Genomic DNA, 56,264 nt, shown 5'->3' with positions numbered 1-56,264 from the left:
GAGGAGACACGGACCTGGTTCGCCCGCACCTCATCCGGCACCGGTACCGGCCCCGCGTCCTGACTCAGTGGAACGGCCGCTGCACCGGCCCGGTGGGCAGGCGTCTCCACGCCGCAGACCGTCGCCTGGCACCGCTTCGTGATCGCCGCCCACGCCGCGGCCCACTCCCGCTCCAACGTTCGAATGAGGACCGCCTGTCGGTGTCGGTCACGGCCGATCGGGGGCGTCCGCCACCGACGGTCCCCGGCGGTCCGGGCCGGTCCCGATGGGCACGCCGGCGACACGGCCGCGGCCCGGGTCACGGCGGCTCCGTGACCGCGGCGGAGACGACTAGACCTCGGGGAGGGAAGGATCGGGCGTCCATGGGGACGGCGCGGTGACCGACCAGCGTTCGTGGTCGCGCCAGGCACCGTTGATGTAGAGGTAGGCAGGCGACAGACCTTCGTAACGAAAGCCCAGGCGCTGGACCAAGGCCAAAGACGCCTTGTTCGCCGGCTGGATGTTCGCCTCCAGCCGGTGCAGCCGCAGGTCGCTGAAGGCGTGCTGCATGACGGCGGTGAGCCCTTCGGCCATGTAACCCCGCCCCGCGGACGGGGCGAAAGCCGCATAGCCGAGGGACGCGCCCTGGTAACGGCCCCGGATGATCGAGTTGACGTTGACCGTGCCGGCAGCTGCACCGGTCTCCAGAACACGGATCAGATAGCCCCGGTTGGTGCCATCGCTGAAGCGGCGCATCCAGTCCTGGAACTCCTCCGCCGTGGCGGGCAGCTGCATCCACGGCGAATGCAGCTCGGCGCTGGCCCTCACGAGCGAGCAGAACTCATCCTGTTCGGCGGGGGTGAGCGGGCACAGTTCGACCCGTGACGGCGCATTGGGCATGGGGCAATCCTAGGCCTCTTGCCTACGGCCCCAAACCCGAGGTCGAGCTTCCGCCTCGCGCGGCGGCCCGGGTGGAGGGGACCACGTCCAACCTGCCCCTCTTCGTCGAACGCATCGTCCCCACCTTCAGGTCCTGCACTCCCGACATTGACCGTCTCAGAACGCTGTCGGACCGGATCGTGCTCGCCGCCGGCCACGATTCCCACGGCGAACTCCCCCACCGTGCCGCCGCCACCCTCGCCGGGCACATCGGCACCGAACCCCGGTACTTCCCCGGGGGGCACATCGGCCTGACCACACGCCCCACCGAATTCGCCGAACACCTCCGCGACACCCTCAGCACCCGGTGGACCCGCCCGCTGACCCGATCGGGTGCGGTCAGGCTGCGGGGCGGCCGGGGCAGTTGTTCGATGGGCGGCAACAGTCCCCGGCCCGCCCCGGGCCATGGGTAGCCGGACGGACAGGTGGCACACCGTGGCAGACAAGGACGCTCCCACCGACCTCGACGCGGTCGCCGACGAGCTGTACACGCTGCCGCCCCCGCAGTTCACCGCCGCCCGCAACACACACGCCCGGGCCGCCAGGAAGGCCGGCAACCGCCCCCTCGCCGACCGGATCACAGCCCTGCGCAAACCCACCACCTCAGCCTGGGCCGCCAACCTGCTCGCCCGCGAACGCCGCGACGAGACCGGGCCGCTCCTCCAGCTCGGCGACGCACTACGCCAAGCCCACCGGAAACTCGACGGGGAACAACTGCGTCGGCTCAACCGCCGGCAGCGGGAGCTCGTACACGCACTGTCCCAGCAGGCCGGACAACTCGCCGCCCAAGCCGGACAACCCCTGACCGGCCAAGCCATGCGGGAAGTCGAGGAAACCCTGCACGCCGCACTCGCCGACCCCGAGGCCGGCACCGCGTTCGCGGAGGGGCGCCTCACCAGACCACTGTCGGCGACGGTCGACATCGCCGGCCAGGCCACCACAGCCCGCGGCCCTCAACGCGCACAACCTCCCCCGCGCCAGGCGAGGAAGAAGCGACCCGCAGAAGACGCCGAGGACAAGGCGCGGGCCCGCCGCGAGGCGGACCGGCAACGCCGACGCGAAGAAGCCGAGCAAGCCGAGCGGGAAGCCCAGGCCCGGGAACACGAGGCCACAACCGTCCGCCACGAACTCGACCTCGCGGACCGGCACCACGACGAGGCCCAGTCCCGCCTCGGCGAACTGCTCCGGCAGGTCAAGGACGCGGAAGAGACCCTGCGTACCGCCCGCGACGCCCAGGACCGAGCACGACGCCGGCTGCGCGACGCCGACAAGGCGGCCCGCAAGGCAGCCGCGCGCGCCGGCCGGCTGACCGAACGCCTCGATCAGGACCCCTGACCGGCCGGATGCCGGCCGATGGGCCCAGGACCGGCTGCCTGACGACACGCCGGTGCCCACCTACTCACCGGGCGGTGGCCGCACCGTCAGATCACGTCCGGCCGCCGAACCGCCAGTTGTGGACCTCGATCCCCGCGTACGCGTCAGAGGTCAGGACGGCGTGTGCCGTGTCCTGGTCCACGGCCCGGACGAGCGCGGCCGTTCCCAGCCACGTGCCGCCGTCGCCGGACAGCAGGGGCCCGTACGCGATCAGGTCGTCCCGATCCGTCGGTACGGCAAGGTAGGCGCCCGGACCCGCGCCCGGCCGAGCACCAGGTACCGGTTGCCGCCGGTTCGGCCACCGGGGAAGTCCCACATGGTGCGTCCCAGCAGGTTGCGCCAGCGGCGCAGCAGCACGTCCCGGTACACCCCGACCTGGTAGCCGGGCTCGTCGAATGCGAACGCCCGGGCGGCGGCAGGGCTCGGCAGGTCGAGCATGTGCACGCTGCCGGTGGGTTCGCCGTCCTCGGAGGTGAAGGTCGGGCCGCGGGCGATCATCTCCTTCTCGTACTGATCCATGTAGGCCCGATGGTCCTCCAGCAGCTCTTGACGCAGGGCCGGCGAACCGGCCCGATCGCGGTGGTGGCAGATGAACTCCATGCGCACACTCTCCCCCGCCGCGCGCCGGGCCCGCTCGGGCCCGCCATCAGCCCGTGCCAGGGCAGTCATGTCCAGGTGCGCGACGTCCAGGCCGCGGCACGGGCTTCGGGCGCGGGTGAAGCCACCGGGAACCCGAGCGCCACGCCAGGACGACGGTCGTCACGGACTCAGCTCGATGAATCGGTGCGGCCGCCCTCGGGCACCGTGGGCAGGGCGGCGTCCAGGATGACTGCGGCGGTCGCCCCGGCCCCGGCCGCCGCTTCGGGGTCGGCGTCGATGCGTACCGGGACGGCGCGTCCGTCGTGGAGCAGGTGCGGGCGGCGCCCGAGGCAGTAGCGTCAGACGACCCATGAGGCGGCCGTGACCCAGGGGCATTTGACGCATGCGGTGGCCGCGGACCCGCTGGCACAGTGGCCTGGGCAGCGGGCAAGGCCACCGATGCGTGCTTTCCCCTGCCGTGATCACCCTGCGCATTCGCGACACCCCAGGGCCGTCGCCGTTGCCACCGAGGACGGTTCCGCGTGCCACCGGGCCCGGGCCGTCGGCGGTCGCGCAGGGCCATGCCCAGCACGGGCAGCGTCATCCCGCCGGATGCCGGGCGGCCGTACAAGGAAGAGACAATGGCTCCACTCGTCAATGAACCCATGGCCGATACGCGCGACATGTACATGGCCCACACCGCGTTGCGCCGGGAGTTCAGGCTGCTCCCCGACCTCATCCGGTCCGTCCCGCCGGGCGACGCACGGCGCGCGGAGGTCGTCAGTGCCCACGCGGCGCTGGTGTGCCGGATCCTGCACACGCACCACGAGGGCGAGGACAAGCTGCTCTGGCCCAAGCTGGTCGAGCGGGCCGGCGTGGACGCGGAGGTCATCGTGCCGATGATGGAGCAGCAGCACCACGCCATCGAAGAGCTGCACGCCGAGGTGACCGGACTGCTCGGGTCCTGGCGCGCGACCGCGGAAGGCGGCGAGAAGCTCGCCGAGGCGTGCGAGCGGCTGCTGACGGTGCTCATCCAGCACATGGCGCTGGAGGAGAAGCAGATCCTGCCGCTGGCCGCCAGGTACGTCACCGCGACGGAATGGCACGAGCTCGGCGAGCACGGCATGGCGAGCACGCCGAAGAAGGACCTGCCGCTCGTCTTCGGGATGGCGATGTACGAGGGCGATCCCGAGGTCATCAAGGCCGTCCTGGCGACGGCTCCGCTGCCCGTACGGCTGATCGTCCCCGTGCTGGGACGCCGGCGGTACGCGGCGCACGCCCGGCAGGTCCACGGGACGGTCAGGCCCGCTCGCGTCGGCTCCTGAAAGGCCCGGGGAACACACGTCGGGGCAGGGCACCACCCCGTCCTCGCCCGAGGAGGACTGCCATGGCAGACAGGCGGCCATCACCCTCGGCAGCCGGGTGTCCACCGCCGCTTTCCGTCCTCGACCTGGCACCGACCGAGGAGAGCGTGAGCGGCCGCGACGCCCAGGCCGCGACGGTCGCGACGGCGCGGCGGGCGGGTGGGCTCGGACTCCGCCGGGTGTGGGTGGCCGAACACCACGGATACCGTTCCGTCGGCCGCCGGTGGGTCCAGCGCCTGAGGCTGGAGGCCTGCCGCAGGGATCTCGTACGACCGGAGCCGGCGGGACGGACCGCGGCGGCCATCGCGCACCGGTGGGGCTTCGCCGCCACGCGCACATCAGCCCGGACCTTCCGCGCGGTCCAGGGCCTGTCCCCCGCCGAAGGGCGACAGGCCGGCGCCCTGCGGGCTGCACCCCTGCAGGCCGCCGGCCTCCTCCCCCGGCAGCCTGACAGCTGATCAGTCCTGCCGCAGCTGCCCCGTGTCCTCGCGACGGACCTCACCGGCGGGCCAGGGCAGCGCGGCGGCGGCCGGCTCCTCCATCCGGGTCAGCGCGACCATCGCGAGATCGTCCTCCGGAAGCGCACCGGCATGGTCGACCAGGTCCCGCAGGATCTCCCCGAGCGCGTCCGGCAGGCGTTCGTGGTGGACCAGACCCTGCCGGACCCACTGCCACGCCGTCGCCCGGTCCAGCAGCGGGTAGCAGCGCCCGGCGGCGTCGCGGGCCTCGATGAGACCGTCGGTGTAAAGCAACAGGGTGTCACCGGGGGCCAGTTCGAAGCGTTCCTCGATGGCGCCGCAGTCCCGCAGGGAGCGCAGTCCGAGCGGGGGAGCCGGACAGCCGGCCACCAGGGCGACGCTTCCGCGGCGGGCCCGCACGGGCGGCGGGTGACCGTGGTTGACCATGCCGGCGAACCGTTCACCGTCCCGTACCTCCAACAGCAGTGCCGTCACGAAGCGTTCGTTCGTGTCGCGACCGGCGTCGTCGCTCTCGGCCAGATGGTGCTGGAAACTCTCCTCCAGCCGCGCCGACAGCTCTGCCAGGGTCGTGGCGCGCGGGGCCCATTCACGGAACGCCCCCAGCACGGCCGTGACGTCCTCGAACGTGGGCAGGCCCTTGCCGCACACGTCGCCGATGATCAGGCGGGTCGCCCCGCCCTTCCGCACGACCGCGTAGAGGTCCCCGCCGACCTGGCCACGGCCGCCGCAGGCACGGTAGACGGAGGCGAGCCCCAGCGTGCCGACGCGCCCGGGGAGCGGCCGCAGCAGGGTCCGCCGCACGGTGTCCGTCACCGCATGCGCCCGCGCCGCGCCGTGGCGGTACCGGACCTTCGTACGGTCCATCACCACGGCCACGACCCCCACGGTGACCAGCGGCGCGAGGCCGCACGCGAGACTCGGGTGCGAGTACCACGGCAGGATCACGCACACCGCGCACACCGCGAGGACCAACGCCACCCCACACGCGACCGACAGGCGCCGCATCGGTCGCCCGTCGTCGGGCTCGTCCTCGAATTGTTCGATGTCCGGCATCTGCGTCACTCCCTTGGGGTCCGTGCGGGGGCCGGTGGCCGTCGGATCCGCGAACGGTCCCGGGCCCGCGCATTGGCGTCCCACTCGTGATGGGACACCTCGACCGTAGGAGGGAGCCCCGCCGGGCTCCTTGCCCCGTTGTGCACAGTGCCTTGCCCGCCCGTGCAGTGCCGGGAAGTGCCCGAGTGGACGGGCGCCGGGGCGGGCCCCGCACGTCCGTGGCTACCGCTTGGCCAGGCCCGTCAGGGCGTCGCGGAGCGCCGCCCTGGACGTGATGCCCAGCTTGGGGAAGACCCGGCCCAGGTGGCCGCCCACGGTGCGGGGCGAGAGATAAAGCCGCTCGGCGATCTGCTTGTTGGTCAGACCGGAGGCCGCGAGATGGGCGATCTCGACCTCCTGCGGGGTGAGGCTGACCGACTCGGGCCCCTCGGGGCGCTTGACCATCCATCCGGTCGCCTGCAGGGTGCGCTTCGCGCGTTCCGCCCAGGGCAGAGCGCCGAGTTGCTCGAAGGCCGCGAGGGCCGCGCTCAGCGACGCCCGCGCGTCGGTCGTCGAGCGCGCCTTGCGCAGCCGCTCGCCGTAGGCCAGGGTCACGCGTGCCAGGTCGAAGGGCCACTGCTGGATGCCGGGGTGCGACAGGGCCCGCTCGAACAACTCGATCGCCTCCTCGTCCGATTCGGCGGCCATCGCGGCCGAGGCGTCCACGAACATGGCCCTGCGCGGTGAGAGCGCGGCGACCCCGGCGTGCCGAACGGCGGCCACGTGGGCGGCCGCCTCGGCGTGCCGCTGGGTGCGCACGGCCGCCTCCACCACGTCCCCGATCACCAGCAGTGCCACGGGGGTGTACGGGGCCAGCTCACCGGGCGGGCTGATGGCCGCCGCGTGCCGGTACGCGCGCTCGAAGTCGCCCTCCGCCTGCGCGACGAGCACCCGTATGTGCTCCGCCAGGGTCACCAGGTGGTGCGCCCCACGGGACGTGCCCCAGGAGGCCATCGCGCCGGCCGCCTCCTCGGCGGGGCCGGCCTCTCCGCGCGCCGCCGCGACGACGGCTTTGTAGTACAGGAAGTACCAGGAGACGGCCTCGAAGGCGTGCTCCTTGCACAGGCGCAGCCCCTCGTCGGCCAGCTCCGTCGTGTCGTCCCACCGGCCCGCGAGGAACGCGTCCGTGCACAGGAGCGGGAGAGTGACGATCTGCCTGCGCCCTTGGGGCAGGACGCCCGAAATCGCGTCGCGCACCCCGGAGAGCCGGTCGGCGGCGATGCTCGCGGTGCCGATCCGCGTGATCCTCGACGGGGCCGTCTCACGGGGCAGGCCCCCGATGAGTTCCTCCAGGTCGCCCAGCGCCCCAATCGCGGTACGCGCGGGATCGCCCTGGGTGGCGACGTTCACCGTCAGCAGGCGCGGCACGTCGGGCCCGAGCCGGTCGAGGAACTTGTGCAGGGGCGCCCACAGCTCTTCCCGGCCGCCCAGGCAGCACAGCAGCAACAGCAGGTAGAGGGCCTCCTCGAGGGCCGGGTCGCACGCCCCGTAGGGATGGTCGCCGTTCTCGATCGCGCCGAGGAGTATCCGGTGGGCCGTGTCGATGTCCCCCTTTCCGTCGAGCAGCCGGTGGACCGCGACGGCCGCCGAGTACAGGGAGGCGCGGTCGTCGGTGCCGAACCGCCGTGCGTCGTCCAGGAGCCGGGAGGCCATGGTCAGTTCACCGGAGGCGTCCGCGCGTAGGTAGGCTGCCGCGGACAGCCTGCGTCCGCGGTCGGCCGCACCGGGACTCAGGTGCGCGGCCTTGGTGAGGGCCCGTATCGCGGCCATGGCGTCACCGCGCCGGAGGACCCGGTGGGCGGTGCTCTCCAGCAACGCCGCGACGTCCTCGTCCTGTTCGACGCACGCCTCCCCCAGGTGCCACGCCCGCTGGTCGGGCCGGTCGTGCAGCACCTCGGCGAGTTCCCGGTGCACGCGGCGGCGCTCCGCGGAGGTGGACGCGTCGATCACCGCGGCCCGGAACAACTGGTGCCGGAAGCTCAGGCGGTGGTCGAACTCCTCGATCCGCACAAGGCCGTCGCGCTCGGCGGGCTCCAGGTCCGCCAGATCGACCCCGGCCCCGAGACGCCGCGCGGCGCACTGCACGACAGCCAAGTCCCCCGTCCCCTCCAGCGCGGGCACCAGCAGCAGACGACGAGTCGCCTCGGGCAGACCCGCCACGCACGAGCCGAAGACCTCCCGCAGTCGCCGGGTGAGCGGCAGCGCGGCCGGCATCCGCTCCAGCCCGGCGCGCTGCGGTCCGGTCAGGGCCGCCGGCAGTTCGACCAGGGCCAGCGGGTTGCCCTGCGCCACGGCGACGACGCACTCGACGACGAGCCCCGTGAGGTCCGGATGGGATGAGCGGGCCAGGAGCCGCGACGCGCTCTCGTCCAGCGGCAGGACCTCGTGTTCGGCGCGTACGCCTGACACGACGCACCCGCGGTGTCCTCTGCGGGCGGCGGCCAGGAACCTGACACGGCTGCCCGCGAGCCGCCGTGCCACGAATCCCAGTACGGCCGCGCTCGCCGGGTCCACCGTCTGGAGGTCGTCGACGACCAGCAGGACCGGCGCTGCGGCGGCGGCACGGCGGAGCAGCACCAGGGCCGCGTTCGAGACGAGGAGCCGCTCGGGCGGTGCTCCCTCGCCGAAGCCCAGGGCCACGCGCAGGGCCTCGCGGTGAGCGCCGTCGAGGGCCTGCGGATCCTCCTCCCACAGCGGGAAGAGAAGCTGGTTGAGCGCAGCGTACGCCACGTCGCTCTCGGACTCCGCGCCCGCCCCCCGCAGCACCCTGGCCCCGGCTGTCAGCGCCCTGCGGGCGAGATGGCCGAGCAGCGCCGTCTTGCCCACCCCGGGCTCACCGGCCAGCAGCACCGCACCACCGGAATCGGCCGAGCCGAGCAGCCCCTCGATCCGGTCCACGTCCGCCGCGCGGCCCACCAGCCCCTGCAACGCGCCGCTGCCGACGTCGGCCGTGTACACCGAGGTTTGCATCGGAAGTTTCTTGCTCTCTGTTTCTGGGCCTGGACGCAAGCATTCTCACACGGCACGGACGGCGTGCCCGGGCGGGGAACGGTGACTTCCGCCTCACGGCCGCAGGGGAATTCACCTAACGTATTCCTGCCGTACGGGTCGCGGATTCCTTTCGTTCAAGGCGGTACGACGGCGCAGGTCAGTCCTTGGGGAGCCAGCGGCTGAGGGCGTCGATGAGCCGTTCCAGCGCGGGCACCTTGCTGGAGCGGTCCGTCATCACCGTACGGCCGTCGAATTGCAGGGTGTACTGGAACATGTCGTTCGCCGCCATGTTCATCGTGAAGTCCGGGACGTCCTCCAGCGCCGGGTCGCCGAGCAGGATCCGCAATTCCTTGAACTGGACGGCGCCGACCCGACGCACTATGGGCTCGCCTTTGTGGCCGGTGTAGACGGTCCCGTCACCCCGGAGCATCACCTGCTGGTGGACGCCCGCGAAGCCGCCGCTGACGGTCATCACCACCAGCTTCTGATCCGGTCCGCGGACGGGCACCGGTGTCGCGGTACGGCTGGGCGAGGGCGGCCGGGAGGGCGAGGTGGGCGCGGAGGCGGAGGTGGACGCCGACGGCGGGACGGACGACGGGGACGGGGCGGGAGCGGTCGCGGTGACCACCTCAACATCCGCCGGCTCCCCCGCCGTCTCACCGATGGTGAGGGTGCAGCCCGTGGAACCCAGCACGCCGACGGCGAGAACCACCCCGGCCAGCACCGCCCTGCCCAGTGTCCTCACGCTCTCTCCCCCGCCAGTCGTTGTCTCCAACTCAAGCCTGGATACCACGGAATGACACCGTCCGACCCGGCCCGGCACCCTCACACCTCTCCACGGGCCCGGGGCCCGGTCGGCCGCGGAAGGCCCGGCGCGCCGCATGACGCGCCGGGCCCCGTCTCCACAAGGCCGCGAACTCCCGGCACGGCGACCGGCGGAGCGCCTCAGCCGCCGTCCAACTCGGCGTTCGCACGCTCCGTGACCAGTGTCAGCACGCGGCCCGCCACAGCGAGGTCCCCGGCCGGGATGCCGGCGTACAGCCGGGCGGAGATCTCAGCGGTCTCCTCGGTGGTGGTCTCGTACAACTCCCGGCCGGCGTCCGTCAGCCGTATGCGGGAGGCGTCCGCCGGATCCTCCTCCAGCAGCTTCGCGTGCGTCAGCTCGTCGATCACACTGCGCACGACCGACTCGCCGGTCTTCAGCGAGCCGGCGACGTCGCGATCGAGTTCGCCCCGGCCGACGGACCCGCCCGCGGCCACGACGGCCCGCAGCGTCACGCTCTGGTGGAATGTGGCGCCGTGGCGCGTCAGCACATCCTCCAGGAGGGCGCGCGCCGCGTAGTGCGCAAGGGCGATGACCCGGCCGTTGGCCGTGGGTGCGGTAGTACTCATGACTGCTCCTCGTCGTTCTCGGTGTACGGATCAAGAGGTGCGTCGATCAGGGTCGCCAGCTCGCGGATCAACTGCCGGGTACGCGGACCGTCCTGCCCCCCGAGCGGCGCGAGCAACTGGTCCAGCAGGCCCTGGACCACGTCGATCGCGCGTCGCGTGACCTCGCGCCCCTGCTCGGTGAGCGACAGCTGCATGGCGCGTGGGTCGCCGGGGTCCCGGGTGCGGGCGACGAGCCCGGCGGTCTCCAGGGCCCGGGCGAGCTTGGAGACATAAAGCGGTTCGAGCCCCGTGTGGTCGGCGAGCCGGCGCTGGCTGGGCCGCAGCCCGGAGCGCGACATGCCGTACAGCGACGCCATCACCGCGTACTGGGCGTGGGTCAGGCCCAGCGGAGCGACCGCCCGGTCGACGGCCACCCGCCACTTCATCGACAGGCGCCAGACCAGGAACCCCGGTGTCGCGCTCTCAGTTGCTGAACTCACGGCAAATACCATACATGGCTACTATGTACATGGCCACTAAACCACGGGGCACCCGCCCGGCCCGCACCCTACGCCCGGTTCTGCCCAAGTCCGGCTCGATGGCGCCCGGTTCGGACACCCCGACTTGCCGATGTCTTGACGATACGTTCCATGACCATTCAACCGCGCGTCCCTGGCGGGGGTGCATGCCCTCCCTAAGGTCCGTAGGCGTTGCGGAAGAAGGGACTCATGGACACACTCCTCGCAGTCCGTGCTCGCGGGATCACCAAATACTTCGGGGGCGTCGTCGCACTCGACGGCGTCGACCTCGACGTGACGCAGGGACAGATCCACGGCCTGGTCGGACCGAACGGCGCGGGCAAGACCACGTTGCTCGGCCTCCTCCTGGGCCTGGCCGTCGCAGACGGCGGCGGCCTCGAGATCCTGGGCTCGCCCGTCGGACGGGCTCTGGCCGCGCCCGACGGCGTCGCCGGCTTCGTGGACGGGCCCGGCCTCTACCCGTCGCTCACCGCCCGGCAGAACCTCGCCGCGCTGGCCGCACTCCGCGGGCAGGACGCGCGGGCAGCCGGGATCGACGACGTACTGGCCCAGGTGGGGCTCACGGACGTCGCCAACGACCGGGCCCGCGGGTTCTCGCTCGGCATGCGCCAGCGGCTCGGTCTCGCCGCCGCCCTGCTCACCGGACCCCGGCTGCTGGTGCTCGACGAACCGTCCAACGGCCTGGACCCGGCGGGCAAGAGGCACGTGCACGGGGTCCTCACCCGGCTCGCGGACGAGGGGACCGCCGTCGTGCTGTCGAGCCACCGCATGGACGACCTGGAGGCACTGTGCTCCGAGGTCACCATCCTCGCCACCGGACGGGTCGTCTTCTCGGGCCCGCTGGGCAAGCTGGCCGCCGAGAACCGTGAACTCGACTACCGGTTGCTCGCCTCGGACCCGCCGGCCGCCCGCCGACTGGCCCTCGGCACGGCCGGGATCCGCGTCGTCGACGACGCAGGCATACGGAACGACGCCGGCGTGCTCGTCGTGCGCGCGCTGGTGCCGGCTCTCGACGAACTCGTGGCGGGGCTCGTGCGCGCGGGCATCGCACTGCGCGAACTCGCCCCCGTCGTCTCCCCGCTCGAGGCGGCGTTCCTCGCCCTCACCCACCAGCAGGAGGCCGGCCGATGACCGCGACCGTCGTCGCCGACAACGTTGTCCCCACCCGCCGTGTCCCGGTCTCGCGCGGCTACCGCTTCGAGCTGGTCAAGCTGGTGTCGCAGTGGCGGATCCGCGTGCTGGTCCTGGCCTGCTGGATCGCGCCGGCGCTCTTCGTCGCCGCGGTGAGCCGGCAGAGCACGCTCCCCGTCGACACCCTCTTCGGCCGCTGGATGCACGCCACCGGATGGGCGGGGCCGCTGGTGATGCTCGGATTCGCGGGCACCTGGGCGCTCCCGCTGCTGACCTCGGTCGTCGCCGGCGACGTGTTCGCCTCCGAGGACCGGCTCGGCACCTGGCGCCACCTGCTGGTGGCGGTCCGCTCGCCCCGGCGGATCTTCGTGGCGAAGGTGCTGGCCAGCCTCACCGTCCTGCTGCTGCTCGTGGTGGGGATGGCCTGCTCCGGCGCGGTCGGCGGGGTCGTGGCGGTCGGCAACCAGCCGCTGGTCGGTCTCGACGGCCACCTGCTCACGCCGTCCGACGCCGCCGGGCAGGTCTTCCTCGCCTGGGCCTGCGCCCTGGCCCCGACCCTGGCCCTGGCCGGGATCGGCCTGCTCGGCTCCATCGCCCTCGGGCGCTCCCCGATGGGGCTGCTGCTGCCCGCGCTCGTCGCCCTCGCGATGCAGCTCGCGCAGATGATGCCGCTCCCCGTCGCCGTACGTCTGGCCCTGCCCGGATACGCCTTCATCTCCTGGAACGGGCTGTTCACCGGCCCCCGGCAACTCACGCCGCTCCTCATCGGCATCGCGGTCAGCCTGGTCTGGGCCGTGGCCGCGACGGTCCTGGCCTACCTGCTCTTCCTGCGGCGCGACTTCACCAACCTGACCGACGACGGCTCGGCGCGCCGCGCGCTCCTCGCCGGTGCCCTGCCACTGGCCGGGCTGCTCGCGGCGACGGTCGCCGTCGTCACCGCGACGACCACGGCCACAGGCTCCGGGATCGAGCAGGACAAGGTGCAGCGCTCGGTCGCCACGGCCTTCGCCCACCTGTATCGCGTGCAGACCGACCAGCTCAACCGCCCCGCCGTCACCGAGGCGCAGCTCAAGGCCACGGCGGCGTGCACCAAGGGAAGCGTCGCGTCCGGCGCCGAGGGGCCCGGCAACGACTGGCGCTGCGTCGTCTCCTGGCACCTCCCCGGCGTCACGGCCACGGGCCAGGCCGTCTACCAGCTCGATGTCACTCCGGACGGGCGGTACGTCGCCGACGGCGACGGACCGAAGGAAGTCAACGGCTACTTCCTGGTGCGGACCCCGGTGGGGGACGCGCCGAACCCGCTCTGGCAGTTCGACGGGAACGTCGAACTGCTTGCCACCACCCCGAAGGGATAACGCAACATGCAGGTCACACGTCGCCGCCGCACGGGCACCGAGAGGGACACCCATGCCCTTGCCGGCCGACGGTTCGGCAGCCGCAGAAGCCTGACGCTGGCCGCCGCGACCGCCGTCGTGCTCGCCACCGGCACCGGGATCGGGTTCGCCCAGACCACCCAGTTCGGCCACGACCAGGTCGGCCAGGTCACCGACCAAGGGCAGGTCCTCTCCAGCGACCAGTACATCGCCCCTTACGGCGAGCGCCTCGTCATCAACAACGGCAAGATCATGTCGTCCTCGGTCAGCCCGGACGGCACCCACCTCGCGGCCTCCCTCACCGACGGCGGCGTGGCGCTGGCCGTCGTGGACCTGAAGAACTGGAAGGTCCAGCAGCTCGTCGGCAACTCATCGTCGGCGAACCTGCACATCGCCAGTAACAGCGTGGGCCAGGAAGGCCCCACGTACTCGCCCGACGGTACGCAGCTGTGGCTGGGCCAGACCGACGGCTACACCCGGTTCACCGTGGACCCCGACGGCAGCCTCGCCGACCCGACGTCCGTCACCATCCCGGCGGACGGCGCCAAGCACGCCCTGGTGGGCGAGCCGGTGTTCTCCTCCGACGGTTCCACCGTGTACGCCGCGGTCAACGGCCAGAACCGCGTGGTCGCCATCGACACGGCCACCGGGACCCTCAAGCAGAGCTGGGCCGTGGGCAACGCCCCGCGCGACATGATCGTGGTCGGCTCCAAGCTGTACGTCAGCAACGAGGGCGGCCGTCCGGCCAAGCCGGGCGAGAGCACCATCAACTCGTACGGCACCCAGGTGCCGGCCGACCCGAAGACCGGTGCCACCACCACCGGCACGGTCAGCGTCATCGACCTGGCGGACCCGGCGGCCGCCGTCGCGAGCATCGACGTGGGTCTGCACCCCACCGCCCTGTACGCCAAGAAGGGGGCGCTGTTCGTCACGGACACCGCCACCAACGACGTATCGGTGATCGACACCCGCAAGAACAAGGTCGTGCAGACCATCGCCACCCAGCCGTGGCCGGAGGCGTCGGTGGGCTACGAGCCCAACGCCGTCACGCTCACCGACGACGGCCACCTGCTGGTGACGCTGGGCCGCGCCAACGCGGTCGCCGTCTACCGGTACAACTCACCGCAGGAGCCGGTCAGCTACGTCGGTCTCCTCCCGACGGACTACTTCCCCGCGGAGATCGCCACGGTCGGCGACCAGGTCGTGGTCTCCAACACCCGCGGCATCGACGCCCGCCGGCCCACCGCCGGCGCCGGGCACGGCACCCACGACACCACCTCGAGCGTCCAGCGGTTCACGCTACCGAGCGAGAAGGTCATCAAGTCCCAGACGGCCAAGGTCTTCCAGCAGAACGGCTGGGCCAACGGCGCGGTCAAGCTCGCGAAGGACAAGGGCAACGGCCACGTCAAGCCGGTGGCCGTCCCGAAGCGGCTCGGCGACCCGTCGACGATCAAGCACGTCTTCATGATCGTCAAGGAGAACCGGACCTACGACCAGGTCCTCGGCGACGTCCCGCAGGGCAACGGCGACCCGTCGCTGGCCGAGTTCGGCGAGAACGTGACGCCGAACCAGCATGCGCTGGCCCGGCAGTTCGGCCTGTACGACAACACGTACGACATCGGCACGAACTCCGCCGAGGGCCACAACTGGCTGATGCAGGCCGACAACCCGGAGTACACCGAGTCCTCGGCCGGTGAGTACGCGCGCAGCTACGACACCGAGGACGACGCCCTCGGGCACCAGCGCACCGGCTTCATCTGGAGCGGCGCCCAGGCGCAGGGCAAGAGTGTGCGCAACTTCGGCGAGTTCCACCAGTTCCTGACCAAGCCGTCCGGCGCGACCTGGCAGAACCTGTACTGCGACACCAAGAACATGCAGGCCACCGGGCAGAACACCGCGTACAACCTGGTGTCGTCCTCGCCGATACCGTCGCTGAACAGCGTCTCGGTGCCCGGCTTCCCGAAGTTCGACACCAGCGTCCCGGATGTCTACCGGGCCGAGATATGGAAGCAGGACTTCGAGAAGAACGGTCCGGCGAACCTGAACATGTTCTGGCTCTCCAGCGACCACACCGGCGGACCCGCGGGCCCCGCCGCGCAGGTCGCGGACAACGACCTCGCGGTCGGCCGGATCGTCGACGAGATCTCGCACAGCAAGTACTGGAAGGACTCCGCGATCTTCGTGGTCGAGGACGACTCCCAGGCCGGTCTCGACCACGTCGACGGCCACCGTGCCCCGATCCAGATCATCAGCCCCTGGGCCCGGCACGGCACCGTCGACAGCCGCTACTACTCGCAGATCACCATGATCCGCACCATCGAGCAGATCCTCGGGATCCACCCGATGAACCAGAAGGACAGCGCGGCCACCCCGATGTTCGGGGCGTTCACCAAGAAGGCCGACTACACGCCCTTCACGGCGCTGCCCAACCGGACCGCGCTCACCGACGGTCTCAAGACCCCGCCCGCCTGCGGCCTGGACACCCCGGCCCCGCAGGACCCGAACGCCGCGGCCGTCCCGTCGACGAAGGTGCCGGCGGACAAGAAGGCCCTCGCCGAGCAGTGGGCGGACTGGCAGTCCAAGCAGCGGCTGACCGGGCCCGATGCCAGGCCGGACTTCGCCAACCCCGCGCAGATGAACCACTTGACGTGGTACCTCACGCACGGTTGGACGCAGCCGTACCCCGGCGAGAGCAAGGTCTTCGCACCGAAGGACGTCCCGGGCGCCTACATCCCGTCGGCGGAGAACGACGGCTGACGCCCGCGGATCGCACGCAGGGGCCTGCGGCCGGCGGCAACGCCGGCCGCAGGCCCCTCGCGTCAGCGCTCCGGCCCTGCCGCCCGTACGGCGGCACCGCCTCACACGGCTTCGGGTGCCTCCGTCGGACAGGACGGCTGGGCGATGAGGGACGCCACGGGATTCGTCACCGTGCGGCAGCGGGTCCAGCGGGCGGCCTCGCCGTCGGTGGGCGAGGCGATCTCGGTGGGCTCGGTGGCGGGGGCGGTGCCGAGCAGCCCGCGATCCCGGCAGTAGTCGTCGTCGTAGATCGTGGACAGGTAGCGGTGCGGCCCGTCGGGGAAGACGGCCACGATGCGCGTGTCGGCGGAGTACGTGCGGGCCGCCCACCCGGCGACGAGGGCGACGGCACCGACACTCCAGCCGCCCGACGCGTAGTGGGAGCGGGCCAGGGCCCGGCAGGTGTGGACGGCCTCGGCCGGGGCGACCCAGTGCACCTCGGCGAACTGCTCGTAGGCCACGTTGCGCGAGTGGATGCTGCTGCCGAGGCCCCGCACGATGCGGGGCCTGACGGGCTGGCCGAAGGTGACGGAGCCGATGGTGTCCACCCCGATGACGTGCAGGTCCGGGTTGACGGCGCGCAGCGTGCGGCTGACACCCGCCGAGTGGCCGCCGGTTCCGACACTGGTGACCAGGACGTCGACCCTGCCCAGTTGCTCGATCAGCTCCCCGGCCAGGGGCGCATAGGCGTCCGCGTTGTCCGGGTTGTCGTACGGGTCGGCGCACCACGATCCCGGTTCGGCCGCGAGCAGTTCGCTCACGCGCCGCCGGCAGGCCTCCTGCCAGCCCTCGTAGGGGTGGGCGTCGCGGACGATGTCGAGCCGGGCGCCGCGTGCGCGCAGCAGGCGCTTCATGTCCGGCTCCAGGTCCGGGTCGGTCACGAGCGTGACGGGGTGCCCGAAGACCCGCCCGGCGAGCACCAGTCCGAGGCCGAAGGCGCCGCTGGTGGACGCCACGACTGTCGCGCCGGGGAGGAGATCGCCGCGCTCGCGTGCGCAGCCGACCATGTGGAGGGCGGAGCGGTCCTCGATGGCGCCGGGGTTGGCGCCTTCCAGCTTCGCCCAGAAGCCGCTTCCGGGCGTGGTGAGAGGGTAGGAGATCCACAGCAGGGGCGTGTTGCCGACCGCGGAGGCGAGATCGCGGCCGGTGGTGGGCTCGTTCATGGTGTCCGCTTTCTGGAATCGGGAAGAGTGCCGTGCACGGCTCACCCTCAGCCCGTGCGCGTGTGCGCGGGGGTGGAAAGGTGAGGGACCGTCAGCCGGTCCGGGCGGGCGTCTTCTAAATGCGCCAGAGGCAGAGGACGGACGGCGCCGCGGTCGCTATGCGGGCGTCGGGGGCCGGGTCGCTCCCGGGTGTGTTGTGCGAGGCGGGCACTTGTCCTGGCGCCGCTTCGGCGGCGCCCGTCTGCGGGAGGTTGGTGCCGTGCTCGCGTGGTCCGGTACGCGACCCCGGCAGCTCGGCGGAGGCCGGGGAGCAGTCCTCGCCGGGGTGGTGGGGAGCGACGGGGTGCGGCCGTTCCTCCGCGTTCGTCAGATGGACGTGCGCGTGGAGGCCGTTGTGGGCGTGCGCGGGCGAGCCGGCCACGGTGAAGCAGAATGCGGCCAGCAGCGCAACGAGGAACGTCGGGCACGTTCCGCGGTGGGGGCCTCGCACAGGCCGCACATTACGCCATGAAACATGCCGGAACGGTCTCAGGCATGCGGTGGATTACCGCTCAGATGGTGATCCGCGAGGTTGAGCACCTCGTCGACGAGCCTGCGCAGATGCCCGTCGGAGAGTTCGTAGATCACCCGGCGCCCCTCCTTGCGGGAGGAGACCAGGCCCGCGATCCGGAGTTTGGCCAGGTGCTGACTGACGGCGGGTCGCGCCGCGCCGACCCGCGCGGTCAGCGTGGAGACGTCCGCCTCCCCCTCGGTGAGTGTGTGCAGCAGGGCAAGGCGGGTGCGGTCCGCGAGCAGGCTCAGGATCTCGGCCCCGCGGAGGTAGTGCTCGCCGCCCGGGTCTCGCGGATGCGCACCATGCGCAGGTGACAGGTGCATGCGTGCGTTCATATGCACATAATGGAGGGAAGGCTCAGCCCGTGTCCACCAGCGACTCCCCGGAAGGCGGTCCCATGAACGGCCCCGACACGCACCCCCAGCACGACCACGGCCACCGCCACGGGCCGGAACACGGGCACACGCACGGGCCCGGCCACGGCCACAGCCACAGCCACGGCGAAGGTCACGGCGAAGGTCACGGCGAAGGTCACGCCGCCCGGGGCCGGGCAGGCCTGCGGCACCGGCTGGGACACCTTCCGCACCCGCACTCGCACGAGTCCGCCGACAAGGTGGACCGGGCCCTGGAGTCCTCCGCCGAAGGCATGCGCGCCCTGTGGATCTCGCTCGCCGTCCTCGGCGTCACCGCGATCGCCCAGGCCGCGGTCGTCGTCCTGTCGGGCTCGGTCGCCCTCCTGGGCGACACCGTGCACAACGCGGCCGACGCCCTCACCGCACTGCCGCTCGGCGTCGCGTTCCTCCTCGGGCGGCGGGCCGCCACGCGACGCTTCACCTACGGTTACGGCCGGGCCGAGGACCTCGCCGGGATCGTCATCGTCCTCACCATCACCGCCTCGGCCGGCTTCGCCGCCTGGACCGCCGTCGACCGGCTCCTGCACCCGCGGGACATCGCCTACCTGCCCGCGGTGGCCGTCGCGGCGGTGATCGGGTGCATCGGCAACGAATGGGTGGCCCGCTACCGGATCCGCGTCGGGCGCAAGATCGGCTCGGCCGCACTCGTCGCCGACGGTCTCCATGCCCGCACCGACGGCTTCACCTCGCTGGCGGTGCTGCTCGGCGCCGCGGGCGCGGGAACGGGCTGGCGCCTGGCGGACCCGATCGTGGGCCTCGCCATCACCGCGGCCATCCTGCTGGTGCTCCGTGACGCCGCGCGCGAGGTGTTCCGGCGCGTCATGGACGCCGTGGACCCGGCGCTGGTCGACGACGCCGAGCGCGCGCTGCGCGATGTGCCGGGCGTCCGCGAGGTGGGCGAGCTGCGCCTGCGCTGGATCGGGCACCGGCTGCGGGCCGAGGTCGCCGTTGTCGTCGACGGAACCCTCACCGTGGGTGAGGCCCACCGCGTCGCCGTCGCGACCGAACACGCCCTGCTGCACGCAGTCCCCCGCCTGACCGCCGCCCTGGTCCACGCCGACCCCGCCCCCGTCGCCGGCCTGGCCGACCCGCACGCCGAACTGGCCCACCACGCCGCGTGAGCCCCAGGGGGGGCGGCACCCGGGCGGCAGAAAGGCGTTCCGGTAGTGCCGCGCATCAAGCGCGGCCGGCGCTGCGGCCTCCGCTCCAGCCGACGCGGCCAAGCTGCCTGTCGGCGACTTCACCTCGTCCTGGACGCCCACGGCCACGCACCACCACGCCGGGGACCCCTGGCAGGAGCGGCGTTACTCTTACCAGGAGCCGGAGGACGAGGGGCCGCAGCCGCAACTGCCCGGCCAGTGAGCACACGGCACCGGCCCGAGGAGGAATCTTGGTCGGCGGGAACGGTCTGCGTCAGTTGCTCAGGGAGATGGAGGTCTTCGCGGGCGCACTGCCGGCGTTCGAACCTTCGCTGGCGCCGGAAGACCCGGTGGAGCTGTTCACCGAGTGGCTGCTGGGCGCCGTACGAGCGGGGGTCAGGGAACCGCACGCCATGACGCTGTCGACCGCGGACGCGGACGGGAATCCCGCGGCGCGCGTCCTCATCCTCAAGGACGTGAGCACGCGGGGCTGGCAGTTCGCGTCGCACTCCGGCAGCCCCAAGGGCCGGGATCTGGCCGAGCGTCCGTACGCCGCCCTGACGTTCTACTGGCCGTCCCTCGCCCGGCAGGTGCGGGTCCGGGGTCCTGTGGTGTGCGAACACCCGGACACGAGCGCGGCGGACTTCCTGGCGCGGGGGCCGGGGGCACGGGCGGAGACCCTGCTCGGCCGGCAGTCACAGCCCCTCGCGGATCCGGACGACCGGGACAAGGCCCTCCAGGAGGCCGTCGCGCGGCTCGAGCTCGATCCCGGCCTCGTGGCTCCGGGCTGGACGCTGTATTCGGTGCGTCCGTCGTCCGTCGAGTTCTTGCAGGGCGACAAGGAGCGCCGCCACACCCGCCTCGCCTACCGGGCCTCCGCCGACGGCTGGGTCAAGGAGCTGCTCTGGCCTTAGAGGTGGGAGGCGACGGGGCTGCCCCGCCGAGGCCGGCTCGGCGGCTGTCGCGAACGTTCGGCCGCGGAGGACGGCCTGACGTCCGACGACCTCACCGCGCCCCAGGGCCTCCAGGTTCTCGTTGACGTCCTCGAGCCACCGAGGCGGTACGTCGTGCGCCCCGCGCGAGGCCGGTCACGACACGACGGCGAGACGCCCTCGCCGTCCGCACGCGCCGTGTGCTGGTTGCCGGCAAGGCCGAGCCGCAGGTGCTCGACACGGTGAAGGGCCTGGTCGTGCAGCTCGGCGACGTGATGGTGTCATGGCGGCTGTGGACGACCGACCGCCCCTGGCGGGTGCCGGTGACCGGGCCGAGGTGGCGCGGCAGCCGCAACCGGTACGAGCAGGCCGGCTGCTCCATGCCGACGACGTCGGGCCGCTCCCGCTCGGTGCGGCCGGACACGAGGGCGCCACCGTCCCGGCCGGCCTCAACGGGCTCCGGCTGCTCCGCGAGACGGACCGGAGGCGGGCGTGCGCGGTCTGACCGGCGACGCCCAGAGCCGATACGGCGTCAGCCCGGCGCGACCGAGCGGGCCGGGCAGGTCCGGAAATGCCGCCGCCGCGCGCGCATCCACCGGGATCTGATTGGGCATATCTTCCGATATGCAACAGATTCGACACCTTCGACTGGTTCCTCCGCCCCGTGCGCATCCGTGCGGTGGCGGCTGTCACTGGGTGAGGTGGGCCCGTGGGCATAGTGGGGATGACCCTGACCGTCGTGACCCTCGTGCTCGCTGGAGTGGGGCGGCGGCTCCACCGATACCCCGGCGGCTGGAGATTCGCGCTCTCCGGCCGTCATGACACCGACAGGGACGCCCTGGACCGCGCCCGGCGCACGTTCCGTGGGCTGCGGCGCGAGGCGCGGCGCGAACTGGCAAGGGCACGGGCACAGGTGGCCCGGGCCGAACGTTCCCACCGGCGTCGCGTCGGCGACGCCGAACGGCACCTCGCGCGGCTGCGCCACCCCGGGAAGGGCGCATTCGTCGCGGCGCTCGGCAAAGTGTCGCTGCACGAGCACGTGATGGTCGTATCCGGGAAGGAGACGAAGGTTCTGCCGCTGAACGGCCTGCGGGTGCGGTTCGAACGCAGTCCCGTGGGCAACCACATCTACCTCCGACGGCCGGACGGGGTGCATCTGCAGTCGTACCCGCCCGCCGAGCACGACGAGGACAGCGTGCGAGGTTTCAGCGTCCGCATAGAACACGCGGTCGCCAAGGAGGCCGGGTTTCTCACGGCGCTCGCCACATCGGTCAGGAAGGCGGAGGAAGCCCTCAAGACGGCCCACGCCGATACGGGCAATGTCCAGGACGCCCGCAGGCACCTGGACACGGTGACCGCCCGCCGGCGTCACGACCCGGCCCTCGCCCGAGCACTCGCCGACCTCGAGACCGCCCGGGACCACTGGCAGGGCCTCACCGGACGACGCCCTCCGCGCTGACGGGTCGGGCCGATGCCTTGCCCCCATCGCGCGGCACGGTCCGTGGGGGCTGCGGGCCGCCGCTGCAGAGGTTACTGCTCACCGGTCCGAGACGTACTCCCGTCAGCTGACCTCTCCGCGGCTTCGGCCCGGCCGGCCAGCCGCAGGCGGTCTCGGTGGCGGCGATGGGGGAGGGATCCCCCTGGGCGCGCCGCAGGCGCAGCGCCTTCTCGGGGTATCGCCGAGGTAAGCCCAAAAGGGGCCATGGGATGATCTTGAAGCCCTGACCGTCCGGCCCGTCACCCGTTCGGCCCAACATCGTTGATCGTGATGTTGGGCTGTCGTCTACGCCGGAGTGGGCTGTGACCTCGATCGAGCGGACCGCGTATCCGCGGTTCAAGCGGCTGATCACCGCACATGAGCTGCATCTGTTCTTCTCGCCGACCCGGGACGAGGTCGAGTGGGCGGCCGGTGCCACCGACTGTGACGAGCATCTGCTGGCCCTGCTGCTGATTCTGAAGTCCTATCAGCGCATGGGGTGTTTCCCGAGGCTGGAGGACGTCCCGGAGATGGTGGTGGACTTCGTCCGGCGGGTGGTGGAGCTGTCGGAGGGCACGCTGCCGCTGTACCGGGCGGCGAAGACCGCCAAGAACCACCGGGGGCTGGTGAGGCAGCGGGTCGGCGTGGTCTACGACCAGGCGGAGGCCCGCAGGATCGCGGAGCAGTCGATCCGCAAGGAGGCCGCGGCGAAGAACCGCCCGGCGGACCTGATCAACATCGCGCTGGAGAAGGTCGTGGAGGCCGGGCTGGAGCTGCCGGCGTTCTCCACCTTCGACGTGATGGCCTCGAAGGTCCGGGGCGAGGTGAACGCCTCGATCTGCGCGGGCATCCACGACCGGATGGGCGCCGTCCAGCGGGCGGGGCTGCTGCGTCTACTGGAGGAGCGCGACGCCGACGGCACCACGCAGTACAACCGGCTGAAGAAGTCGGCCCAAGGGCCGAGCTGGTCGCACTTCAGGCGGCTGGCCACGCACCTGGAGTGGATTGATGTTCTGGGCGACAGCGCGGTGTGGGTGGACGGCGTCGCCTCCAGGAAGATCACCCGGGGAGGCGGACGCGGTGGACGCCTCGGAGCTCAAGGCGTACGCGCCCATCAAGCGGGTCGCGCTGATCGCGTGCCTGGTGCACAAGGCCCAGATGCGGGTGCGCGACGACCTGGTGCTGATGTTCTGCAAGCGCATTGCCACGAAGGTCAAGAGGGCGAAAGAGGAGCTGGAGGAGATCCGGCTCGCCGAGCGGGAGATGACCGAGGCGCTGATCGGCAACTACCGCACCGTGCTGAAGAACATCGACGACGACGGCCCGGCTCAGGCCGCGCTCGCGAAGGCCGCGGCGATGACCGCCGAGGCGGTGAAGGCCCTGGAAGGGCTGGACGAGGAGGCGCCGCCCGAGGAGGTGGCCCGGCGGCTGGACGGGAAGGTCTCTCCGGCCGTGCTCGCCTGGCGAAGGCTCTGCTGGTGCAGGCCTACGGCCTTGGCACGGTCACGAAGGCCGTGGAGGGCTTCGGCGGGTTCGCCGGGCAGTACGAGCAGATCGAGAAGGTCTCCGCCCATCACGGCAACTTCTGGGAGGTGCTGCTGTACGGACAGATCGGCCGGGATAGGGCGGTGATGTTCGACCTGGCCGAGAAGCTGGAGTTCACCGCGACGTCCGAGGACGGGCGGGTGCTGGACGCGCTTGCGCACGCCCAGCGGCACGAGGGGGCCCGCGGCGAGTACATCACCGCCTTCAACGAGGAGGGCGGCAGGGTGGACATCTCCTTCGCCACGCAGAACTGGCAGAAGGCCGTGGTGGACAAGACGCGGCCGGGGCAGTTCGTCCGCAAGCACTTCGAGGCGATGGTCTTCGCGGCCCTGGCGGAGGAACTGCGCACGGGCGATGTGGCGGTGGTCGGTTCGGAGGAGTACGTCGACTGGTCCGAGCAGCTGCTCGTGTGGGAGGTCGTGGAGGAGAAGCTGGCCGACTACCTGGTGGAGGTCGGCCTCGCCGAGGAGGGAGAGACCGCCGTCTTCGACGCGAAGTTCTTCCGTCGGCAGCTGGAGGACAAGCTCCGCAGTGCCGCCGCGGCAGCCGATGCCGGGTATCCGGACAACGAGAGCCTGGTTATCGACCCGGCCACCGGCATCCCCTCGCTCAAGCCGCACCGCTCCGAGGGACAGCGGCCCTCGGCGAAGCGGCTGGAGCAGGAGATCAAGGCCAGGATGCCGGAGCGCACGCTGATCGGGATCTGTGCCCGGACCGCGTACTGGGTCGAGTGGTGGCGCCGCTTCGGCCCGCCCTCGGGCAACGACCCGAAGCTCACCGATCCGTTCGGCCGGTACGTGCTGACCACCTTCGTCAAGGGCACCAACATGGGCCCGTACGAGGCCGCCCGCCACATCCCCGGCGTCTCGGGCCACGAGCTGGCGTACGTGGCGAACCGGCACTTCTCCCTCGTTCTGCTCAACGAGGCCATCGCCGACCTGGTCAACGCCCATGCCCGTCTGGACATCTCGCAGGCGTGGGGCGACGGCACCGCCGTGGCCGCGGACGGCACCCACATGGACACCTACCTGGACAACCTGCTGGCCGAGACGAGCGTCAGGTACGGCAAGCCGGGCGGGATCGCGTACCACCACATCTCGGATACCTACATCGCGCTGTTCACGCACTTCATCCCGTGCGGGGTGTGGGAGGCCGTCTACATCATCGAGGGCCTGCTCAAGAACGCCTCCGAGGTCAAGCCCACCACCGTGCACGCCGACACCCAAGGTCAGTCGCTGCCTGTCTTCACCCTGGCGCACCTGCTGGGCTTCGACCTCATGCCCAGGATCAGGAACTGGAAGGGGCTGACCTTCTACCGGCCCAGCAAGCAGACCGAGTACGTGCACATCGACGCCCTGTTCGGCAGAGCCGGGCAAGAACACCATCGACTGGGACCTGATCGAGTCCCAGTTCCGGCACCTGATGCGTGTGGCGATCTCCGTACGCGAGGGCGCCATTTCCTCGGCCACGCTGCTCAAGCGCTTGCGCTCCGGCTCGCACAAGAACGCCACCTACACCGCCTTCCGTGAGGTCGGCCGCGCGATCCGCACCGTGCAGCTGCTGCGGTATCTGACGGATGCGCCACTTCGCCGGCGGGTGACGGCGGCGACGAACAAGGTGGAGCCATTCAACCGGTTCTCCCAGTGGGTCGGGTTCGGCAACCAGGGCGTCATTGCCGACAACGACCCGGTCGAGCAGGAGAAGGCGATGAAATTCAACGCCCTGCTCACGAACGCGGTGATCTTCCACAACGCCCTGGACATCGCGGAGATCGTCCGGCAGCTGCTGGAAGAGGGCTGGGAGATCGGCCCGGAGGACTTGGCCCACATCTCGCCGTACCTGACCGAGCACGTCAAGCGGTTCGGCGAGTACTCCACCCACGAGCTCGGCATCCAGCCCGAGGCGTACGACCCGAAGCTGGATGTGGACTTCACCCCGCTCCGCGACCAGGACCTGACGGCGGCCGGCTTCGGCCAGGCCGCCTGAACCGAGCGGCGGGGAGCCGGTTCAGCAGCAGTCGGTCCGCGTGGCGCCGGAGGGGATCTGCTCGATGAGAGGGCGTCCGACGTCGTAGGCGTCCGCGACGGGCAGTGAGCGGCCAAACATCCCAAAGATGCCACTACGCCAACAGCAGCATGCCACCGACCATCACACCGGGTGGCTCCCAATCTCACCGCCCAAGCCAGTGGCTCCCAATCTCACCGCCCAAGCCAGTGGCTCTCGAAACCACCGCCCCGCTGGCTCTACTTCAACCCGCTAGAAACACGGTCAGCGCGACGGCGATACCAAGCCCAGCTCATAGGCGATGATGACCAGCTGGACTCGGTCACGTGCCGCCAGCTTGGTAAACAGCCGCCCCACGTGGGCCTTGGCCGTGGCAGGGCTGATGGAGAGCCGGTCGGCGATCTCGGTGTTGGACAGGCCGCGTCCGATGAGGGTGAGCACCTCGCGTTCCCGGTCGGTGATGCCCTCGATCGCCCCGCGCAGGGGCGCGGCCGCGGGTTCGGGGCGGGCGGCGAACTCCTCGATGAGGCGGCGGGTCACGCTCGGCGCGATCAGGGCCTCGCCGGCGGCGACGACGCGGATCGCGCCGAGGATGTCGTCCAGGTCCATGTCCTTGACGAGAAATCCGCTCGCGCCCGCGCGCAGCGCGCCGTAGACGTACTCGTCGTCGTCGAAGGTGGTGAGGACGAGGACCCGTGCCGAGCTCAGGCCTGCCGTGATCAGTCCGGTCGCCTCGATGCCGTTCATGCCGGGCATGCGGATGTCCATGACCACCACATCGGGCCGGAGGTCCTGGGCCAGCCGGACTGCCTGGTCGCCGGTTTCCGCTTCTCCCACGATCTCGAGACCGGCGCTGTCCGCGATGAGTACGCGCAGCCCGGCGCGCACCAGCGGCTGGTCGTCGACGAGCACGACACGGACGGGGGGCTGAGTCATCGCGCCTCCACGGGCACCGGCAGCCGGGCCGCCACTCGGAAGCCGCCTTCGGGGCGGGGCCCGGCGGTGAACTGGCCGTGCAGCAGGGCGACCCGCTCGCGCATTCCGGTGATGCCGTAGCCGGTGCCGGCAGGTGTGGGCCCGTGCCCGTGGTCGGTGATCTCGATGGTCAGTTCGTTCTCCTGATAGTCGATGACCACCCGGCACTCGTGCGTGCCCGCGTGGCGAACTACGTTGGTGATCGCCTCCTGGATGATGCGGAAGGCGGACAGTTCGACGTCCGCGGGTAGTGGGCGCCGTTCTCCCCGCCGCTCTACGTCGGCCCGTACGCCGCTGTCCTTCGTGGTCGCGACCAGCCGGTCGACGTCCGCCAGGCTCGGCGCAGGGGCCAGCGGCGCTTCTTCGGGTTCGGTCGCGCGGAGCGCTCCGAGCATGCGCCGCAGCCCGGCCAGGGTGTCCCTGCTGGTGGTCTCGATGGCGGCCAGTGTGTTGCGGGCCTCCGCCGGCTGGGTGCCGATGACCCGGCGTCCCGTGCCGGCCTGGATGGCGATGATGCTGATGCTGTGCGCGACCATGTCGTGCAGCTCGCGGGCGATCCGCAGCCGCTCGGCGGTGACCGCCTGGACCGCCGTCTGGGCCCGTACCGTTTCGGCGTGCTCGCGGCGCTCCTGGACGAGGTAGCCGGTCATCCAGGCCAGGGCGAGCATCAGGACGAGGAACGCGATGGCCGAGAGAGGGGCGTCCTGCCCGCTCCGGTAGTGGCCGGCGGCGGCGATCTGCACGGTGAGGGCAAAGGCCGCGGCGACGAGCGCGGTCCGGCGCCTCCGGGTGGCGGCGATCCAGCCGATTGCGACATCGGTCACCAGCGCCTGCAGACAGCCGATCTGCCATGCATGCCCCGGTGCCATGAAGGGGAAGGCCGAGGCCAGTTTCGAGGCCGCTAGCACCGTCGCGGCGAACGAACCGGCCAGCATCAGTGCCAGGGTCGGCAATGGTCGACGTCGCAGCAGGGGGAGTGCCAGAACCGACAGTGCCGTCGGCAGCAGCAGCCGCATGCCGGTGGGCTCATGCTCGTAGAGCACCGCGAGGTACAGCAGGATCGGGTAGGCGAGCGCCCCGCACCAGGCCAGGGTCTGCGCCGCGGCCGGTCGCATGCGCCGCGAGCGGGCGACGCGGGGTGAGTGGCTCATGTCGCGATCATAGGTACGGGCCGGTGTCGGGGCATCGACCCGCAGGCTTACGCCCCGGGGCTACAGGCGGATCCTGAGATTGTGGCCCGCGGGCCGATGCCGCGCGGGCGCGGCCCACGGCACCGTGGTCGGGTGATCGAAGTCAACGAACTGACGAAGCGATACGGCGCCACCACCGCCGTCGAACGCCTGACCTTCACCGTCCGCCCCGGCCACGTCACCGGGTTCCTCGGCCCCAACGGCGCCGGCAAATCCACCACGCTGCGGACAATCCTCGGCCTGAACGACCCCACCAGCGGCACCGTCACCGTCGACGGGCAGCCGTTCCGGGGACGGCCGCGCGGGCTGCGGCACGTCGGAGCACTACTTGACGCCCATGACGTGCACGGCGGACGCAGTGCGCGGGCGCACCTGTCCGCACTGACACACAGCAACGGCCTGCCGCGGCGCCGGGTGGACGAGGTCCTGGAGGAGGTGGGGCTGACCACCGCCGCCCAGCGCCGCATCGGAGGATTCTCACTTGGAATGAAGCAGCGGCTCGGCATCGCCGTCGCGTTGCTCGGCGACCCACCCGTCCTGCTGTTCGACGAGCCGCTCAACGGGCTGGACCCGGAGGGCGTGCTGTGGGTGCGCGGCCTCTTCCGGCGGCTGGCCGCCGAGGGCCGCACGGTACTGGTCTCCAGCCATCTGATGCGCGAGATGGAGCACACCGCCGAGCAGCTGATCGTCATCGGTCGGGGCGAGCTGATCGCCGCGGAGAGCCTTACGGAATTCGCAGCCCGCGGCACCCAGCTGAGCGTCACCGTCCGCACGCCCGACGTCGCCGGGCTGACGTCCGTCCTCATCGCGGAAGGGGCGGCCGTTCGCCAGGAGGCCGACGGCTCGTGCACGGTGACCGGCCTGGAGGCGGACCGCATCGGCGAGCTCGCCTTCCACCACCGCGTCCTGCTGCACGAACTCGCCCCCCGGTCCGCCTCCTTGGAAGAGGCCTTCATGGGACTCACCGCCGACAGCATCGAATACAGCGCAGGAGAAGCACTATGACCACACAGACGGTGTCCGAACCAAAGGTGTACGCGACCGGCCTCGACTCCCCCGCCCGGTTCCGCAACCTCCTCACCGCCGAGTGGATCAAACTGTGGTCGCTGCGCTCCACCTACTGGGTCCTCGGACTCGGCCCGCTGGCGGTCATCGGCATCCACGTGAACTCCGCCCGTACCAATGCCGAGCGGCTGGCACATCAGCCCGAACTGCCTCCCGCCCCGCCGCCCGGATTCCCCGCCAAGCCCGAGATGCTCTTCGATCCCCTGGCGGCCGCCTTCGTCGACCCGGCCTGGCAGCTCCTCATGGTTATCGCCGGCAGCGTCGGTGCCATCGCGGTCTTCGGCGAGTACACCACCGGACTGATCCGCACCACCTTCGCAGCCGTCCCCGCACGCCATGCGGTGATGACGGCCAAGGCGACGGTCATGGTGGCGGTCATGCTCGTCCTCGGCACAGTCGTCGCGGGCACCTCGTTCAGTGTGACCCAGGCGATCCTGCAGGACCACCGCGGCATGTCCCTCGGCGACCCCGGGGCCCTGCGGGCTGTCGCCGCCTCCGCACTGCTCGCCCCGTTGTGCGCCCTCGTCGGCATGGCTCTCGGCGCCCTCATCCGGCACTCTGCGGGCACCGTCGTGGCGGTCGTCGGCGTACTCCTGATGTTGCCGCCGCTCTTCATGGGCGAGACCTACCGCTGGGTCAAGGAGATCGGCAATGCGATGCCGCTCACCGCATGGCGCGCCCTGGTCCAGAACCCCGCGCGGGACTACACCGTGGACAAGTACCCGGTAACGGTCGCCGAGGCGTGGACCGTCTTCGGGGCCTGGTCGCTCGTCGCGGCGGTCGTCGCCGTGGCCGTCGTGAACCGCCGCGACGTGTGAGCAATACAGGCGAGTTTCTGATTCTCACAAATGAGTAGTTCTGAGAGACCACGGGCTCCCGCCAGAGCGTGTCCGGTTTGCCCATGATCTTCATTCTCACAACCTCTCGCAAAACAGTTTTCGCACAATGGCCCTCGCGATAAGTTCTGCGACATGCCAGAGCTCGCCGAACCGGCCGCCGCCGTCGAACAGTTCGACTGCCCTACCTGTTCCGCCCCCGCCGGAAGCACCTGTCGCACCCGCGGCGGCAAGGTCGCCCCGAAGTACCACACCCCGCGCTTCATGCTCGTCCCCCAGCTCCGTGCCGAGCTGGAGGTGAAGACCCCCGCCGACCGCGGCCCCGGCCGCGCGTGGGAGATGGGCCCGGCGATCGACGCCGCGGTGCCCGCGGCCCAGACGAAGCCCACGAGGGTGGGGTACGCGTGTTGCAGTACGGCCCAGCAGGAACTCCAGAGTCAGCTCGACGCCCTGAACGAGGCGGGCTGCGATCCCGTCTTCTCGGAGAAGATCAGCACCCGGGTCAAGGTGCGGCCGGAGTTCGTCAAGGCGCTGGACTTCGCCCGCACCATCAAGAAGGCTGTCCCGCACCAGCGGGTGATCTTCACCGTGCACGAGATGAAGCGCCTCGGCCGCGGCGCCGCCGAACTCCTCACCATCGCCGAAGATCTGCGCCACTACGATGTCCAGCTCGAACTCCTCAGCGGCCCCCTCCAAGGCGTGTACGACCCGTCCGGGCACGGCGCCGCCCTGTTCGCTTTCTTCGCCGGCATGCCTGAGTCCGAGCGCGAGTACATCCGGGAGAAGTCCCTCGAAGGCCAGGCGTCCGCCCGCGAGCGCGGACGGTACGGAGGACGGCCCAAGGTCGTCGATGACGACATGGCCGCCTACGCCCGCAGCCTGCGGGTCAACGGCGTTCCCGTACCGCAGATCGCGAGCAAGCTCGCCATCACCTCGGGCAAGAACAAGGGCGAGCACCCCTCGGTCGCCACCGTCTACCGCATCCTCGCCGAGGACGATGCGGCTGACGGCACCGAGTAAGCTCGGACACCCTTCAGGGATTCAAGATCATCCCATGGCCCCTTTTGGGCTCACCTCGGCGATACCCCTTCTCCAGTCCGTCAGAGCGAGCAGCTCGATCCGGGCCGGCCGCGAGACCACCGGGGAGAAGAACGGCCGCAGCAGCTGGGCCCGCCATTGATGGGGCGCGTGACATCGACAGCCGGTAGGACCGGGATGCCGCCGACCGGTTCCCAAAGGCCTTGATGAAGGTCGGCACGACATCAACGCGGTTATCGGCGCGGCAATGCGGCCACGTCCGCGCCTGATGCCGACCAGTCGCCGACCCTGACCGAAATCGTCTCCGGTCGTCCACGCGCAATCACGATCAGGTGGTCGGATACACTTTTGCTGTGACTATGTCAGGCCTCTCGGACAGCGGCTCGTCCTCTGATTCCCGTTCACCTCGCATACGTATCCAGGTCGCACTGGCTCATACGCAACGCGACGAGTTGCTGAGGCAGCGATGGCGGAGCCTGAACGACACCCGTCCTTGGCATGTGCACTCATTGCGAGTTCCCAGGCAGTACACAACGGGCTATTACCGGTGCTGGGTGGAATCCTCCACGATCGGGGATATCACGGTCAGCGAGCAATACGGCGACGCGGTGGAGGGCATCATAGGCATGAAGCGCGCCACGGAGCGACGCACGGTGGTCCACATCATGCGAAGTGGCGGGCTGAGCCTCACCGAGGCGGGTCGTACCGTTCAGGTCCCGCCGGGCACGCTGTGCGTACGGGATGCACAGGTGCCACGGGAGTTCTCCTACCGGCCCGGCACACGGGCGCGGGTCCTGCTGATGCCGTCCGAAACACTGACCGCCACAGGACTCGGTCGGTTGCCGGCCCTCACGCTCATATCCCAGGACGCTCCCGAAGCGCGGCTGTTGCTGGGGCAGCTTCATCTGATCCGCAAGATGCGGGGTGATTTGAGTCCGGCAGGCGTCCGCGCCGCTCAGCAATCCGCGCTGCAGTTGCTGGCCGGCGCGATCATGGCCCGTGGGGTTTCCACCGACTCCGCCTTCCGTCCTTCGCTCCGCACTTCTGCCCGCAACTGCGTGGAAGCCCGCCTTCTGGACCCTCACCTGTCTCCCGCCGAGGTGGCCAGGACGCTTTCCGTCTCCGTTCGCACATTGCACCGGGCGTTTGCAGAAGTCGACGAATCCCTGATGGCATATGTACGTCGACGCCGTTTGGAACGAGCGCGCGAGGAACTCATCACACTGGGCGGGAGGTACACCATCTCCGCTGTAGCGGCTCGATGGCACTTCGCCGATGTGAGTCATTTCAGCCGGGCCTTCAAGCGGCAGTTCGGCGAGACGCCGAGCTCGCTCGTTCGCTGATTCCGTGCAGGAGCCGAGCCTCACGCTCCGGCCGCGTGCGGACGACTCTCGGCGGCTCGCCGCCGCGTCCCGCCGAATCGGTCTTCGGCAGGACGCGGCGGGCGTCTATTGAGCCGAAACCGCGGTGGTGACGTTCCTGAAGGTGTTGGCGCCGGCGGCGTTGGGCGCCGTGACGGGGCCGTGCGTCCAGATGCCGAGGACGTTGCCGGAGATCGTGTTTCCGGTGATCTGGACGGACATCGGGTCCACGGTGCTCACGAGGAGTCCAGTGGTCTGCAGATCCCCGATGGTGCCCGTGTCGGTGTCCCCGACGGTGTTGTTGGTGCCGATCTGGTTGTTGCTGACGATGTTGTCGCCCAGGTCCAGTCCGGACACGTTGCCGTGCACAGCCACGGCCGCCCAGCCGTTGCCGGTCATGACGTTGCTCTGCACGGTGTTGCCGTAGACCGCGCCGCCGGCCACGGCCGACGCGAGGGTGACCCCGCCTCCGCCCGCCTCGAGTCCGTTGTCGAACACGTTGTTGCCGGTGATGCTGTTGCCGAAGACGCCACCGGCGCCAGGAGCACGCACGCCGCCGGGAGCCGCCGCGCCGTTGCGGGAGACCAGGGCGAAGCCGGATCCCGAGGCGTTGCCGTGCACGGAGTTGCCGTTGAAGGTGTTACCCGACGCCGGACCGGTCTCGTCGCTGATGACGATCCCGGAGCCGTTGCCGCTGACGGTGCTCGCCAGCACGGTGGCGTTGGAGCTGCCGAGCAGATGGATGCCTCCGCCGCAGTCACCGGGCCCGGACGGCGTCCGCGCGCACGAGGCGTAGGAGTTGGCGACGGCGTTCGGGCCCGTACCGGTGTTGTTGCCCGAGACGATGGTGTTCGCGATGGTCGCGTTCTTCACACTGTTGACGAGGATCCCCTCGCCGACGGCGTTCTTCACCGTGAACCCGGTCACCGTGACGTCGGGCGCGCTGATCTCGATGCCGTTGATCAGGTTGGCGGCGTCGATGGTGACGTTCGCACGGGCCTCGAGGGCCAGCGGCTTGGTGACCGCGACGTTCTCGTGGAACGTGCCGTTGCAGACGACGACCCGGCCGCCGTCGGCCACCGCCTTGACAGCCGCGTTGATCGAGCTGAAGGCGGGAGTGCTGCAACTGGTGTCCGCCGCGGAGGCCACGGCGGTAGGCGAGACGTAGACCGTCTGCGGGAGGGCCCGCGGCAGGGAGAACGCGTACAGCTTGTTGTTGTCGCCCTTGGCCGGGAAGAACGGGCCCATGTTCTGGGTGTGGTAGCCGGAGCCCCAGTACACCGAGCCGTCCACGATCGACGCGCCGCCGAGGACGGCACCCCCGCTGGCGAAGCCCCACTTGACGGTGCCGGTCGCCGCGTCCAGGGCGTACATGTTGTTGCCGGCCGGATTCGTGGATCCGCCGTAGACGACGCCGTTGGCGCTGGACACGAAGGACATGGGCGACGCCGAGCCGGGCGTCGCGGTCTCCCACAGGATGTTCCCGGTGGCGGGGTCGAGTGCGGCCCAGAAACCGCCCGTGGTGGTCGACTTCTGCCCGGTCGCGGACGTGAGCGTGACAGGCAGGTGGTTGGTGTTGGTGTTGGCGACGTAGATGCGCTTGCCGTCCACGGCCGAGCCCCACTGGAGGCCGCCGAGGTTGCCTCCGGGGCCGACCGCCGTCGCCCAGACGATCTTCCCCGTGACCGGGTCGAGCGTCCAGTAGACGCCGCTCTTCTGGCCGATGCCGAGCAGGTCGGTGGCCTTGCCGTTGATTGTGGTGGTGAAGAGGTTGGGCGCGGAGCCGAAGTCGAAGTCGTCACCGAACCGCTGGCCGACCGTCCAGGTATCGGCGGTCAGGGTCTTGGTGGCCCAGGCGATCTCGCCGGTGTGCATGTCGAAGGCGACGATGGAGTCCTGGTAGTTGTCGTCCGCCCCGGGAGTGCAGCCGGTCTCGTCGGGAGAGGTGCAGACACCGGGCGGTACGGTGTAGTTGTTGCCCGTTCCGACGTACACCAGCCCGGTCTTCGCGTCGACAACCGGGTTGCTGCCCCACACGGCGCCGCCGGTGTAGCCCTCGGGGACCACGTAGGTCTTCCACAGCTTCTTGCCGGTGACGGCGTCCAGGGCGACGACACTGCCGCGGAACGTGAACGGCGGAGCGAATCGCTCGGCCTTGGACGACACGCCGACGTAGACGACACCGTCGGCGATGACGGGCGACGACGTCACGATGGCGGCCGGGTCCGCGTCGATCTGGGTCTTCCACAGCCGGGTGCCGGTCAGGGCGTCGATCCCGAAGAGGAACGCGCCGTCCGTGCTGTCGCTGCGCTGCTCGCCCGAACCCGTGACGATCTCGCCGTTCCAATAGGCGGGGCTGAGCCGCGAGATGTCGCCCACGATCCCGGTGTAGTCGCTGATCTGGTGGCTCCAGATCTTCTGACCGGTCGTCGCCTGCACCTTGTAGAGATTGCCTGCCCAGTCCGGCGCGTACACGTAGCCGCCCACCACGGTCGGTGTCGCCGAGACGCTGTCCCCTGTGGTGAACGTCCACTTGGTCTCGAGGCCGGCGACGTTGCCCGTGCCGATGGTGCGCTCGGATGCCGCGTTGTGCGTGTCGCCGAGGTCGCCGCCCGCGTACGGCCAGTCGGACGCGGCCGAAGTCGGGGCGACCGGGGTCGCGGCGGTCGCGGACGGTGTGGCCGTCGCCGCCGCGGCGGTGGCGGGGAGGGCCACCGTGAGTGGGGCCATCACCAGCCCGGCCACGCGAGCACGCACCCGCCATCGCCTTGCGCGGGCGGGTATGCGGGGTATGGACATGCAGAAGCACCTTCCGATCCTTGCTGATCTTGCGATCGAGAGCATAGGGACACCTCTGCCGGCGCCGGACGGCCGCTTTCAGCGCACGGCGCACAGCCGCGTGCATATGAGAAACGAGATGGGCGCGGCTCTGTCTTCGGAAATCTCTTGAATTTCGGTTCGCAGGTACGGGGCGGCCTGAGGCGGGGCGCCTCGTCGACGATCACACACAATCCCGGATGGAACACCGTGCGTCTCGCACGGCAGGGGGAATGTCCTCGGGCTTTCGAGGCGAACTCCGCAAGATCGACCTGAACGGGAGACGAAAAATTTGGCGGGTGTTCCGCGGTGACGCCGTCCAGCGCACTTCGGTCCAGCAAGGGGCGGGTTTGCCGCCCGTACCGGAAATCGCCTCGACCCATGGCGGAATCATGCTTCAGCGCCCAGGAATGAATACTGCGCGCTTGACTCCCTCCGCCCCGGGAGCAGTCCGGCAGGACATCACCCGCTTCATCGAATTCCGGCACGACCGCAGATGCCTTCGCCGGCGCGGCCCAAGTCCGACACCGGAATGTGCGAATCACCGAGTGCAATCACTGGACGACGCGTGTGCGAAGAAGGCGAGGCCCATCGATCGCGCGTTTCGGTGCGGCACGCGGCCGGGGCCCGGTGCGCCGGCAACACTCTCCCCGGACTGCTGGTCAGTGTGGCACGGAAGTTCATGTGCCTGGCACTGGATTTCCAGGACTTCAGCGGTTGTTCGCCTGAACGGCTCGCCGTCGGCAGGGACCGTAACCGCGCTGACGCCGGGCTTGAAGGTGAACTCCCCCGGACACCGGACCGAGGTGTGTGCGCCCGGGTACCTGGACGTCATGGCGCGCGTGCTGGCTCAGGGGGCTTCGGGAAGCTCGGTCCTCAGCAGCCGGTACTTCTTCGAGCGCGAGCGAGGGGCGTTCGCCGCCCGGGACGCCGACCCCGCCGGCCTGTAGTCGTGCGCCGGCCGGCGCCCCTGATGGCGGGAGGCGTCAGGGAGTGCCTCGACAGGCCCTGCCGGGCACGCAGCCTCGCGCCCGCCGGTTGGCCCGCCCGGGCCGAGCAGGTGATCCTGCCGGGCGTCAGCCACGCGCATCCCCTCGGAGGCCCCCGCGCTCGTCGCCTGGACCGTCCTCGACTTCGTACGGCGCCACCCTGTCGACGCCGGCGGCGGCCCGCGCGACGGCATGGGCCGTCAGGGTGACGCTCCGCCACTGCGACGCGTCGCAGTGGCGGCGGCCCGAGGCCGGGCGCTTGCATCAGCACATGGCGACCGTACCCATCCCCCTGCGCACCCGGTTCACCGATCTCGTCGGCTGCGACGTGCCGATCCAGCTGGCCGGCATGGGCTGGGTGAGCGGGCTCGACCTCGCCGACGCGGTGTCCGCGGCGGGGGCGCTCGGCATGGTCGGCTACCCGAGGGTGCCACCGCCTGTACTCGCCGAACTGCTCGACGCGGTGCGCCGGCGCACGTCCCGCCCGGTGGGGGTCAACTTCATCCTGCCGCTGCTCGAGGACGAGGCGTGCGTCGACGTGGCCGCCGAGCGGATGCCGGTCGTCGAGTTCTTCTACGCGGATCCCGTCGCCCGGCTGGTCACCCGTGCCAAGCGCGGCGGCGCGCTGGCCGCGTGGCAGGTGGGTTCGGCCGAGGAGGCCCGGGCCGCGGCGGACGCGGGGTGTGACTTCGTCGTCGCCCAGGGCAGGGAGGCGGGCGGTCACGTCCGCGGGGTACGGCCCCTGCTGCCGCTCCTCGACGATGTGCTCGACGCGGTCGACGTCCCTGTCGTCGCGGCGGGCGGCATCGGCACCGCACGGTCCCTCGCCGCGGTCCTGGCCGCCGGGGCGCATGCGGCCCGTATCGGCACGCGGTTCGTCGCCACCTACGAGTCCGACGCGCACCCGGAATACAAGGAGGCCCTGATCAGGGCGGGCGCTCGGGACACGGAACTGACGACGCAGTTCTCGACCGGATGGCCGGACGCGCCGCACCGCGTCCTGTCGGCCTGCGTCGAACGCGCCCGCACCCTGGACACCGACGTCGCGGGCGAGGCGCTGCTGGGCGGCATGCCCGTGCCCATTCCGGCGTCCGGCCCGGTCTGCCCGCTCCGGACGACGACCGGGCGCGTGGACGCGATGGCCCTCTACGCGGGCGAGGCGGTCGGCACGGTCACCAGGATCGAGTCGGCCCTCGACGTCGTCCGCGAACTCGCCGACGGAGCGGCCAGGCTGCTGTGCAAGGCGTGCGGCGGCATCGGCAAGGAGCCCGCCTGAGGGACAAGGGCCCGTACGAGGCGCGTGTGCGCCACTCGGCGGAGTCCTGCGCCGTCGGAACCTTGAGACGAGGCCGTTCGGTGGAACGGTTCCTCGGGCCGATCGGAACACCCGAGCGCCCCGGCGGCAGGTGTGTCGAGGCCCACCGACGAGGACGGCCCACGAGGTCTGCGTCCTTGGCCTTGGGGACGTCGTGCACGAGAGGTTCGTGCACCCGGGCGAGTTTCCTCCACTCGCCTCCTCGGCACCGCCGAAGACGTGCCGGCCGCGCCGGCGACCGCTGAGGAGCGGACCCGCCGGCCGCCGCTGGGGTTATCCACAGGCCGGTTCCGCACACGGCCTCACTGTCAGACCCCTGCACCAAGATTCGGGACATGACGACATTGATCGCTGCCCCGCCGATGTCCCGTGAGGACTACCGCTCCGCCGTGGACACGGCCCTGCAGGCCTGCGCCGCCTACTACGGCGACGGGACGAGTCCGCTCGACGACGCCGCCTACGACCTGCTGGCCTCGCGCATCCGCGAGTACGAGCGGGAGCACCCCGAGGACGTCCGGGAGGACTCCCCCACGGGCAAGGTGGGCGGCGGTGCCGCCCCGACGGGCGATGTCGCCCACACCGTTCCCATGCTCTCCCTCGACAATGTGTTCAGCCCTGAGGAACTGGCCAAGTGGGACGCGTCCGTTGCCCGTCGCCTGGGGGCGCCGGTGCAGGGCGGCTACGTCACCGAACCGAAGCTGGACGGCGCGGCCATCGCCGCCCGGTACGTGGACGGCCGCCTGACGCAGCTCGTCACACGGGGCGACGGCGCCTTCGGCGAGGACGTCTCCCACGCGATCGGGTCGATCGTCGGCCTGCCGCTGGAGCTGAACACGCCGGCCACCTTCGAGGTGCGCGGGGAAGTGCTGCTCACCCGGGAGCAGTTCGAGGCCGCCAACGCCATACGCACGGCCCACGGGGCGAAGGTCTTCTCCAACCCGCGCAACGGCACGGCCGGGACGTTGCGCGCCAAGGACCGCCCCTACGTGATCGAGACGACCTTCTACGCGTACGGCGTGATCGGCCTGCCCGGTGGCACGCACACGGAGATGATGGACGCGGTCGCCGCGGCGGGGGTGCAGACCACGGCCGCGGCACTGGTCGGACCGCGCGTGTGCGCGACGGTCGAGGAGGTCCAGCGCCGCGTCGACGAGATCGCCGGGCTGCGCGCGGAGCTGCCGTTCGGCATCGACGGCGTCGTCATCAAGGCCGACGCGGTCGCCGAGCAGGAGAAGGCCGGGTTCGCCACCCGCCACCCGCACTGGGCGACGGCGTACAAACTCGCCGCCGCCGTGCGGCAGTCGAAGCTGCTCGCGGTGGAGTGGAACGTGGGACGCACCGGCATCATCGCGCCGCGCGCCGTGCTGGAGCCGGTCGAGGTCGACGGCAGCGTGGTCCGGTACGCGACGCTGCACAACCCGAAGTTCATCCGTGACAGCGGCATGATGATCGGCGACACCGTCATGGTGTGGAAGGCCGGCGACATCATCCCCCGCATCGAGGCCCCCGTGGTGGAACTGCGCACGGGCGACGAGGCACCCGTCGTCTTCCCCGCTTCGTGCCCGAAGTGCGGCGGCGAGATCGACACCTCCGGCGAACGGTGGGAGTGCGCGGGCGGCGCCGGCGGCTGCGGGCTGCTGGCCGCGCTTCGCTACGCCGTGGGCCGCGACCAGCTCGACATCGACGGTCTCGGCACCACCTACCTCGAGGCGCTGGTCGAGGGCGGCGCACTCGCCGACGTGGCCGACCTTTTCGGCCTCACGCGTGAGCAACTGGTCGACGCGACCCGCAGCGAGAAGCGTGCGGACACCGTGGTGGCGCAGATCGAGGCGGCCAAGACCAAGCCCCTCAACCGGGTCTTCTGCGCGCTGGGCATCGTCCGCACCGGCCGTACGCTGTCCCGGGAGATCGCCCGGCACTTCGGCACGATGGACGCGATACGCGCCGCCGACGCCGACGCGCTGGCCGCTGTGCACAAGCTCCCGGCGGCGAACGCACCCAAGATCGCGGCCCACATCGCGGCCATGGGTGCCGTCATCGACAAGCTCGTCGCCTCGGGCGTCACCATGACGGAGCCTTCGGCGGCCCCCGCCGGCACACCCGGTGAGGCGAAGCCGCTGGACGGTCAGATCGTCGTCATCACGGGCGGCATGAACGGGCCGCTCGCCGGCAGGAACCGCAACGAGATGAACGAGCTCGTCAGCAACGCCGGCGGCTCCTCCTCGGGCAGCGTGTCGAAGAGGACGACCATCCTCGTCGCGGGCCAGGGTGCGGGGTCCAAGCTCACCAAGGCGCAGGAGCTGGGTACGAGGGTGCTCACCGAGCAGGAGTTCGCGGACCTGGTCGCGGACTACCTCGTCCAGGGATCCGGGGTGCCCGCCATGGACGGGTAACTGCTGACCGGGGAACTCTCCGGCTCGTGGGACTCACGGCCCGCGGCCGGCAACGGTCACCCCACGGGCGCTCTTCCCGTGTGTCCGGTGTCAGCCGAGGCGGGTGAGCTTCGAGCCGAACGACGGCGAGGCCAGGTGGCCGGCGAGGGCCACCGGCACCTTGACGGCGCTGTCGTCGCCCCCGACGGTGAGGATGCCGACCGGGGCCCCGGCCGGAGCGGCGTGCGGGACGCCATCGACAGGGGCGTCCAGGGAGAGACCGACCTCCAGTCCGCCCCAGCCGATCGCCCGGACGTCCTCGGCCGCCATCACCTCCGTCCGGCCGCCGAGACCGTCGTCCACGTAGCCGACGACCTGGCCCTTCCTGACCACCGTGTCCCGGGCGAGGGCCCGCAGTGCGGCCTGGAGCAGCGTGTTGCTGCGGCCCAGCGCCGTGTCGAGGATGTCCGCCTCGTGCTGCCCGAGCACCGCGCCGATGACGAGCTGCTGCGTGCCGTCGAAGTCACGGACCGCCGCGAAGAGGAGGTTGCCGCCCGCCTTGGTGCTGCTGCCGGTCTTGATGCCGACGACACCGCCGGAGCCGAGCAGCTGGTTGACGTTCCTCTGGACGTCGCCATTGAGGTCCGTGTACCGGGTCTTGGCGGCCAGTTCCGCGAAGACCGGGTCCTTCATCGCCGCATGCCCCAGCTTGACCTGGTCGCTCGCTGTGCTGACGGTGGTGGCGTCCAGGCCGCTGGGGTCGGTGTACGTCGTGTCACGCATGCCGAGCTGCCTGGCGGTGGCGTTCATCTTCCGCACGAACGCTTCCTCCGATCCCGCGTCCCAGCGGGCCAGCAGGCGGGCGACGTTGTTGGCCGAGGGCAGCATGACGGCCTCCAGCGCCTCGTACTCGCTGAGCCTCTGCCCCGCGGTCACCTTGACGACGGACTCCCCTTCCGTCTGCCCGCTGCCGAACTGTTCCTCGGCCTTCCGGTCGACCACGACGGTCGCGCCGGTGCCGCCCTCCTTGATCGGGTGGTCGCGCAGGATGACATAGGCCGTCATCACCTTCGCGACGCTCGCGATCGGTACCGGCCGCTGCTCGCCGAACGCACCGATGCGGCCCAGTCCCTCGGCCTCCAGCACCGCCTGGCCCTCGGCGGGCCACGGCAGTGACGGCGCACCGCCGCCGAAGGTGTAGGAGGGCGCCACGGTCAGCTTCAGGGTGGGCGCCGGCAGCGGGCGCAGCGACTGGACCACGCAGAAGACCAGCGCCGGCAACAGGACCACCGGGAGCCAGACCTTCAGCGGGTTCACGGTGGCGCGCTCCGCCGTCACCGGAGGTGGCGGCGGGGGCGGCGGAGGTGGGTTCGTCAGCTCGTCCAGCAGCGTGCGGCGCTCGCCTGTGCGTACGGAGGGGTCCGCCACGCTGTTCGCCTCGTTCGGCTCGGCGGTCTCCCCCGACGACTCCTGCTGATCCGCCCCACCGGAGGACTCGCCCGTCACGCCGACCTCCTCCACGACACTTCGCTGCCGAGCACCAGTTTCCGGACCGTGGCGGCCGCGGCATCGTGAGCGCCGCCAATGGGGTGCCACCGCCACCCGCACGGCCCCCGGCCCGTGGCCGCGTCAGGTGGTGGCGGCAACGGGGGCGATATACGTTCGAAGAGGGAGGACGACCACGGGCTGCCGTGGCGCCGTGACCACGCGCCCAGCCCTGAGAGTGCGCACGCCGGGAAGGTGCCCCCATGAAGGTCCAAGGGTCCGTCGCCCTCGTCACCGGAGCCAATCGCGGACTCGGTGAGCAGTTCGTGCGAGCGCTGTTCGAAGCCGGGGCGGCCAAGGTGTACGCGGGAGCCCGCGACCCCGCGAAGGTCACCGTCCCCGAAGCAGTCCCGATCGCGGTGGACATCACCGACCACGATTCGGTGCGTGCCGCGGCCGAGCAGGCCGGGGACGTGACGTTCCTGATCAACAACGCGGGTTCCACGACCCGGGCGAACGTACTCACCGCGGACCTGGATTCGTTCCGTACGGAATTCGAGACGCACGTCCTCGGCACCCTCGACATGAGCAGGGCGTTCGCTCCCGTTCTCGGGCGCAACGGGGGCGGCGCCATCGTCAACGTCCTCTCCGTGCTCTCCTGGGTGTCCATCCCGCGCACCGCCGGGTACGCCGCCGCCAAGTCCGCCGAGTGGTCGATCACCAATGCCCTGCGGGTGGCGCTCGCCGAGCAGGGCACGCAGGTCACCGCCCTCCACGTCAGCTACCTCGCGACGGAGATGGCCGCGGCAGTGACCGGTCCGAAGGAGGATCCCGCCACGGTGGCCCGCGCCGTCCTCGACGGCGTGGAGGCGGGGGCGGACGAGGTCCTCGCCGACGACACCACCAAGCGGGTCCGGGCGGCGCTGTCCGGCGGCACCGAGGCGCTGTACCCGCAGCTGCACGGCGGCGAGGCGCTGGTCTGACCCCACGACGGCCACGACGGCCACGACGGCCACGACGGGACGGCAACCGGAGGTGCCCATGACAGGCGGCAAGGCGCACCACAACCCCCCTGACCTCACCGGCCAGACCGTCGTGGTGATCGGGGCCGGCGCGGGCATCGGTTTCGAGACCGCACGCCGCGTACGGGCCGGCGGCGGTGAGGTCGTCATGGTCGGACGCAACCCCGAGCGGCTGCGGCAGGCCGCTGACGAGCTCCGGCCCCTGAGCACGGCGGCCTTCGACGCCACCGAAACGGACCGCCTCAAGGAGTTCTTCCAGGGCCTGCCCGGCACCGTCGACCACGTGCTGCTCACGGCCGGCAGCCCCTTCTACATGCCGCTGGCCGACATGGACCTCGCGGAGGCGAGCCGACACTTCAGCGAACGTCTGGCCATGACCCTGGGGGTGGCGCTCTACAGTGCCGACAAGGTCCGCCCCGGCGGCACCCTCCTGTTCATCGGCGGCACCGGCGGCCGGCGCCCCGGCGTCGGCATGGCCGTCGCGTCCACGCTCACCGCGGCCCTTCCCGCGCTCACCGCGAACCTGGCGCTCGAGCTGGCGCCGATCCGCGTGAACCTGATCGCCGCCGGCTTCGTCGACACCTCACTGTCGGCGTCGCTCCTGGGCGATCAGCTCGAGGCCCGGCGCGAGGAACTGCGCGCCAAGCTGCCCATCCGGCGCGTCGTCGGACCCGCGGACGTCGCCGCTCTGGCCACCCACGTCATGTGCAACGACGCCCTCACCGGCGGGACGTACGACATCGACGGCGGCCAGAACCTCATCGCGCACTGACTCCAGGAGGCCGGCAGACATGATCACATGGTTCATCACCGGCGCGGCCCGCGGGTTCGGCCTGGAACTCGCGCGTCAGGCGCTGGAACGCGGAGACCGCGTCGTGGCGACGGCACGCAACCCCCGGGACGTGGAGAAGGCGCTCGCCGCGTACGGCGACCGGGTGCTCGCGGTCGCCCTGGACGTGACGGACGAGGCGCAGGCCCGTGCGGCGGTCGACGCGGCCGTGCACGCCTTCGGCGGGATCGACGTCCTGGTCAACAACGCGGGGCGCGGTGTGCTGGGAGCGGTGGAGGAGATCTCCGACGCGGCGTTCCGGTCGGTCTACGAGACGAACGTCTTCGGTCTGGCCAACGTCACCCGCGCCGTCCTGCCGGTCATGCGCCGGCAGCGGTCGGGCCGCATCCTCAACCTCAGCTCCATCGGCGGTTTCCGCGGCGCGCCGGGCTTCGGCGTCTACTGCTCGACCAAATTCGCGGTGGAGGGGCTCTCCGAGGCCCTCCACGACGAACTGGCCCCGCTGGGCATCCACGTCGTCATCATCGAACCGGGCTATTTCCGCACCGACTTCCTCGACGCGTCCAGCCTGCACACCGAGGGCCGGCTGATCGACGACTACGCCGCCACCGCGGGTGCGGTGCGCGACGCCGTCCCTGCCCTCAACCACGACCAGCCCGGCGACCCCGTCAAGGGCGCGCGGGCCATGATCGAGCTCGCCGACGCCGACCATCCGCCGATGCGCGCCCAACTCGGCAGCGACTGCGCCGCCGCGATGGACGGCAAGATCGAACAGCTCCGCAAGGAGACCGACGCCTGGCGGCCCCTCGCGCTGTCCACCGACCACGACGCCACCGGCTCAGCGGCCTGACGGCGCGTTTGCGCGGTGCCATCGATCCTCATGGCTGCCGTCCCGTCTGGCGCGGGTGACGCGTGCCGGACGAGGTCGGCGGTCCGGCTCAGGGCCCTCGGAAGTCGCCGCGGGCCGAGCTTCCGCCTCCGTCCGGCGCCGGCGACCAGCAGGTCGCCGTCCCCGCCGAGGGCACGGGGATGCGTCCGGGCTCAGTCGTCGGGGGCGAAGGTGGCTCGCGCCCAGTCGGCGAAGCCCGTCCAGGCGATCTCCGGGTGGGCCGCGTGCAGCGAGGGAAGGTCGACGCGGTAACCGGGTCCGTTGAGGAAGGTCCACATCGCGTGCATGTCGGGATTGCCGATGGCCTCCAGCGGTACGCGCTCGTGCCGGACGTCCCGCCTCAGGGCCGCGCCCAGCGCGTCCGCCATCTGCGCAGGAGTGGGCGCGTCACTGGCCAGCTCGATACGCCGCCCCACGTAGGGTGCGGGGTCCAGCAGCACCTCGGCCGCGAAGGCGCCGTGGTCTGCGCGGGCGAGCTGCTGCAACGGCCTGTCGGAGGGCAGCGGCAGGTCGAGCACCCCGCCGCGGATGCGCTCCGCTCCGCCGAGCGCGTTGTCGTAGAAGTACGTCGGCCCCAGGATCGTGTGGGGCACGTCGCCGGAGGCCAGTTCGGCTTCGATGCGGGCCTTGCTGTCGAAGTGCGGCACCCCGCTCTCCTGGTCGGCCCCGGCGACCGAGCTGAACACCAGATGCGGCACGCGCGCCTCGCGGGCGGCTGCCAGGATGGACCGCCCCTGGGCCACCTCGGCGTCCACGCCGGCCTCGAAGGGGGTGGTGAGGGCGAAGACCGAGGCCACCCCGTCCATCGCCGCGGCGAGGGAACCGCGGTCACCCAGGGAACCCGCCACGACGGTGACCCCCCGATCGGCGAGCCGGCGCGCGGCCTCCCCCTCGGGGTCCCGGACCATCGCCCGCACCCTGGCACCGCGGCCCAGCAGCGCCCCGGTCACGGCCCTGCCCTGTCCGCCGGTCGCGGCAAGCACCAGGATCGGCTCATCAGCCATCGGGAATCTCCTTCATCGTCGACTGCACGGAAATGGGCGCGATGACAGCGGAAGAACCGTATCCGGCCGCGGCGCACACACCTGCGCGACAACACGGAGGCATCCGTGGGGTGAGATTTCGAGCCGTTCTCCACGCGTCGCGGTCCGGGAAATCCTCGTCGCGGCGCGACGCACCAGGTGAGCCGTTCAGTACCGGTGATGCACGGCGGTGCGTTCCTGGGCGGTTCCGGCGGTGACTACGGTACCGGGCAGCTGGCGGTCCGGGGGGACACGGTCGTCGTCACGGTCAACTACCGGTTGGGGATCTTCGGTTACTTCGGCCACCCCGGCTTGGGCTCCGCCCCACCGTTCGGACTGGCGGACCAGCAGGCGGCCCTGCGCTGGGTGCGGGCGAACGCGGAGCGCTTCGGCGGTGATCCGGGCAATGTCACCCTGTTCGGTGAGTCCGCGGGCGCCCTCGGCATCGCGCACACCGGCGACCCGAACTCCCCGGCCGCCCCACTCTGGCCGGCCCTGCGCTCTTCGTCACCTCTCGCGCAGCCGGTGCAGTCGCTGGCTCCCGGACCAGGCGGAATCCACCCCGTCGACGCGTACTCCGCACACCACTGCTCGTTCTGGGAGAGGGCCGGCGAACATTCCCGGCCGGAGCACGGGAAGGTTCACCGGGTCTGGCCGTAGAGTCTGGGTTGCATCAGTTGACCATGGACGGAAGCCGGAACCGATCGACCAGTGCAGTGATGTCCAGGATGTCTTGGACCAGGTCCGGCTGCGTCCGTGTACCCCATCAGCATGGGCCGGTCCTTCAGCGTCGGGTTCGAGGGGGTGCTCAGTCGCCCCGGTCCTTGCCCCGCATGAGCATGAGTCCCCATGGGGACGAGGAGACAGCTGTGCGGCGGCGCAGGGCCTCCATGAGTGTCTTGATTCCATCCCGCAGGCGGTGTCGGAAACCGGCGAGCCGTCGCATGGGGCGGCTCAGGCGGCGGTTTCGCTCGTCTCTCTGAGCCGCTCACGAACCGCGCGGCGCTGCAGCGTGCGTCGTTCGCCCTCCGTGGTGCCGCCCCAGACGCCCTCCATGGGGCCGGCGCCCAGTGCCCACTCCAGGCACCGGTCCGTGACGGGGCACCGCCGGCACACGGCCTTGGCCTCGCCGATCTGCACCATTCCCAGGCCGCTGCCACTGATGGGGAAGAACAGTTCCGGGTCTTCCCCACTGCATGCCGCGGCGTCGCGCCAATTCATGGAAGCCTCCTCGTAGGTGGTCGTGCCCGCTCACCGCTCACGTCCGTCACGGCCTTCCCGAAGGCGCTGTCCCCTGCCGGACGAATTCCGGTGAGTGCCATGTCCGAATGCTATGAACGAGCACGCGGGGACGTCCAAGATGCATATTGGAAGGCGTCGATAGACACAGCCTATGGTCGGAATCCGAACATCCTGTGGCGATGCCCGCATCCGCAGTGACCGGTATTTCCGGAATCAGCTGCTGTTTCACATCGATTGTCTCCGGCTCACGACTGAGCCGGACGTTGACGACCCGGCCGTCGTGCACGTCGAGGCTGATCGCCGCCGCGGCCCCGCCGACCGCATGTCACCGACCTTCACCAGGGGCCGGCAGCGCGCCGAGGCAGCGGGTGACGTCGCGGGCACCGCTGACCGGCAGTTCCGGCCGGCGTCCGGATCTTCCCGCCGCCGTCGAAGACGGCCGAGCCGTCGGTGGCCGGCAGGCCGGCCAGGAGCCGCAGGTCATGCGATCTGCACGCTGTCCGGAACGCACGGACCACTTCCGGTGCCGTCCGATCCCGGCGCGCGCCCCGGAAACCGCGCAGGGACTGCCGGGTCAGCTCCGCGACGACCCCGGCTCCCGGTTCATCACGGCGTTCCGTCGCGCCGCGCACCCACACCGAGCGGGACAGACAGACATTCGCCGGCGTCTCGGCCGGCCATGCCCGCGGATCCGCCATCTCACGGTCACCCACGGCGTACCAGTGCCGACAGGTCTCCTTGACCGCTCTTCCGCGTGCGTCGCGGAGCAGAGGAATCCGCAGGCGAGGTCGAGCAGCTTTCTCCGCCCTTCCAGCAGATCGGAAATGGGTGCGACATTTTTTCCCGGTGATCCATCGGCTTACCCAGCCTTTCGAGCAGTGTCCATGAGCGACTGGACAACGCACGTCCCGAACGCGTCGGTCCGGCGCTCGTAGGGAAAGACGACGGCCGCGTTGGGTCCGGGACATGGCGAGGGCCCGGGCCGCACCACCGCCCGCTCCGGGGCGCGTGCATCAGGCGCGCGGCAGACGCCGTCCCAGAGGCCGCCGGGCGGCGCGCAGCCAGGCTCCGAAGGCGACACACACGCCGGCCGTGCCGTAGGCCCAAGCCTGGAGGGGGACGCCCGGCAGGAGACGGCCACCCAGGTAGAGCACGGTGCCGGCAAGCGTCACGCTCAGCCACTCCCAGCGGCCGTCGAGTGCGATCAGGCCGACGACGAGGAGCGAGTACCAGGGGTAATTGGGCGAGACCAGCAGCAGCGCCGTGCCGGTCAGGAGCAGGGCACCGCGCCATGGGCGGGCCGGGTCGCCGCGCCACCAGACGTACAGGGCCAGCAGTGCGAGCAGTACGAGGACGGCCCCTCCCGCGGCGGCGTCCGGGAGCAGGAGCCGCGGCAGGGCGAAGCGGTGCACGTCACCGGGTTCGTAGCCCTCCTCCTCGAGGTAACCCGGAAGGTAGCCCAGGACACCGGCGCCGGACGCGGCGACGTACGGCAGGTAGGCGAGCGCGACGACGGCGACCGTCGCCGACACCGTGCGCAGGACGCGAGCCGGACCGCGTTCTCCGGAAAGTGCGCCGGGCAGGGTCAGGAGGGGCAGCAGTTTCACCGCGACGGCGGCGCCGAGCAGGCCTCCACGGCGGGCTCCTGCGGTGGCGGTGCCAAGGGCGAGCACGGTCAGGAGGACGCCGAGGGTGTCGATGTGGGCGTTGTTGACCGCCTCGAAGGGCACGGCCGGGCACCAGGCCCACAGGGCGGCGCGGGCCGGGGCCCGACGCGGGTCGCCTCGCCGCCGCAGCACCGTGAGCAGAGCACAAGTGGTACCGAACGCCAGCACGGCACCCCCCACTTGGAGCGGCTTGTGGCGGCTGTCCGACGGAGAGAGGAGATGGACGGTGAAGAACCAGCCTTCGGCGACGGGCGGGTAGATGGTGGGGACGGTCGGGCGGTTGATCCGGGTGCACAGGCCACCGGTCGTGTGGGTCAGTCCCCAGCCCTGACAGGAGCCCTCGGCGGGGAACAACCAGTGGTCGCGCAGTCGGGCGAGTTCCGGTGCGGCGGGGGGATGGGCATAAGGGGAGATCCCGGCGGCCTGGACGCGGCCGTCCCATGCGTAGCGGTACATGTCGGTGCTGGTGCGGGGTGGTGCGGCAAGTCCGGCCAGCGCCACGGCGGCCGCCCCGGTCAGGACCAGTCCGGTGGCGGCGCGCACCGGAACCTTGCGAACTGCCCATGCCGAGGCGGCGAACAGGGTCCAGGCGACGGCGTAGCCGGCGAGCAGGCGGCCGGGGCCGCTCGCGCTGTCGCCCGCACGGAGGGTGCCGACGACGACGGCGGTCAGTGCGGTGAGGAGGGCCGCGACGGCGATGGTGCGGACGTGGGCCGGTGCGTGGCTCTCGGATGCCGCGGGCTGACCGGCCGGCGGCTGCGGGGGGTGCTGCTGTGCGGGGGCGGTGTCGCTCATGGGTGCGCGAGCCTTTCGGTGGCCGCCGGGTGCTCGTGGTGGTGGCCGGGCCGTGGCCGGTGCAGTTCCACGAATGAGCGGCCTTCGGTGGTCCAGCCGCCGGTCGGGATCCACCCCGTGGCCTTTGCGGTGGACAGCAGGGCGGTGGTGCCGAGGCGGGCCCAGGGGAAAGGGCGGCCGTGCCGGCCGTGGCCGTCCTCGACCCGGACGGTGAGGCGCTCGTCCGCTTCGCGCGGAGATGCCTCCGCGAGCAGGCGCCCCCCAGGTGCCACCAGGTGGCGCAGACGGGCGAGGAGGGCTACCGGGTCGCCACCGATGCCGACGTTGCCGTCCATGAGCAGGACGGTGGCCCAGCGGCCCTCACCGGGCAGGCGGTCGAAGACGGACCGGCGTACCGCGGATCCTCCGTGGCGCCGGGTCCGGGCCACCGCGGCCGGGCTCACGTCCACGCCGAGTGCCCGCACACCCCGTGCGGCAAGGGCCACGACCAGACGTCCCGGTCCGCACCCCACGTCGAGAGCGGGGCCGGTGCAGCGGTTGAGGACGTCGTCGTCGGCGGTGTCGGGGGGTGCGCACCAGCGCTCGATGTCGAGCGGCAGCAGTTCCCCTTCGCCTGCGGCGCCCTTCGGCCGGGCCGCTGGTGCCAGACGACGCAGGAAGAGCGGCCCGCGACCGGTGCGCAGGGCGTGCGCGTAGGGGTCGTCCGTCCAGGGTTCGCCCGGCCGTTCGGCTCGATGCGGTGGCGCGCCGAGCCTCCTCGGCCATGCCGGCGCGGGCCGGGAGTCACGCGGGGCCGCTGTCCGCGTGGTCCGCTCGGCGAGGGCGGGGTCCGAGCCGCCCGCCGGGCCGCTCACCGCTCGCCATCCGCGAGCGAGCGCACCGTCGTGGCGAAGCGCGAACCGGGCGGGCAGCACGCGGCGACCGCGGCGGCGTCGGCAGCGGTGTCCACGTCGCGCAGTACCGGCAGGTCACTCACGCCGAGGCCCGCCTCGACGAGTCGGCGCCGCTGCGTGGCACCAGTGTGGTCGGTGGACATCGGCACGCCGCGCACGAGGGCCGCGGCACGCCCCGGGTCGGCGAACCCCAGCGCCCAGAAGCCGCCGTCCTCCGCCGGACCGAACCAGGCGTCGTGCCCGTCGCCTCCGATGTCGGCGAGGAGCCCCACGGTCAGTTGCGGGGTGTCCATGCCGACCAGGAGGGCCGGTCCGCGGTCGCAGTGGTCGAAGGCGGCCGCGATCCGTTCGTCCAGGCCGCCGGTTTCCTGGCGCACGACGTCGAAGCCGGCCGGCAGCCAGGAGCCGGGGGAACCGTCGAGGACGAGGACGCGGCGTCGGGCAGGGGCCTCGACCACCGTGCGGAGTGTGTCGGCGAGGGCGGCCTCCGCGAGGGCGGCTGCCTCGCGGGGGGTGTAGGGAGGGGTGAGCCGTGTCTTGACCCGCCCTGGGACCGGTTCCTTGGCGATGACCAGCAGCGTGGCCGGCCCGGGTACCGGGTGGCGTGGGCTCATCGTCCCGTCCCCCGGGCGGGCGCGGCGGGCGCCGGGCCGGCTGCGGGGGGCTCGGCGAGGACGGAACGCATGTCCCGTACGGCCTGCCAGGTACCGCGCCAGGTGCCGGTGACCTTGGACCGCCCCGTGCGCGGGCGGTACGGCACGTCCGCCTCCTCAACCCGCCACCCCGCGTCCGCGGCGCGGACCACCATCTGCAGCGGGTAGCCGGAGCGACGGTCGGTCAGGTCGAGGGCGAGCAGGGACTTGCGGCGGGCGGCGCGCATCGGTCCGAGGTCGTGGAGGCGCAGGCCTGTGCGCCGACGGATCAGCCGGGTCAGCTCCAGGTTCGCCAGCCGGGCGTGCGGGGGCCAGGCGCGGCGCGTGACGGGCCTGCGCCGGCCGAGGACGAGGTCGGCCACGCCGTCGAGGACGGGACCGGCGACGGCGGGCAGCAGCGCGGGGTCGAGAGAGGCGTCGCAGTCGCAGAAGCAGACGACTTCGGCAGTCGCGGCTGCCAGCCCCGCGTGACAGGCGGCGCCGAACCCGCGCCGCGATTCGTGGACGACGTGCGCCCCGAGGGCGCGGGCGATGTCCGCCGAGCCGTCGGTGGAGCCGTTGTCGACGACGATCGCCCGCCAGCCCGAGGGGATGCGGTCCAGCACCCACGGCAGGGCCTCGGCCTCGTCGAGGCAGGGCAGGACCACGTCCGCAGGAGCGGACGGAGAGGAGGTTGTCTCGATCACCCCACTCACCCTACGAGGACGAAACACTCAAAACGGATCTGACCGTCTTACGGATCGCTGACGTCCGCGGCTGCTCCCGCCTTCGGCCGAAGGCCGGATGCGAGACTCGGTGGCGTGAAACATGTACTCGTCGTGGACGACGACGCCACGGTCTCCGAGGTCGTCGCCGGTTACCTGAACCGGGCCGGCTTCGACGTGGACGTCGCGTCCGACGGACTCACCGCCGTAGCCCTGGCCGCCGCCCGGGCGCCCGACTTGGTGGTCCTGGACCTGATGCTTCCCGGTATGGACGGCCTCGAGGTCTGCCGCCGCATCCGCGACGGCGGCCCGACCCCCGTGATCATGCTGACCGCGCGCGGCGACGAGGAGGACCGCATTCTCGGCCTGGAAGTCGGGGCGGACGACTACGTCACCAAGCCCTTCAGCCCCCGTGAACTGGTGCTCAGGGTGGAGTCGGTGCTGCGCCGTACGGGAGATCCGGCCGCCCGGGCCGCTCCGGCCGCGTCCGGACTGCGTGCCGGGCCGCTCGCCCTCGACCCGAACGCCCGCCGCGTCACCCGCGACGGCACCGGACTCTCGCTGACGATCCGCGAGTTCGACCTGCTGGAGTTCTTCCTGCGAAATCCGGGACGGGCCATGAGCCGGGAGGAGTTGATGCGCCGCGTGTGGGGCTGGGAGTTCGGCGACCTGTCGACCGTCACCGTCCACGTCCGACGGCTGCGCGAGAAGATCGAGCAGGACCCCGCACGCCCCCGCCTGATCAGCACCGTCTGGGGTGTGGGCTACCGGTTCGACCATCCGACTTCGGACGAGGAGACCCGTGATGGTGCATGACACCCTCCTCATCGTGGCCTACGCGGCCCTCGGTGCCGCCTGCGCCGGCCTGCTCGGCACGGGCGTACTGCGACTGCTGCGCAACCGCTCGGTCGCGCTGTCGCTGGCGGTGGTGGCCGCCGTCACGGTCGCGGCGATGCTCGCCGGAACCATGCTGGTGTCCTGGGCCATGTTCCTGTCCGACCACGACCTGTGGGTCGTGACCATGGTCTGCTCCATTGCGGCGGTCGTCTCACTCGGGGTGGCACTCGCGCTCGGCCGCGGCGTGGTCCGCGGCAGCCGGGCCCTGGCCGAGGCCACCCGCGCCCTCGGTGACGGGGGCAGTTTCGTCCCGCCCGCCGTCGCACCCACCGCCGAACTCGCGGAACTCGGTCGTGAACTGGCCGCCACCAGCGCGAAGCTCGCGGCGTCCAGGGAGCGGGAGAGGGCCCTGGAGGAATCCCGCCGCGAACTGGTCGCCTGGATCTCCCATGACCTGCGCACCCCGCTCGCCGGACTGCAGGCCATGACCGAGGCCCTGGAGGACGGAATCGTCGACGACCCGAGCGTCTACCACGCCCGCATCCGCGCGGAAGTCGAACGAATGAGCGGCATGGTCGGCGACCTCTTCGAGCTCTCCCGCATCCAGGCCGGCGTCCTCGCCCTGAACACCGCCCGCGTGTCGGTCTACGACCTCGTCGGCGACGCGCTCGCGGGCGCCGCGGCCCTGGCCAAAGAGCATGGCGTGCGGATCATCGGGGACGGGGTCGAGCCCGTCCCGGTCGAGGTGGACGGCCGCGAGATGTCCCGCGTACTGACCAACCTGCTGGTCAACGCGATCCACCGGACTCCTGCCGACGGCACGATCGCGGTCTCCGCGCGCCGGGAGGCCAACAGCGTCGTCGTCTCGGTGACGGACGGCTGCGGCGGCATTCCCGCGGAGGACCTGCCGCGTGTCTTCGACACGGGCTGGCGCGGCACCGACGCGCGGACCCCGCCCGCCGGGGCGGGTCTGGGCCTGGCGATCGTCCGGGGGATCGTGGAGGCCCACAAGGGGCGGGCGGCGGTGCGCAACGTCCCCGGCGGTTGCCGGTTCGAGGTCCGCCTGCCCGCCGCCGCCTGAGGCTTCCACCGGGTTCCGGGCCCGCCCGCGTCCGGCGGGACGGGGACGGGTCAGCCGACGCGCAGGGGAACCGTCGCGAACTCCGTCATTCCCTCCGCGAAGGCGACCCGCGGCTTCCAGCCCAGTTCTTCGCGCAGCCTGCGCGAGGAGGCGGTGATGTGGCGGACGTCGCCGAGCCGGTACTCGCCCGTGACCACCGGCGCCCGCGTGCCGTGCGCCTCGGCCAGGGCGGCGGCCATCTCCCCTACCGTGTGCGGCTCACCGCTGCCGACGTTGTACGCCCTCAGGGATCCCTCCGGCAGGCCGGGCAGACCGTCCAGGGCAGCGAGGTTCGCCGCGGCCACGTCCCGTACGTGGACGAAGTCACGCCGCTGGCCGCCGTCCTCGAACACACGTGGCGCCTCACCGCGTTCCAGCGCGGACCGGAACAGCGAGGCGACCCCGGCGTACGGCGTGTCACGGGGCATCCCCGGCCCGTACACGTTGTGGTACCGCAGCGCGATCACCCGTCCGCCCGCCGCGCGCGCCCACGCGGAGGCGAGGTGCTCCTGCGCCAGCTTGGTGGCGGCGTACACGTTGCGGGGGTCGAGTGGGGCGTCCTCGGCGACCAGGCCGGACACCAGGGGTTCGTCGCACTTCGGGCAGGATGGCTCGAAACGTCCCGCCCGCAGGTCGGCCACCTTGCGCGCGCCCGGTCCCACGACACCGTGCGACGGGCACTCATAGCGTCCCTCGCCGTAGACCACCATCGAGCCGGCCAGCAGCAGGGACCGCACCCCGGCCTCCGCCATGCCGGCCAGGAGCACCGCGGTTCCCAGGTCGTTGCAGCCCACGTAGGCGGGTGCGTCGCCGAAGTCCTTGCCGAGCCCGACCATCGCCGCCTGGTGGCAGACGGCGTCCACGCCCCGCAGGGCCTCGGACACGGCCGCCGCGTCGCGGACGTCGGCGTGTCTGCGGTCGATCCCGTCGGGAACCGGTGGGGGCGTGCGGTGCGCGGCGGGCAACAGCGCGTCGAGCACACGAACCTCGTGCCCGGCGCCGGTGAGGGCGGTGACGATGTGCGAGCCGATGAAGCCCGCACCTCCGGTGACCAGGATCAACATGCCTCGACCGTACGGCCGCCGGCCGGGCCGGCGACCGAACGACGCCGACACGTCAGCGGTTCGTAAGCCTTCCGACCGCACGTCACCGCCGACGCCCGCGGAGGACACCCCGCACGACTGTCACGAGGGCCGTGACCACCGCCACCGCCACCAGCGTGACCACCCAGTTGCGCGGGTAGTCCAGCGGCAGAACCGAAGCGTCGGCAGGTTTCCCCGGACGCAGCATCACCGGCAGGGCGACAGCCGTCAAAGCGCCCATGACCAACAGCGCGCCGCGGACGGGCCCACGCGCACCCCCGCGATCGAGCACCGACCCGGCGAGCAGCACCAGCGGCGCGATCAGGACATCGTGCAGGACCACGGCGCCACCGAGCCAGACCAGGACGCCCGTCAGGTCACGTACTCCCAGCAGCAGGTAGCCCCCCACACCCATCAGCGCCAGACCGACCGCGCCCGCGATCCGCCGCGTCGCGCCCACCCTCACGACAGCACCTCCAGCCGGCCGACCCACTTGGTCTGCAGCACACCGGGCCGGTTCGGGGCGATCAGGCGTACCGGGAAGCCGTGGTCGGGGGTGAGCTCTTCGCCGTTGAGACGCAGGGCGAGGAGGGTCAGCGGGTCGCGGGCGTACGCGTACCCCATCTCCGAGACCCGGTAGCCGCCCCGCGTCTGCAGGGACACCGCCCGTACCCGGGCGTGCGGCAAGGCCCCCGCGAGGTCCAGGAGATCCATCACCCGCACACCCGTCCAGTGTGCCGACTTGCTCCAGCCCTCCACGCAGGCGATCGGCAACTCCGCCTCGTATTGCGGGAGGCCCCTCAGCTCATCCAGTGTCAGTTCGTAGGAGCGCGGTCCGGCGACCGTCAGGCGATAGCGGCCCACCGCGATCGGCCCGACTCCGGCCGCGGCGGCGGTGCGGTTGACCGGCAAGCCGTTCGGGCCGTGGTCCGGATGGCGCGGGGCCAGCAGGACGAAGTCCTTGAGAGGGGTGAAGGACTGGCCCACGGTGGTCACGGTGACGGCGCCGGCCGCCGCCACCACCCCGGCGAGCAGTGAGCGCCGGTCGGGCCCGTCCTCCTCGGGCAGGGCCAGGGTCCCTGGCGACCGTCGGCGCCAGTGGGCCGCGATCTGCGGGGCCTTGACCGCGACATGCAGCACGAGCGATCCGGCCACCAGCCAGGCCACGGCGTAGTGCACCGCTGTGAAGGAGAATGGCCACGGATACCACTGCGCGGTGTTCAGCAGACCGGTGGCGACTTCGAAGACGGCCCCCGCCACCAGCACGGCCACCGTCGACCGCTCCAGGGCGTGCCGCACCGACCGCACCGGCGGCCAGGAGAACAGCCGCGGGTACACCGTCCACAACTTCGCGAGCAGCAGCGGAACCGCCGCGACGCCGGAGGCGACGTGCAGACCCTGCGTCAGCCGGTAACCCCATACCGGACGGCTCGGCAGGCCACCGGCCGCCCAAACGGGCGGATGCTGCAGCAGGTGGCTGATCAGACCGGTGACGAAGCACACCGCGAAGGCGAGCCCGAGCCACCGTCCGATCGAGGTCGCCGTGCGGGCGTCGTGCAACCTGCCGTTGAACACGGGCGGAAGAAAGCGCGATCTCATGCCTCACATCTCAGCCGCCCGAAGGTCGTCACGGAACGCCGGAACCCCTTACGGAACGGGGACATTCGAGCCGGACGCGCTACTCGTCGCCTCGTGCCCGTCGGCGGATCCGGCCCAGCCTGAAGGCGAGGACCACGGCGGACAGGCCGAACACCACGGCGGTGACGGCCAGCCATCGGCCGAGGTAGACGGCGTCGGTGAGCCCCGTGGCGCCTTGGTACGGGCCGGACAGACCGAAGATCAGGGGGAACCAGACCAGGAGCAGCACGCCGGACAGGAAGGCGGGTACGCGCAGGTGGTTGATCCACCCGGGCGTCGGCATGTCCCGGGCACGATGGCGGAGCACGGAGCGGGCCGAAAGGTCGGCGAGCGAGTACAGCGGCAACAGGATGATGTCGTGCAGGATCGCCGCGCCCACCAGCCAGGCCACCACCTCGACGGGCCGCTGCGCGAACAGGCGGACGCAGGCGTAGCCGCTGATGGCGAAGGAGCAGATGAGGACGAGCAGGTGCAGGGGTTCGGCGCCGTACCAGCGCAGGAAGCGGGGCATGGTCAGCTCCTGAAGGTGAGCCGGTGAACCCACTTGGTGTTGTTCACCCCGGGGTTGGCCGGCACGATGACGCGTGCCGGATAGCCGTGGTCCAGGGAGAGGTCGGCTCCGTTGACGCGCAGGGCGAGCAGCGACCGCGGGTCATGGATCTGGTTGCCGCGCAGCAGCACGGAGCGGTAGGGCCCCGAGGGCTGGACGGACTCGACCAGCACGCTGCCTGCCGTACGCAGCCCGCTCAGCGCGGCGAGGTCCGCGAGCCGCAAGCCCTCCCACTGCTGGTCCGCTGTGGACCAGCCCTCCACGCAGGCGATCGGCAGGGCCGCGATGTGCCGTGGCATCGCCATCAGCTGCTCGCGGGTGAGTACCAGGGACGGTCCGGCGCCGTGGACCTCGAGCCGCCAGGCGGGTCCGACGAGATCGGCGGTGATCCCCAGGGACGCGGCGGTCTTGTTGATCTGGAAGCCGTTCGGGCCGCTACCCGGATTCCGGTTGTGCGGCGCCAGCAGCGCCGTGGCGCGCAGTCGGCCTCCGATGCTCTGCCCCGCGGTGACCACCAGCAGCAGAAGTGACCCGGCGCCGACCATGCCCACGGCGCCACGCCGGCTCATGGTGGGGGTGGCCGGCGCGACCGGTACCAGGCCGTCGGGATCGGGAGGCTCGGGACGGGTGGCGGCGACACCGGTGCGCAGTTCCAGGAATGGATCGCGGCCACGCAGGGCCCGC

The 56,264-nt window shown here is 71.4% G+C and carries 50 protein-coding genes and 4 pseudogenes (2 of these 54 running past the window's edge); 27 read left to right on the top strand and 27 right to left on the bottom strand.

Going from position 1 to position 56,264, the window contains the following annotated elements; translation table 11 throughout:
* Positions 1–63, top strand: the final stretch of a protein-coding gene (locus tag ACRWNP_RS15340; protein WP_431961757.1) for a hypothetical protein. The gene continues 1,017 nt to the left of window position 1, outside the view; the window shows 63 of its 1,080 coding nt (coding positions 1,018–1,080); its start codon lies beyond the left edge, outside the window; its stop codon occupies positions 61–63.
* 267 nt (positions 64–330) lie between these two features.
* Here ACRWNP_RS15340 and ACRWNP_RS15335 read toward each other — a convergent pair whose 3' ends face one another.
* Positions 331–879: a GNAT family N-acetyltransferase gene (locus ACRWNP_RS15335; RefSeq protein ID WP_431961756.1), complete on the bottom strand. Its 549-nt coding sequence runs from the start codon at positions 877–879 to the stop codon at positions 331–333.
* Positions 880–950: 71 nt separating this feature from the next.
* Here ACRWNP_RS15335 and ACRWNP_RS15330 point away from each other — a divergent pair, with 71 nt between their 5' ends.
* Both ACRWNP_RS15330 and ACRWNP_RS15325 read left to right on the top strand, forming a co-directional pair.
* Positions 951–1,331, top strand: a complete 381-nt coding sequence (locus tag ACRWNP_RS15330) for a hypothetical protein (protein ID WP_431961755.1) — start codon at positions 951–953, stop codon at positions 1,329–1,331.
* Between the two features lie 22 nt (positions 1,332–1,353).
* Positions 1,354–2,253, top strand: coding sequence for a hypothetical protein (locus tag ACRWNP_RS15325; RefSeq protein WP_431961754.1), 900 nt, complete (start codon positions 1,354–1,356; stop codon positions 2,251–2,253).
* Between the two features lie 91 nt (positions 2,254–2,344).
* Here ACRWNP_RS15325 and ACRWNP_RS15320 read toward each other — a convergent pair.
* Positions 2,345–2,892: pseudogene (locus ACRWNP_RS15320) on the bottom strand (YciI family protein).
* A 644-nt stretch (positions 2,893–3,536) separates the two neighbouring features.
* On the opposite strand from ACRWNP_RS15320, the gene ACRWNP_RS15315 reads away from it, so the two are divergent.
* Positions 3,537–4,196, top strand: coding sequence for a hemerythrin domain-containing protein (locus tag ACRWNP_RS15315; RefSeq protein WP_431961753.1), 660 nt, complete (start codon positions 3,537–3,539; stop codon positions 4,194–4,196).
* Between the two features lie 497 nt (positions 4,197–4,693).
* Here ACRWNP_RS15315 and ACRWNP_RS15310 read toward each other — a convergent pair whose 3' ends face one another.
* The 5 genes from ACRWNP_RS15310 to ACRWNP_RS15290 all read right to left on the bottom strand — a co-directional run bounded on the left by ACRWNP_RS15310 (position 4,694) and on the right by ACRWNP_RS15290 (position 10,668).
* Positions 4,694–5,767 carry a PP2C family protein-serine/threonine phosphatase gene (locus tag ACRWNP_RS15310; protein WP_431961752.1) on the bottom strand — a complete coding sequence of 358 codons (1,074 nt, stop codon included), beginning with the start codon at positions 5,765–5,767 and terminating at the stop codon, positions 4,694–4,696.
* A gap of 222 nt (positions 5,768–5,989) precedes the next feature.
* Entirely contained in the window at positions 5,990–8,776 is a 2,787-nt protein-coding gene (locus ACRWNP_RS15305) for an AAA family ATPase (RefSeq protein ID WP_431961751.1), read from the bottom strand.
* Positions 8,777–8,954: 178 nt separating this feature from the next.
* The gene (locus ACRWNP_RS15300) at positions 8,955–9,542 is read right to left on the bottom strand and encodes a hypothetical protein (protein ID WP_431961750.1); all 588 of its coding nucleotides are present in this window, start codon (positions 9,540–9,542) and stop codon (positions 8,955–8,957) included.
* A gap of 200 nt (positions 9,543–9,742) precedes the next feature.
* Positions 9,743–10,189 (bottom strand): MarR family transcriptional regulator, encoded by a 447-nt coding sequence (locus ACRWNP_RS15295; protein ID WP_431961749.1) that lies wholly within the window; start codon positions 10,187–10,189, stop codon positions 9,743–9,745.
* On the bottom strand, positions 10,186–10,668 hold the full coding sequence (locus tag ACRWNP_RS15290) for a MarR family winged helix-turn-helix transcriptional regulator (protein ID WP_431961748.1): 483 nt from the start codon (positions 10,666–10,668) through the stop codon (positions 10,186–10,188). The genes ACRWNP_RS15295 and ACRWNP_RS15290 overlap by 4 nt, the downstream gene beginning before the upstream one ends.
* A 228-nt stretch (positions 10,669–10,896) precedes the next feature.
* Here ACRWNP_RS15290 and ACRWNP_RS15285 point away from each other — a divergent pair, with 228 nt between their 5' ends.
* From ACRWNP_RS15285 to ACRWNP_RS15275, 3 genes are read left to right on the top strand one after another with little or no spacing between them, the layout of a single operon-like run.
* A complete protein-coding gene (locus tag ACRWNP_RS15285; RefSeq protein ID WP_431961747.1) occupies positions 10,897–11,838 on the top strand; it encodes an ABC transporter ATP-binding protein in 942 nt (313 codons plus the stop codon).
* Positions 11,835–13,193 carry an ABC transporter permease gene (locus ACRWNP_RS15280; protein ID WP_431961746.1) on the top strand — a complete coding sequence of 453 codons (1,359 nt, stop codon included), beginning with the start codon at positions 11,835–11,837 and terminating at the stop codon, positions 13,191–13,193. The genes ACRWNP_RS15285 and ACRWNP_RS15280 overlap by 4 nt, the downstream gene beginning before the upstream one ends.
* 6 nt (positions 13,194–13,199) lie before the next feature.
* Positions 13,200–15,968 (top strand): alkaline phosphatase family protein, encoded by a 2,769-nt coding sequence (locus ACRWNP_RS15275; protein ID WP_431961745.1) that lies wholly within the window; start codon positions 13,200–13,202, stop codon positions 15,966–15,968.
* Between the two features lie 101 nt (positions 15,969–16,069).
* On the opposite strand, the gene ACRWNP_RS15270 is transcribed toward ACRWNP_RS15275, so the two are convergent.
* From ACRWNP_RS15270 to ACRWNP_RS15260, 3 genes are all read right to left on the bottom strand, one after another.
* Positions 16,070–17,170, bottom strand: a complete 1,101-nt coding sequence (locus ACRWNP_RS15270) for a PLP-dependent cysteine synthase family protein (protein WP_431961744.1) — start codon at positions 17,168–17,170, stop codon at positions 16,070–16,072.
* 115 nt (positions 17,171–17,285) lie between these two features.
* Positions 17,286–17,660, bottom strand: coding sequence for a hypothetical protein (locus ACRWNP_RS15265; RefSeq protein WP_431961743.1), 375 nt, complete (start codon positions 17,658–17,660; stop codon positions 17,286–17,288).
* A 38-nt stretch (positions 17,661–17,698) separates the two neighbouring features.
* Entirely contained in the window at positions 17,699–18,046 is a 348-nt protein-coding gene (locus tag ACRWNP_RS15260) for an ArsR/SmtB family transcription factor (protein ID WP_431961742.1), read from the bottom strand.
* A gap of 74 nt (positions 18,047–18,120) precedes the next feature.
* Here ACRWNP_RS15260 and ACRWNP_RS15255 point away from each other — a divergent pair, with 74 nt between their 5' ends.
* Both ACRWNP_RS15255 and ACRWNP_RS15250 read left to right on the top strand, forming a co-directional pair.
* The gene (locus tag ACRWNP_RS15255) at positions 18,121–19,257 is read left to right on the top strand and encodes a cation diffusion facilitator family transporter (RefSeq protein ID WP_431961741.1); all 1,137 of its coding nucleotides are present in this window, start codon (positions 18,121–18,123) and stop codon (positions 19,255–19,257) included.
* Positions 19,258–19,565: 308 nt separating this feature from the next.
* Complete coding sequence (locus tag ACRWNP_RS15250; protein WP_431961794.1) at positions 19,566–20,189, top strand: pyridoxine/pyridoxamine 5'-phosphate oxidase; 624 nt, start codon at positions 19,566–19,568, stop codon at positions 20,187–20,189.
* A 233-nt stretch (positions 20,190–20,422) separates the two neighbouring features.
* Here the strand turns inward: ACRWNP_RS15250 and ACRWNP_RS15245 are convergent.
* A pseudogene (locus ACRWNP_RS15245) lies at positions 20,423–20,595 on the bottom strand (transcriptional regulator); the annotation flags it as partial.
* 9 nt (positions 20,596–20,604) lie between these two features.
* On the opposite strand from ACRWNP_RS15245, the pseudogene ACRWNP_RS15240 reads away from it, so the two are divergent.
* From ACRWNP_RS15240 to ACRWNP_RS15230, 3 genes and pseudogenes are all read left to right on the top strand, one after another.
* Positions 20,605–20,712 (top strand): annotated as a pseudogene (locus ACRWNP_RS15240) (HAD-IC family P-type ATPase); the annotation flags it as partial.
* Positions 20,713–20,931: 219 nt separating this feature from the next.
* Positions 20,932–21,666, top strand: coding sequence for a hypothetical protein (locus tag ACRWNP_RS15235; protein WP_431961740.1), 735 nt, complete (start codon positions 20,932–20,934; stop codon positions 21,664–21,666).
* Between the two features lie 341 nt (positions 21,667–22,007).
* Positions 22,008–22,436 (top strand): annotated as a pseudogene (locus ACRWNP_RS15230) (DUF4158 domain-containing protein); the annotation flags it as partial.
* Here ACRWNP_RS15230 and ACRWNP_RS15225 read toward each other — a convergent pair.
* On the bottom strand, positions 22,334–22,675 hold the full coding sequence (locus tag ACRWNP_RS15225; protein ID WP_431961801.1) for a hypothetical protein: 342 nt from the start codon (positions 22,673–22,675) through the stop codon (positions 22,334–22,336). The pseudogene ACRWNP_RS15230 and the gene ACRWNP_RS15225 sit on opposite strands and share 103 nt — an antisense overlap.
* An 89-nt stretch (positions 22,676–22,764) precedes the next feature.
* On the opposite strand from ACRWNP_RS15225, the gene ACRWNP_RS15220 reads away from it, so the two are divergent.
* From ACRWNP_RS15220 to ACRWNP_RS15210, 3 genes are read left to right on the top strand one after another with little or no spacing between them, the layout of a single operon-like run.
* Positions 22,765–23,316 (top strand): hypothetical protein, encoded by a 552-nt coding sequence (locus ACRWNP_RS15220; protein WP_431961800.1) that lies wholly within the window; start codon positions 22,765–22,767, stop codon positions 23,314–23,316.
* Positions 23,316–24,758 carry a Tn3 family transposase gene (locus ACRWNP_RS15215; protein ID WP_431961793.1) on the top strand — a complete coding sequence of 481 codons (1,443 nt, stop codon included), beginning with the start codon at positions 23,316–23,318 and terminating at the stop codon, positions 24,756–24,758. Before ACRWNP_RS15220 ends, ACRWNP_RS15215 begins: the two co-directional genes overlap by 1 nt.
* On the top strand, positions 24,652–25,215 hold the full coding sequence (locus tag ACRWNP_RS15210) for a Tn3 family transposase (protein ID WP_431961739.1): 564 nt from the start codon (positions 24,652–24,654) through the stop codon (positions 25,213–25,215). The genes ACRWNP_RS15215 and ACRWNP_RS15210 overlap by 107 nt, the downstream gene beginning before the upstream one ends.
* A gap of 282 nt (positions 25,216–25,497) precedes the next feature.
* Here ACRWNP_RS15210 and ACRWNP_RS15205 read toward each other — a convergent pair whose 3' ends face one another.
* Both ACRWNP_RS15205 and ACRWNP_RS15200 read right to left on the bottom strand, forming a co-directional pair.
* On the bottom strand, positions 25,498–26,169 hold the full coding sequence (locus ACRWNP_RS15205) for a response regulator (RefSeq protein WP_431961738.1): 672 nt from the start codon (positions 26,167–26,169) through the stop codon (positions 25,498–25,500).
* On the bottom strand, positions 26,166–27,359 hold the full coding sequence (locus tag ACRWNP_RS15200; RefSeq protein ID WP_431961737.1) for a sensor histidine kinase: 1,194 nt from the start codon (positions 27,357–27,359) through the stop codon (positions 26,166–26,168). Before ACRWNP_RS15200 ends, ACRWNP_RS15205 begins: the two co-directional genes overlap by 4 nt.
* Positions 27,360–27,491: 132 nt before the next feature.
* Between ACRWNP_RS15200 and ACRWNP_RS15195 the strand changes: the two genes are divergently transcribed.
* From ACRWNP_RS15195 to ACRWNP_RS15180, 4 genes are all read left to right on the top strand, one after another.
* Positions 27,492–28,403, top strand: coding sequence for an ABC transporter ATP-binding protein (locus tag ACRWNP_RS15195; RefSeq protein ID WP_431961736.1), 912 nt, complete (start codon positions 27,492–27,494; stop codon positions 28,401–28,403).
* On the top strand, positions 28,400–29,281 hold the full coding sequence (locus ACRWNP_RS15190; protein ID WP_431961735.1) for an ABC transporter permease: 882 nt from the start codon (positions 28,400–28,402) through the stop codon (positions 29,279–29,281). Before ACRWNP_RS15195 ends, ACRWNP_RS15190 begins: the two co-directional genes overlap by 4 nt.
* 153 nt (positions 29,282–29,434) lie before the next feature.
* Positions 29,435–30,319 carry a recombinase family protein gene (locus ACRWNP_RS15185; protein WP_431961734.1) on the top strand — a complete coding sequence of 295 codons (885 nt, stop codon included), beginning with the start codon at positions 29,435–29,437 and terminating at the stop codon, positions 30,317–30,319.
* Between the two features lie 572 nt (positions 30,320–30,891).
* On the top strand, positions 30,892–31,680 hold the full coding sequence (locus ACRWNP_RS15180) for a helix-turn-helix domain-containing protein (RefSeq protein ID WP_431961733.1): 789 nt from the start codon (positions 30,892–30,894) through the stop codon (positions 31,678–31,680).
* 105 nt (positions 31,681–31,785) lie between these two features.
* Here ACRWNP_RS15180 and ACRWNP_RS15175 read toward each other — a convergent pair whose 3' ends face one another.
* The gene (locus tag ACRWNP_RS15175; protein ID WP_431961732.1) at positions 31,786–34,455 is read right to left on the bottom strand and encodes a PQQ-binding-like beta-propeller repeat protein; all 2,670 of its coding nucleotides are present in this window, start codon (positions 34,453–34,455) and stop codon (positions 31,786–31,788) included.
* 1,320 nt (positions 34,456–35,775) lie between these two features.
* Here ACRWNP_RS15175 and ACRWNP_RS15170 point away from each other — a divergent pair.
* Both ACRWNP_RS15170 and ligA read left to right on the top strand, forming a co-directional pair.
* Positions 35,776–36,780, top strand: a complete 1,005-nt coding sequence (locus tag ACRWNP_RS15170) for an NAD(P)H-dependent flavin oxidoreductase (RefSeq protein WP_431961731.1) — start codon at positions 35,776–35,778, stop codon at positions 36,778–36,780.
* Between the two features lie 374 nt (positions 36,781–37,154).
* Positions 37,155–39,212: an NAD-dependent DNA ligase LigA gene (ligA, locus tag ACRWNP_RS15165; protein WP_431961730.1), complete on the top strand. Its 2,058-nt coding sequence runs from the start codon at positions 37,155–37,157 to the stop codon at positions 39,210–39,212.
* 90 nt (positions 39,213–39,302) lie between these two features.
* On the opposite strand, the gene ACRWNP_RS15160 is transcribed toward ligA, so the two are convergent.
* Positions 39,303–40,697, bottom strand: coding sequence for a D-alanyl-D-alanine carboxypeptidase family protein (locus ACRWNP_RS15160; RefSeq protein ID WP_431961729.1), 1,395 nt, complete (start codon positions 40,695–40,697; stop codon positions 39,303–39,305).
* A gap of 242 nt (positions 40,698–40,939) precedes the next feature.
* Here ACRWNP_RS15160 and ACRWNP_RS15155 point away from each other — a divergent pair, with 242 nt between their 5' ends.
* From ACRWNP_RS15155 to ACRWNP_RS15145, 3 genes are read left to right on the top strand one after another with little or no spacing between them, the layout of a single operon-like run.
* On the top strand, positions 40,940–41,659 hold the full coding sequence (locus tag ACRWNP_RS15155; RefSeq protein ID WP_431961728.1) for an SDR family oxidoreductase: 720 nt from the start codon (positions 40,940–40,942) through the stop codon (positions 41,657–41,659).
* A 58-nt stretch (positions 41,660–41,717) separates the two neighbouring features.
* Positions 41,718–42,470, top strand: a complete 753-nt coding sequence (locus tag ACRWNP_RS15150; RefSeq protein WP_431961727.1) for an SDR family oxidoreductase — start codon at positions 41,718–41,720, stop codon at positions 42,468–42,470.
* 19 nt (positions 42,471–42,489) lie between these two features.
* Positions 42,490–43,338, top strand: a complete 849-nt coding sequence (locus tag ACRWNP_RS15145) for an oxidoreductase (protein WP_431961726.1) — start codon at positions 42,490–42,492, stop codon at positions 43,336–43,338.
* 191 nt (positions 43,339–43,529) lie between these two features.
* Here the strand turns inward: ACRWNP_RS15145 and ACRWNP_RS15140 are convergent, their stop codons facing one another.
* Positions 43,530–44,381: an NmrA/HSCARG family protein gene (locus tag ACRWNP_RS15140; protein ID WP_431961725.1), complete on the bottom strand. Its 852-nt coding sequence runs from the start codon at positions 44,379–44,381 to the stop codon at positions 43,530–43,532.
* 177 nt (positions 44,382–44,558) lie between these two features.
* Here ACRWNP_RS15140 and ACRWNP_RS15135 point away from each other — a divergent pair, with 177 nt between their 5' ends.
* Positions 44,559–45,059, top strand: coding sequence for a carboxylesterase family protein (locus ACRWNP_RS15135; RefSeq protein ID WP_431961724.1), 501 nt, complete (start codon positions 44,559–44,561; stop codon positions 45,057–45,059).
* A gap of 294 nt (positions 45,060–45,353) precedes the next feature.
* Here ACRWNP_RS15135 and ACRWNP_RS15130 read toward each other — a convergent pair whose 3' ends face one another.
* From ACRWNP_RS15130 to ACRWNP_RS15110, 5 genes are all read right to left on the bottom strand, one after another.
* Positions 45,354–45,620, bottom strand: coding sequence for a WhiB family transcriptional regulator (locus ACRWNP_RS15130; RefSeq protein WP_431961723.1), 267 nt, complete (start codon positions 45,618–45,620; stop codon positions 45,354–45,356).
* A 1,034-nt stretch (positions 45,621–46,654) separates the two neighbouring features.
* Positions 46,655–48,103, bottom strand: a complete 1,449-nt coding sequence (locus ACRWNP_RS15125) for a glycosyltransferase 87 family protein (RefSeq protein ID WP_431961722.1) — start codon at positions 48,101–48,103, stop codon at positions 46,655–46,657.
* Entirely contained in the window at positions 48,100–48,957 is an 858-nt protein-coding gene (locus ACRWNP_RS15120; RefSeq protein ID WP_431961721.1) for a class I SAM-dependent methyltransferase, read from the bottom strand. Before ACRWNP_RS15120 ends, ACRWNP_RS15125 begins: the two co-directional genes overlap by 4 nt.
* Positions 48,954–49,610 carry a TIGR04282 family arsenosugar biosynthesis glycosyltransferase gene (locus ACRWNP_RS15115; RefSeq protein WP_431961720.1) on the bottom strand — a complete coding sequence of 219 codons (657 nt, stop codon included), beginning with the start codon at positions 49,608–49,610 and terminating at the stop codon, positions 48,954–48,956. Before ACRWNP_RS15115 ends, ACRWNP_RS15120 begins: the two co-directional genes overlap by 4 nt.
* On the bottom strand, positions 49,607–50,332 hold the full coding sequence (locus ACRWNP_RS15110) for a glycosyltransferase family 2 protein (RefSeq protein ID WP_431961792.1): 726 nt from the start codon (positions 50,330–50,332) through the stop codon (positions 49,607–49,609). The genes ACRWNP_RS15115 and ACRWNP_RS15110 overlap by 4 nt, the downstream gene beginning before the upstream one ends.
* Before the next feature lie 117 nt (positions 50,333–50,449).
* On the opposite strand from ACRWNP_RS15110, the gene ACRWNP_RS15105 reads away from it, so the two are divergent.
* A complete protein-coding gene (locus ACRWNP_RS15105) occupies positions 50,450–51,169 on the top strand; it encodes a response regulator transcription factor (RefSeq protein ID WP_431961719.1) in 720 nt (239 codons plus the stop codon).
* On the top strand, positions 51,159–52,271 hold the full coding sequence (locus ACRWNP_RS15100; protein ID WP_431961718.1) for a sensor histidine kinase: 1,113 nt from the start codon (positions 51,159–51,161) through the stop codon (positions 52,269–52,271). The genes ACRWNP_RS15105 and ACRWNP_RS15100 overlap by 11 nt, the downstream gene beginning before the upstream one ends.
* Positions 52,272–52,321: 50 nt before the next feature.
* Here ACRWNP_RS15100 and ACRWNP_RS15095 read toward each other — a convergent pair whose 3' ends face one another.
* The 5 genes from ACRWNP_RS15095 to ACRWNP_RS15075 all read right to left on the bottom strand — a co-directional run.
* Positions 52,322–53,374, bottom strand: a complete 1,053-nt coding sequence (locus tag ACRWNP_RS15095) for an NAD-dependent epimerase/dehydratase family protein (RefSeq protein ID WP_431961717.1) — start codon at positions 53,372–53,374, stop codon at positions 52,322–52,324.
* Between the two features lie 82 nt (positions 53,375–53,456).
* Positions 53,457–53,858 carry a hypothetical protein gene (locus ACRWNP_RS15090; protein ID WP_431961716.1) on the bottom strand — a complete coding sequence of 134 codons (402 nt, stop codon included), beginning with the start codon at positions 53,856–53,858 and terminating at the stop codon, positions 53,457–53,459.
* Positions 53,855–54,991 (bottom strand): molybdopterin-dependent oxidoreductase, encoded by a 1,137-nt coding sequence (locus ACRWNP_RS15085; protein ID WP_431961715.1) that lies wholly within the window; start codon positions 54,989–54,991, stop codon positions 53,855–53,857. The genes ACRWNP_RS15090 and ACRWNP_RS15085 overlap by 4 nt, the downstream gene beginning before the upstream one ends.
* A 79-nt stretch (positions 54,992–55,070) precedes the next feature.
* Positions 55,071–55,541 (bottom strand): hypothetical protein, encoded by a 471-nt coding sequence (locus tag ACRWNP_RS15080; RefSeq protein WP_431961714.1) that lies wholly within the window; start codon positions 55,539–55,541, stop codon positions 55,071–55,073.
* 2 nt (positions 55,542–55,543) lie between these two features.
* On the bottom strand, positions 55,544–56,264 hold the 3' portion of the coding sequence (locus ACRWNP_RS15075; RefSeq protein ID WP_431961791.1) for a molybdopterin-dependent oxidoreductase. It continues 554 nt past the right edge of the window; only the last 721 of its 1,275 coding nucleotides appear in the window; its start codon lies off the right edge, out of view; its stop codon occupies positions 55,544–55,546.

This window comes from Actinacidiphila sp. bgisy160 (assembly GCF_965342435.1).
Classification (GTDB): domain Bacteria; phylum Actinomycetota; class Actinomycetes; order Streptomycetales; family Streptomycetaceae; genus Actinacidiphila.
This window is presented reverse-complemented; position numbering and strand designations above follow the sequence as displayed.

What these genes read in the sequence shown, in the direction of transcription:
- ACRWNP_RS15235 (WP_431961740.1), top strand. Translation starts at nt 20,932, where the DNA reads ATGACCCTGACCGTCGTGACCCTCGTGCTCGCTGGAGTGGGGCGGCGG.
- ACRWNP_RS15185 (WP_431961734.1), top strand. Translation starts at nt 29,435, where the DNA reads ATGCCAGAGCTCGCCGAACCGGCCGCCGCCGTCGAACAGTTCGACTGC.
- ACRWNP_RS15275 (WP_431961745.1), top strand. Translation starts at nt 13,200, where the DNA reads ATGCAGGTCACACGTCGCCGCCGCACGGGCACCGAGAGGGACACCCAT.
- ACRWNP_RS15205 (WP_431961738.1), bottom strand. Translation starts at nt 26,169, where the DNA reads ATGACTCAGCCCCCCGTCCGTGTCGTGCTCGTCGACGACCAGCCGCTG.
- ACRWNP_RS15125 (WP_431961722.1), bottom strand. Translation starts at nt 48,103, where the DNA reads ATGAGCGACACCGCCCCCGCACAGCAGCACCCCCCGCAGCCGCCGGCC.
- ACRWNP_RS15270 (WP_431961744.1), bottom strand. Translation starts at nt 17,170, where the DNA reads ATGAACGAGCCCACCACCGGCCGCGATCTCGCCTCCGCGGTCGGCAAC.
- ACRWNP_RS15285 (WP_431961747.1), top strand. Translation starts at nt 10,897, where the DNA reads ATGGACACACTCCTCGCAGTCCGTGCTCGCGGGATCACCAAATACTTC.
- ACRWNP_RS15215 (WP_431961793.1), top strand. Translation starts at nt 23,316, where the DNA reads ATGTTCGACCTGGCCGAGAAGCTGGAGTTCACCGCGACGTCCGAGGAC.
- ACRWNP_RS15085 (WP_431961715.1), bottom strand. Translation starts at nt 54,991, where the DNA reads ATGAGATCGCGCTTTCTTCCGCCCGTGTTCAACGGCAGGTTGCACGAC.
- ACRWNP_RS15150 (WP_431961727.1), top strand. Translation starts at nt 41,718, where the DNA reads ATGACAGGCGGCAAGGCGCACCACAACCCCCCTGACCTCACCGGCCAG.
- ACRWNP_RS15170 (WP_431961731.1), top strand. Translation starts at nt 35,776, where the DNA reads ATGGCGACCGTACCCATCCCCCTGCGCACCCGGTTCACCGATCTCGTC.
- ACRWNP_RS15250 (WP_431961794.1), top strand. Translation starts at nt 19,566, where the DNA reads ATGGAGGTCTTCGCGGGCGCACTGCCGGCGTTCGAACCTTCGCTGGCG.
- ACRWNP_RS15095 (WP_431961717.1), bottom strand. Translation starts at nt 53,374, where the DNA reads ATGTTGATCCTGGTCACCGGAGGTGCGGGCTTCATCGGCTCGCACATC.
- ACRWNP_RS15210 (WP_431961739.1), top strand. Translation starts at nt 24,652, where the DNA reads ATGCGTGTGGCGATCTCCGTACGCGAGGGCGCCATTTCCTCGGCCACG.
- ACRWNP_RS15130 (WP_431961723.1), bottom strand. Translation starts at nt 45,620, where the DNA reads ATGAATTGGCGCGACGCCGCGGCATGCAGTGGGGAAGACCCGGAACTG.
- ACRWNP_RS15295 (WP_431961749.1), bottom strand. Translation starts at nt 10,189, where the DNA reads ATGAGTACTACCGCACCCACGGCCAACGGCCGGGTCATCGCCCTTGCG.
- ACRWNP_RS15305 (WP_431961751.1), bottom strand. Translation starts at nt 8,776, where the DNA reads ATGCAAACCTCGGTGTACACGGCCGACGTCGGCAGCGGCGCGTTGCAG.
- ACRWNP_RS15190 (WP_431961735.1), top strand. Translation starts at nt 28,400, where the DNA reads ATGACCACACAGACGGTGTCCGAACCAAAGGTGTACGCGACCGGCCTC.
- ACRWNP_RS15255 (WP_431961741.1), top strand. Translation starts at nt 18,121, where the DNA reads ATGAACGGCCCCGACACGCACCCCCAGCACGACCACGGCCACCGCCAC.
- ACRWNP_RS15260 (WP_431961742.1), bottom strand. Translation starts at nt 18,046, where the DNA reads ATGCACCTGTCACCTGCGCATGGTGCGCATCCGCGAGACCCGGGCGGC.
- ACRWNP_RS15200 (WP_431961737.1), bottom strand. Translation starts at nt 27,359, where the DNA reads ATGAGCCACTCACCCCGCGTCGCCCGCTCGCGGCGCATGCGACCGGCC.
- ACRWNP_RS15145 (WP_431961726.1), top strand. Translation starts at nt 42,490, where the DNA reads ATGATCACATGGTTCATCACCGGCGCGGCCCGCGGGTTCGGCCTGGAA.
- ACRWNP_RS15155 (WP_431961728.1), top strand. Translation starts at nt 40,940, where the DNA reads ATGAAGGTCCAAGGGTCCGTCGCCCTCGTCACCGGAGCCAATCGCGGA.
- ACRWNP_RS15335 (WP_431961756.1), bottom strand. Translation starts at nt 879, where the DNA reads ATGCCCAATGCGCCGTCACGGGTCGAACTGTGCCCGCTCACCCCCGCC.
- ACRWNP_RS15100 (WP_431961718.1), top strand. Translation starts at nt 51,159, where the DNA reads ATGGTGCATGACACCCTCCTCATCGTGGCCTACGCGGCCCTCGGTGCC.
- ACRWNP_RS15315 (WP_431961753.1), top strand. Translation starts at nt 3,537, where the DNA reads ATGGCCGATACGCGCGACATGTACATGGCCCACACCGCGTTGCGCCGG.
- ACRWNP_RS15280 (WP_431961746.1), top strand. Translation starts at nt 11,835, where the DNA reads ATGACCGCGACCGTCGTCGCCGACAACGTTGTCCCCACCCGCCGTGTC.
- ACRWNP_RS15080 (WP_431961714.1), bottom strand. Translation starts at nt 55,541, where the DNA reads ATGCCCCGCTTCCTGCGCTGGTACGGCGCCGAACCCCTGCACCTGCTC.
- ACRWNP_RS15140 (WP_431961725.1), bottom strand. Translation starts at nt 44,381, where the DNA reads ATGGCTGATGAGCCGATCCTGGTGCTTGCCGCGACCGGCGGACAGGGC.
- ACRWNP_RS15115 (WP_431961720.1), bottom strand. Translation starts at nt 49,610, where the DNA reads ATGAGCCCACGCCACCCGGTACCCGGGCCGGCCACGCTGCTGGTCATC.
- ligA (WP_431961730.1), top strand. Translation starts at nt 37,155, where the DNA reads ATGACGACATTGATCGCTGCCCCGCCGATGTCCCGTGAGGACTACCGC.
- ACRWNP_RS15310 (WP_431961752.1), bottom strand. Translation starts at nt 5,767, where the DNA reads ATGCCGGACATCGAACAATTCGAGGACGAGCCCGACGACGGGCGACCG.